This is a genomic window from Sphingopyxis sp. L1A2A, assembly GCF_005502465.1.
In the GTDB taxonomy this organism is placed as follows: domain Bacteria; phylum Pseudomonadota; class Alphaproteobacteria; order Sphingomonadales; family Sphingomonadaceae; genus Sphingopyxis.
The window spans coordinates 1-57,154 of record NZ_SCOT01000011.1 but is presented as its reverse complement, the minus strand read 5'-3'; the positions used below and the strand labels follow the sequence as shown (position 1 = coordinate 57,154).

Sequence of the window (57,154 nt, the reverse complement as noted above, 5' to 3'; positions counted from 1 at the left end):
CGCGGCGCTGGCGTTGTTCATCAGCGATCCGGGGCAGGATGCGGCGCCCGATCCCGAAGCGATCCGCGACCTGTTCCAGCTGACCCGGATGGAGGCGATGCTCGCCGCGGCGCTTGCCGGCGGCGGTTCGCTGGTCGAGGCGGCCGACCGGCTGGGCATCGCGCACAACACCGCGCGCTCGCACCTGCGCTCGATCTTCGCCAAGACCGGTGCTCGGCGTCAGTCGCAGCTGGTGCACCTGCTCCACGCCGGAATGACCGAATTGGGTGGCTCCAGCACCTAAGGATGTTGCTTCTTTCTGCGTAGATGATAGCATATGTGAATACGAATATCGTATGACATATATAAAATTACTATCATGATGCAGAGAGGATGGGCTGTGAAAGAGGCAATTGGCCAGGTGCCGGATCGCGACGTGCTGGTGGCGCGCGCGTGCGAGCAGACGGGGCTTTCGGATTTCGGCGACACCTGGTTCTTCGCCAATATCGACGCGCTGATCCCGGCGCTCAATACCGAAGCCCGGCTCAGCGAGGCGGGGGTTGCGAGCGCCGCGGCGATGATCGTCAACGGCCTCGTCAACCGCCTGCGGCATGTCGACCTGATCAAGCAGCATCCCGAAATTCTCGACGAGACCGTCGAGGTCGCGGCGGTCGTCGTCGGCCTCCCGCGCACCGGGAGCACGATGCTGCACCGCATGCTGGCCTCGGCGCCGGGGATGACCGGTACCCGCTGGTTCGAGACGCAGAATTATGCACCCTTCCCGGGCGAGGCGCGCGGCGATCCCGAGCCGCGGCGCGCGGCGGCGCGCGGCTTTCTCGACTATATGCTCAGGACGATCCCCGATCTGATGTCGATCCATCCGATGAGTATCGACCAGCCCGACGAGGAGCTGATCATCCTCGGCCAGCTCTATTCGAGCACGATGATCGAGGGGACTTACCATGTTCCGGGCTATGCGCGCTGGCTGACCGAAAACGACGGCATCCAATGCTATCGCGACCTCAAGCAGATTCTCCAGTCGCTGCAATGGCAGGACCAGAGCCGCGCGGGGGCGAAATGGGTGCTCAAGACCCCCGGTCATCTGCTCGCGCTCGACGCGGTGATCGAGATATTCCCCGAGGCGAAGATCGTGATGACGCACCGCGACCCGGTCGCGACGGTGCCGAGCTATTGCAGCATGGAGCACAGCCTTTACCGGATGGTGTCGGACAGCGTCGATCGGGCGAGCGTTGCCGCCTTCTGGGTGCCGCGGCTCGCCGAGTTGCTCGACCGTTTCATGGCGGTGCGCGGACAGGTCGCGGGGCAGAATTTCATCGACGTTCGCTACGCCGATCTGCTCAGCGATCCGATCGGCGAGGGCGTGCGCGTGCTCGAGGCCGCGGGGGTCGATGTCACCGACGCGGTGCGCGCGGGCATGGCCGAGTGGATCGATGCCAACAAGCGCGAGGATCGCGCGCCGCACAAATATGCGCTTGAGGATTTCTGCTTGGTCCGCTCCGATGTAGAACAGCGTTTCGCGGCCTATCGAGCTGCCTTCCTGGAGAGGAAATAAATCGTGACAGAAGCTGTCAATCTTGCTGCGATCGAGGAGATCCGGCTGCTCAAGGCGCGCTACGTGCGCGCGCTCGACACCAAGGACTGGGCGCTGCTGCGCAGCCTGCTCACCGACGACATGGTCGGCGACTTTCGCGAAATGCCGGGTGAGGCCGATGAAAAACTGCTGACCACCGGTGCCGAGGCCTTTGTCGCCGGGGTTGCCGCCGCGCTCGAAAATGCCACGACGGTGCATCATGTCCACAGCTTTGAAATCCGCTTCACCGGCGCACGCGATGCCGAGGGCATCTGGGCGATGGACGACCATTTCTGGGCGGGCGAGGGAAGCGATCTTGCCGGTCGCTCGCGCCACGGTTTCGGACATTATCATGATTGCTATCGCAAGGCGCGCGGGCGCTGGCTGATCGCCAGGACCCGGCTCAGCCGCATCCGCGTCGTGCGCGACTGACGCGCCCTCCGGCTCATTGCGGCATCGGCGGATAGCTGGCCAGATAGCCCGCATCGACGATATGCGACTGCCCGTTGATTCCGCCCGAGCGCGGACTTGCAAGGAACAGCGCGACCTCTGCGATATGCTGGGGCAGCAGCACGCCGCCATAATCGGGAAGCGCGAGCGTGTCGGCCGGCTGGATCGGGGCCTGCTCGGCCACGCCCAGGATCGCGGTCGCGACCGGCCCGGGGCAGATCGCGTTGACGCGCAGACCGCGCGCCGCAAAACTCTGTGACGTCGATCGCACCAGCCCGATCACACCATGTTTGGCGGCGCTATAGGCGGCCGCCACATTCAACCCGATGACGCCCGAGGTCGATGCCGTTACCACCGCCGCACCTTCACGTTCGAGCGCGGGCAGCACCGATTGCAGCCCCAGCCAGGCACCCTTGAGGTTGATCGCGACCATAGTGTCGAGGATCGCGGCGTCGGACTCTTCGAAACCGGTCTGCGCATAGGCACCGGCGTTCAGGAAGGCGGCGTCGAGCCGACCGAAATCCTGCTTTGCCGCAGCGACCATCGCGTCATTGTCCGCGGCGCTGGCGACATCGCAGCGGATGGCGCGCGCGCGACCGCCTTTGGCGCGGATCGCGTCGGCGATCACCTCGGCGCCGGCTTCGTTGATGTCGGCGACCACGACCGCGGCCCCCTCGTCGGCAAAGCGGAACGCCGCCGCGACGCCGATTCCCGAAGCGCCGCCGGTTACCAGCGCGACCTTGCCTTCGAACATGCCCATCTCGATCCTCTCTCCATCCGTCGTTGCCCGATTTCGTAGCACCGGCACGGTCAGGCGAATTGATCCAATTGGACGAGGAACGGGCGCCCCATGCTTGCGAAAAATGCCGCAGGGAGGTCCGCGAAAATCGACGACGTGCGATAAAACTCTGCCTTTGGTAAGCGCATGACATAAGTGAAAATTCTATTTGATGTTGAAATGCGTTTTATTCGATGTCATTTGTCATGCATAATATGGGCATCATCGCGGAGATGATCCGGGTCGCGGAGGGGCAAAGATGAAAAATTACAGGTATTTCGCGCGTGCTTCGGTTGCGCTGGTGGCGCTTGCCACTGCGCAGCCGCTTTTTGCGCAGGAGCAGGCGCCCGCCGCCGAGGACGCGGCGAACGAAGACGACTCCACCGAGATCGTCGTCACCGCGCGCCGGCGCGAGGAAAAGCTGCAGGACGTACCCATCGCGATCACCGCGATCGGCGGCGCGCAGCTTGACTCGCGCGGCTTTGACGGCGTCACCGACGTCGGCCAGGTCGCGCCCAACCTTCAGTTCACGCCGGGGCAGGGCGGCAACAGCGGCGGCGTTTCGGCGTTCATCCGCGGCGTCGGCGAGAATGACTTCATCATCACCTCCGATCCCGCGGTCGCGCTCTATATCGACGGCGTCTATGTCGCGCGCAGCTTTGGCGCGACCACCGAGCTTCTGGGCATCGACCGGATCGAAGTGCTGCGCGGGCCGCAGGGGTCGCTGTTCGGCAAGAATACGATCGGCGGCGCGATCAGCGTCGTCTCGCGTGTGCCGAGGGGTAACCGGATCGAAGGCGACATCCGCTATGGCTCGTTCAACGATCTCCGGCTACGCGCCAATGTCGAGGCAGGGCTTTCGGACAATCTCGCGATCGGGGTCGCCGCGCTGGGCGAATGGGGCGAGGGCTGGCAGAAAGTCCCCTCGGGCAAGAATCTGGGCAATCGCAATGTTCAGGCGGGCCGGCTGACGCTGCATTATGGTGCGTCGCCGATCGATGCGGTGCTGACCGTCGACGGGCTGCGCCGCCGCCAGAACAGCACGCCGCACAGCATGCTATCCTTTACCCCGACTTTCTTCTCGGGACTGCAATCGGCCTTCATTGCGCCGTGCTGCACCGCGCCCGGCAGCATCAACCGCACCGACACCAGTGATTTCCTCAACCGCGACGAGACCGATGCCGCCAATGCGACGCTGACGCTTTCGGCCGATCTGGGCGGCGGCACGTTGAAGTCGATCAGCGCCTATCGCTGGGTCCATGCGATCTTCGGGCGCGATGGCGATGCCTCGGCGGCGGTCAATTATGCGGGCGACATCCACGACGAGAGTGCGCGCCAGATCTCGCAGGAACTGCAATATGCGACCAGCCTGTTCGATCGCGGCTCGCTGTTGCTCGGCGCCTATTATTTCCGCGAAAAGTCGCGCGACGACACCACGCTCTACGTTGCCGACGGACTTTATCCGCGCCTGATCGCGGCGGGCTTCGACCCCGCGCTCGCCACCGCGCTCGATTTCAACATCGACTTCGCCAATCGGCAGAAGACGACCAATTATGCGCTGTTCGGCAACGCCACCTTCGACGTCACCGATGCGCTGACGCTCGAACTCGGCGCGCGCTACACTTGGGAAAAGAAGGTCTGGGATCAGGCCGCGATGCGGATCTACAGCCAGCAGCCGCTGCTTTCGGGCATGCCCTCGTACCGGCTGAGCGAGGACTGGAAGGCGTTCACGCCGCGCGCTTCGCTCTCGTATAAATTCACCCCCGATATTCTCGGCTATGTCTCCTGGTCGCGGGGGTTCCGCAGCGGCGGCTTCAACGGACGGCCGACCTCGGTCGAGGAAATCGGGTCCTATGATCCCGAATATCTGACCGCCTATGAGGCGGGGCTCAAGACGACGCTCGGCGGGCTTGTCACGCTGAACCTCTCGGCCTTCCGCAACGATTACAAGGATCAGCAACTGCTCATCTCGACGGTCAGCCCGAACACCGGTCTGATCGTGGTGCGCACCGACAATGCCGGCAAGTCGCGGATTCAGGGGATCGAGCTGGAGGGTGACGTTCGCGTCTCGCGCGAGCTGCGACTGAGCGGTTCGTTCGGCTATCTCGATGCGAAATATCTGCGCTATACCTCGGTGATCGGCGGCGTTCCGACCGATGTCAGCTTCCGCAATCCGAAGCAGGCGCCCGACCTCACCGCGAGCGGCAGCATCGTCTATTCGGTCGCGCTGTCGGACAGCGTCGATGCGAGCTTCCGCCTCGACGCCGCCTACCGCAGCCTCACCTGGATCGATGTCGAAAATTCGCCGCTGATGCGCGCGCCCGATCATGCGATCCTGAACGCCAGCGCCGAATTCACGCTGCCCGCCAGGGGGCTGTCGCTTCGCCTCGCGGTCGACAATCTGACCGACAAGCGCGTGCTGACCGCGGGCTATGACGCCTCGACCAGCTTCGGCTTTGTGGAGGGCTATTTTAATGAACCACGCCGCTACTGGGCAACACTCAGCTTCCGGCGCTGACGGGGCAGGGGGCGGCCGCATGGCGCGGCCGGACCCTTTGCCATCGATCGATAAGGGGAATGGCATGCGAGCGATGGTGATCAACGGGTTCGGCGGTCCCGACCAGCTTGTCTGGGGCGATCTGCCCACACCCGAAGCCGGCGCGGGTGAGGTGCTGGTCCGGGTCATCTGCGCCGGGGTCAACCCCGCCGACTGGAAAACGCGCGTCGGCAAGCTGTCAGCCTACATCGACTATCACTTTCCGTTCGTGCTCGGTTTCGACTTCGCCGGCATTGTCGAGGCGGTCGGCGAGGGCGTCGACGCGTTTGGTCCCGGCGACCGTGTCTTCGGCATGTCCAAACAGGGGCAAGGACGCGATGGCTCCTATGCCGAATATTGCATCGCCGACGCGGCTTTTGTCGCCGCGCTGCCGCAGGGCTGGCGTTTTGCACAGGCTGCCGCGCTGCCGGTCGCAGGGACGACGGCCTATGGCGGGCTTGTCGACGTCGGCGGATTGTCGGCAGGGCAGACCGTGCTCATCAACGGCGGCGCGGGCGGCGTCGGCAGCATCTGCATCCAGATCGCGCACGCGCTTGGTGCGCGCGTCGCGGCGACCTGCGGCCCGGACAATATGGCCTATGTCAGGGGTTTCGGCGCCGACCACGCGATCGACTATCGCGCTGGCGATGTCGCAGAGGCGGTACGCCAATGGGCGCCCGGCGGCGTCGATCTTGTTCTCGATGCGGTCGGACTCGACAGCCTGCTGCCATCCGCGGTCGATATCGTCGCGCCGGGTGGCCGCTATGTCGAGATTGCAACGCTGGTGTCGCAGGCGAGCGCCGATGAGGTCGCGCGTGCCGCGGCGAACGGCGTGAGCATCCTGTCCAACATGACCGCCGTCATGCGCCTGCCGCAGCATCTGACGGAACTGGCGGCCTTATGCGCCGCGGGCGGGGTGAAGCCGCCCGCGATCGAGATCCTGCCGCTCGGCGAAGCAGCCGAGGCGCATCGCCGCATCGAAGGACAGCATGTCCGCGGCAAGATCATCCTGGAGGTAGCGCCCCATGACGACTGATGACACGGCGGCTGCGCCGATGGTCCATGCGATCGACGAGATTGTCGCGAAGCCGGGCGAGGGCAAGGCGCTGCTCGGCGATTATCTGGCGCGCTATGCGCCCGGCGCGCGGGCGCGCGGCATGACGCTCGAACAGATATTGGTGAGCCCGCCGATGTGGCTCGACGATCAGTCGAACACCCTCGTCTTTCGCTGGTCGCTCGCCGATGCGGGGGCATGGTGGCAGATGCGCTTCGTCGGCGGCAACGACCCCGATGTCGCGGCCTGGTGGGCCGATGTCGATCCGCGGGCGGTCAGCCGGCGGCGCTTTTTCGCTTCGGCCCCTGCCGATATCGAAAGGCTCTGCGATGTATAAGCTGACCCGGCTTGTCACCGTCGCCGATCCCGCGGGTGTTGCGGCGTTGGCCGATGAGATACACGCGCTGGCTACGGCGCACGCCGCCTATCGCCAGCTGGTCGCCCCGACGCTGGTGGGGAGCCATTTCGGCGGCGACCTCCTCGCCCATTTTGCATTCGACGACGCGGTGCAGCGCGCCGATTTCGACGCGGCGCTGGCGCCGCTGCTTACCACCCCGGCGGTCGTTTCGGTCGATGGCGTTGCCTATCAAAGCGGATTGGGCGGTCGGTCTGATCCCGGGCTTGCGAACGGTGTCTATCGCGTGCTGTTGCTCAGCGTCGATGAAGGCGCCGACCCGGTTGTCGTCGCGCGTTTCGAGGGAGAAACGCGGATGATGCCGCACTATATCCCGGCAATCCGCAACTGGCAGCTGAGCCGCGCCGACAAAGCGGTCGGCGCGCGCCGCTGGACGCATATCTGGGAACAGGAATATGCCGATGCCAGCGGGTTGATGGGGCCCTATATGATGCATCCCTATCATTGGGCGCGGATCGATCGCTGGTTCGATCCCGAATGCCCCGACCGGATCGTCGATGCGCGGCTCTGTCACAGTTTCTGCGCGCTTGAGGCATCGATCCTTTAGCGTGATAAGCAGCCGATGACGGCACCCGCGCCCCCGCTCACGCAAAGCGTCTATCTGGTCGAGGCGCTGAAGCGTGTGCTGAAGGAGCGCGGGATGACCTATGCCGATGTCGCGGGCGCGCTCGGCATCAGCCATGCGAGCGTGCGGCGCATCTTTGCGCAGCGCAGCTTCACCCTCGCGCGGATCGACGAGATTTGTGAACTCGTCGGCGTCGATTTTCTCGCGCTCGCGCGGATGGCGGGCGACATGCGGCCCGCGATGCCTACGACGCTGACCGATGCGCAGGAACAGGCGCTGGTCGACGATCCGCTTGCGCTGTTCTGCTTTCACCTCGCGACCGACGGCTGGACCGTCGAACGGATCGAGCGCGACTATGCGATCGACCAGACCTTGCTGATCCCGGCGCTGATGAAGCTCGAACGCATCGGATTGATCCAGCTGCTTCCCGGCAACGTCATGCGCCTCATGACGGCGCGCAGCATCAGCTGGCGCCGCGGCGGGCCGATGCGGCGTTTCTTCGACCGGCGGGTGAAGGAGGAGTTTCTCCAATATGATTTCTCGGCCAAGGGCTCGATCTGGGAGTTCGAGATCGGCGAGCTGTCCGATGCCTCGCGCATCCTGCTCGAACGTCGGCTCGCCAGCCTGTTTCGCGAAGTCCGCGATCTGATCGCGCGCGATGCCTTGCTGCCGCCCGCGGTGAAGACCAACATCGGCTTGCTGATCGCATCGACCCCGATCCCGTTGCCGATGGTCGCGCGCGACGTCACCGCGGGCGCGTTCGGTCCCGAAAGTCGCGAAATACGATCCTTGAAGGATTAAAATTCGCTACAATCATGCGACCCTCTCGGCGATGCCGCGCGTTGGCGCGATACCCGATCGCAAGCCGGCCCCGATGTCGGCGCGAGAGGGAGAAATTCGATGTCGGCAATCGCCATGCAGCCGCCCGCGATGCGCGGCGGCGTCCCGTTCCTTGGTCACCTGACGGACTTCTTCAAGGATCCGGTCGGATTGCTGCGCCGGGGCTATCAGGAACATGGCCCGATCTATTCCTTCCGCATGGGCGGACGGAACATGGTCGTGATGCTCGGACCCGATAACAATCGCTTCGTCTTTCAGGAAACCGACAAACTGCTGTCGATCCGCGAATCGATGCCTTTCTTCCACAAGATGTTTTCGCCCAATTTCTACTCCTTCGCCGAAATGGAGGAGTATCTGAACCAGCGCGCCGTCATCATGCCGCGCTTCAAGGCGTCGGCGATGAAGCAATATGTGCCGGTGATGGCCGAAGAGACGATGGCGCTCTGTCACCGCCTCGGCGACTGCGGCGAATTCGATCTCATCTCGACCCTTGGGCCGGTGGTCATGGATATCGCGGCGCACAGTTTCATGGGGCGCGATTTCAAGCAGAAGCTGGGCCATGAATTTTTCGAGCTGTTCCGCGACTTTTCGGGCGGGATGGAATTCGTCCTGCCGCTCTGGCTCCCGACGAAGAAAATGCGCCGCAGCCAGGCCGCCAAGAAAAAACTCCACCAGATCCTCGGCGACTGGATCAGGCAGCGGCGTGCAAACCCGATCGAGCCGGCGGACTTTTTCCAGGACATGGTCGCGTCGACCTATCCCGACGGCCGCCCGATCCCCGACGAGCTGATCATCCACATGATCCTGCTGCTCGTCTGGGCGGGGCATGAAACGACGGCGGGGCAGGTCAGCTGGGCGATGATCGACATCCTCCAGAACCGCGAATATCAGGATGTGCTGCGGGGCGAGATCGCCGCCATATTGGGTTCGGCCTCGGGCGCCGATCTCAGCTGGGAACAGGCGATCGCGATGCAGAAGATGGATCTCGCGCTCCGCGAGACCGAGCGGCTGCACCCGGTGGCCTTCACGATGATCCGCAAGGCGGCCGCCGACTTCGAGCGCGACGGCTATCAGGTTCGCGAAGGCGACTGGATCTTGCTCGCGCCCTCGGTCAGCCACCGGATGAGCGAAATTTTCGACCGGCCCGACGACTATGACCCCGAGCGGTTCAACACCGAACGCGCGGACAGCAAGGTCGAATCGAACAGCCTGATCGGCTTTGGCGGCGGCATGCACCGCTGTGCCGGGGTCAATTTCGCGCGGATGGAGATGAAGGCGCTGATCGCTATCCTGCTCCAGCGCTACGACATGGAATTGATCGACACGCCGCGCCCGATCGCCGGAGCGGGCACCTATTGGCCCGAACAGCCGTGCCGGGTGCGGTACAACCGGCGAACCATCGCCGCCCGTTCGGCCGCCGATCTCGATGCGCTTGCCAGTGCCGCGGGCTGTCCGATGCACGCGAAGGGTAAAAACTGATGGCCCGCGTGACCTATGTCCAGCCCGACGGGAGCGAAAAAACCTGCACCAACTTCGAGGGCATGGCGGTCATGCACCTTGCCATCGGCAATCTGATCGACGGGATCGATGCCCTGTGCGGCGGCGTCCGCCAGTGCGGCACCTGCCATGTCTATGTCGACGATGCCTGGGTCGAGCGAGTCGGGCCGCCAGGTGAGGATGAGGCCGTCATGCTCGATGCGCTGGCCGACTTTATCGACGTCACACCGGGCAGCCGGTTGAGTTGCCAGATCCATATCACCGAAGAACTGGATGGGCTGAGGATTCATATCCCGAAGGAGCAGCCCGGGATTTAAATGGGTTAGGGGCGGAAACTGGGGCGGCTTTTGCCGCCCCTTTTTTTGGCCCTGGGCAAACCACCAAAAGGGGGTGTTGGATTGCCTTCTTGCGTAGTTATATATTGCACATAATACGCAAGGCGTGATATTTGACCAGAAAACGGCACATAATACGCCGTAATCGATAAAATGGAGGGACGGGACTGATGAAGCTACGCACACATCATCGCACGCAGCTTGCCGCTATCGCATTGATGGCGCCTTGGATCGCCAATGCCGCGCAAGCGCAGCAGGCCGAACCGGCGCCGCAGGCCGAGGATAGTGCGTCCGAGGGACTGACCGAAATCATCGTCACGGCGCAGAAACGTTCGGAAAGCCTGCAGGACACGCCGCTCGCGATTAGTGCGATCAACGCCGAAATGATCGAGCAGCGCGGCATCACCAGCGTCGCCGCGCTGGGCAGCGCGGCCCCCAACCTTATCATCACCGAAACGCCGTCGGCGACGGCCAACCCGTCGATTTCGATCCGCGGCATCGTCGACAACGACCCGATCCTGACCGCCGATCCCGCGGTGGGGCTTTATGTCGATGGCGTCATCGTCGGCCGTTCGGCGGGCGCGCTGTTTGACATGATGGACCTCGAGCGCGTCGAAATCCTGCGCGGACCGCAGGGCACGCTCTATGGCCGCAACACGACGGGCGGTGCGGTCAACCTGATCTCGGCCAAGCCGTCGAAGGATTTCGGCGGCCGCCTGCAAGTCGGCTATGGCAGCTTCAACGAATATATGGTGAAGGCGCTGATCGACACCGGCGAACTGGGCGACACCGGTCTGGCGCTGAAGCTCGGCTATTACCACAGCCAGCGCAACGGCACCGTCGACAATCTGCTCGAACCCTCCGACAAGCGCGATCCGGGCGCGCGCAACACCGACGCCGTTCGCGCCGCGGTGCGCTTTGACAAGGGCACGGGCTTCACCGCCGACTATGTCTTTGACTCCAGCGACCGGAACGGCCGCGCCAATGCCTTTCAGTTGCGGGCGATCCGCCCCGACATCCTGCAATATCTGAGCTTCTCGCCCGCGTTCGGCGGGGCGGCGCCGCAGTTTTCGCCGGACAGGCTTTCGCAGATCCGGCTCGACCGCGACGGCAATGCCCATGACAAGGTGCAGGGGCATTCGCTGACCCTCAACCTCGAGATCGGCGACGCGACGCTGCGCTCGATCACCGGTTATCGCAAATGGGACAATGTGAGCGAAAGCTCGGATCTCGACGGCAATGGCGGGCTCGTCGGTTTCCTCGTCAGCCCCGCGATCCTGGCGCCGCCCAATGCCTTCATCCCGCAGGGCATCGGCCCGGTCGACCTGTTCCACACCAGCAATGAGCGGCATCAAAAGCAGTTCAGCCAAGAATTCAACCTGATCGGCTCGATCGGCGACGAGTTCGACTATGTCCTCGGCGCCTATTATTTCCGCGAGCGCGCGACCGAGGTGAATCCGCAGGGCTTCACGCTGGTCCTGCCTTCGCCGGTGCCGATCCCGATCGCGCCGGGGGTCAACCTGAACAGCTTTGGCGTCAACCTCGATACCTTGCTGTCCTATCGCCACATCTCGCGGTCGGTCGCGGCGTTCAGCCAGCTTACCTGGAAACCGGCGGCGCTCGACAGCCGGCTAAGCATCACCGGCGGCATTCGCTATACCGAGGACAAGAAACATCTTATCCAGTCGGCGCCGGCACCGACCGCGCCGCGCGACCTGACGCGCAAGTTCAATCGCCTGAACTGGCTTGCCAACGTCTCCTATGACTGGAGCGACGACATCATGACCTATGCCCGGGTGAGCACGGGTTACAAGGCGGGCGGTTTCAACGCGCGGGCCGCGGATAACAATGGCTTCAACCCCGAGGATCTTGTGTCCTATGAAATCGGGTTCAAGAGCGAGCTGTTCGATCGCCGCGTGCGCTTCAACGTCGCCGCTTTCCACGCGATCTATGACGACCTGCAGGTGCAGCAGTTCCTCGCCGGCACCGGCGGCGCGGCCAGCACGACGGTCAACGCCGCGAAGGCCACCTACACCGGCATCGAAGCCGAGCTTCAGGCGCAGATCATCGATGGGCTCACCGTCGATGCGTCGTTCGGCTATACCGACCGCAAATATAAAAGGTTCACCTTCGTCGACCCCATGACCGGTGTCGCAACCGATATTTCGGACTTCGCCAAGTTCCAATATTCGGCCGCGACGACCGCCAATGTCGGCGCGCAATATGAAACCGAGCTCGGCAATTTCGGCAAGCTCATCGCGCGCGCCGACTGGAGCTATCGCAGCAAGGTCTATTGGCACCCCGTCAACCCGTTCAACGAGGAGATTTCCGACGGTGGGGTCGGGCTGCTGAGCGCGCGGCTCTCGATCGCCGATATTGCGGTCGGCGGTGCCAGGGCATCGATCGCGCTGTGGGGCAAGAATCTGACCAAGGAAGATTATGCGCTCTCGGGGATCGACTTCGGTTCGCTTGGTTTCGCCGGCGTCATGTACGGCGATCCGCGCAGCTATGGCGTCGAGCTGGGCTTCAAATTCTAGAAGCTCGCCAGCAATATAATGGTGAGGCCGGGGGTCGCCGATGGGCGGCGCCCGGCTTTGCTTTTGGCCAAGGTCAGGTCGGGGATTATTCCGCGGTTTTGCGGGCCTGATACATCGCTTCGGCGCGTGCCTTGAGCGCATGGGCGGTGTCATCGAAAGCGCGCTTCACCCAGGGGCCGGCGAAACGCATCACATGAATGCCGTTGGGCCCCAGAAAGGCATCGGTCGAATGATAGGCGCAGGCACTGTCGCCCCGCGCCTCGATGACCTGATCGCGACGCGCCGGATAGGGCCAGGCTTCGTCATGCGGAAGCTCCCATGACAGCAGCCGTTCGGGCTCGAATGCGCAGACATATTCGCAATTGGGAAAGGCCGTATCGGGTTCGATATAGCTTTTCAGCGTCATGTTGACCGCCGCGCCCATCGCGAGCGTCGATTCCGCGGCGATGCAGAAGGGGTTCCATTCGCCATAGCGCGGAAGATCGACCAATATCTCCCATACCACCGCGGCGGGGGCGTCGATCTCGACGCGCTCCGAGCGGACGATGGCGTCGGGATCGAGATAGGTCAGCGATTCATCCTTATTACGCACGACATATCCTTTCGGTTTGCGGGGCTTTAGCGGGCGAACGGCCGAATATCGAACTGGCTGGTCGGGATGCAGTCGATCCGGTCGAAATCGATGAAGCGCGCGCAGCTTTCCATCATCAGCCGCTGGTTCTCCGCCAGCCGCGCGGTGTCGCCCACCGCGTCGAAATACACCGCCTCATCGGTCAGCGCGGCGGCGGGGAAACATTCCTCCACCATCGCGACATAGGCGGGCGCGCCATAGCTCAGCGGCCGCACGATCAGATTCTGGACATATTCAAAGTTGCTTTGCGTATCGACCGCGACCGCCGAATGCTGGCGCTGCCAGGCGTCACGCCAGGCGTCCCAGCTCAGCCGCGGCGGCAGGCCCAGAAAGACGATCTGCGAAAAGCCCTCGGTGCGCGCACCGGGCGTCGGCGGATCCAGCGTGTTCGCGATAATGGTGGATTCACTCGCCAGCCACGCGGCATGGCGCGGCGCGGCCTCCGCGATGATCGCATCGACGGCGGCACGCTCGGGGTCGTTCGCGCTCGGCAGCCAGAGCTGGACCACGGCATCCATCTGCGGAAGGGTCGAGGCCATGCGCGGTGAGGTGCCGGCCGCGACGCTGTCATCCTGGACATTGATGCGCACCGCGTGCGCCAGTCCATCCAGCCGCGGCGCGATCTCACCCAGCAGCCGCGCGGTAAAGCGCGCGCCGTCCTCCGCGCTGTCTTTCCACAGGGCGTAAATGATCTTTTCCATGCTGCTCCCTCAGGCTGCGAAGTCGAAAACGGTAACGGGATTGCTGCCGTCCCAGTCGCGGGCGGCGGCCGTTCCGGCCGCAAAGCCTTCGCGGATCATCGGCGTCGCCTCGATCAGTTCGAGCAGGATCGCGGGTTCGTCGGGCGCCTCGAGGTAGGCGACGCGCGTTGCGCCGCCGCCGCTCTCGGCACTGAAGACGGGAACGAGGCCCGCGGCGGCGGCATCCTCAGCGGCCACCGCGACGTCGTCCACCAGCCAGGCGACATGGTGCATGCCGACGCGCACGCGGCCATCTGCGTCATGATAGGGCGAGGGGCCGGTGCCGTGCGGGGCGATCAGCTCGATCTGGGTCTCGCCTTGGTACGCAAGCCCGACATCGATCCTGATCCTTGCGGGCGCGCCGCGAAATACGCCGTCGAGCGTGACGTTGCGATAGACAGTCCAGGGGCCGACGCCCGCGAGGAGGCGCCATTGGTCGATCGCGCAATCCAGATCCTCGGTCAGCCAGGCGATCTGGGCGATCGGGCCAAGGCGCGCGATTGTCTGTGTTCTCTCCATCCTCGGCGTTCCTTCATTCTGGGCGTGTGGCTTGCGGCGTCTCCTGCGCCGCCCAGGGATCGGGAAGTCCGGGATCGGTGCTGCGGATGACATGCTTGAGCAGATGCTTGAGCAGCGCGGCTTCATTTTCGTCAAAGGCGCCCAGCGCGCCTTCCTCGGCCGCCTTGGCGGCGGCGGCGAGTTCGATGAGGGCGCGTCGGCCGGTCTCGGTCAGCCAGAGCCGGTCGGTCGGATCGCTCCGGACGATGCCGCGCGCCGCGAGCGATGCGATGCGATCGGGGGTGATATGCGTGCCGGTATAGGCGATCAGGCCGTCGATCTCGGCGGCGGTGCGTCCATCGTTGATGCCGAGCACACTCAGGATGAAGTGATCGGTGGCGTCGAGATGATGATCGCGCAAACTTTCCTGCATCCGTCCATAAAGCTGGAAATGCGCGCGGCCGAGGAGATAGCCGAGGAAATCTTCGCCAAAACTGCCCGCGGGCTGCGCCCCGGGCTCGCAGGCGGTGAGCATCGCGGCCTTGCGTGCGGCCAATGCATAGCGGCCGCCATGGAAGAGCAGCGGCGCGCGGTCCTCATGGTCGAAGGCGATGACTTCGCCGACGAAGATGATGTGATCGCCGCCTTCATATTGATAGGCGGTGCGGCATTGGAAGCGCGCGGTGCAGCCGGTGAGCAGCGGCACATCGGCTTCGCCGCGCTCGATTTTGGCGCCGGCGAACTTGTCCGCGCCGCGCTTGGCGAAGCCGTTCGAGAGCATCTCCTGATCGGCGGCGAGGATATGCACCGCGAAATGCGACGCGCCCTGAAACGCCGCCATGCTTTGCGACGTGCGCGCGAGGCTCCACAGCACCATCGGCGGATCGAGTGAGACGGAGTTGAAGCTGTTGGCGGTCAGCCCGCAATCCTCGCCCGCGGCGTTCCGCGTCGTGACGATCGTGACCCCGGTCGCGAACGCGCCGAGCGCGCTCCGGAATGCGATGGCATCGGGATTGGCGGCCATGACCTTTTGCTCCTCATCCGGCCGCGTGCGATGGGCTGGTACGTATCGACCCTATCGCCCGGGCCTGACCGCGCATCGCTCAATTGGACTAGATAGGACGCCCGGATTGCGGCTTCGGCACCGGCGCCGCCATCCCCTTTTGGGCGGGTCAGCCGAGAACCGCGACGCTGCGTAGGATGAGGCGGACGAGATCGGCCTGGCGGCTGACCCCGGTCTTGCTGAGGATCGTCTTGCAATAGCTGCGCACGGTATTTTCGGTGAGCTCCAGCTTGGCCGCCGCTTCGGCGAGGCTGAGCCCGGTCGCGAGCAGCGCCGCCAGATGCGCTTCGGACGGTGTGAGGTCGAAGATCTGGCTCACCAGCCTTTCAAGCGGCTGGTTATTGTCGAGCCCCGAGACATAGACCACCGCGGCCGGGCCTGCCTCGTTGCTGTAGCGCGACGGCGTCTCGATCGTGCGCACGAGCACGCCCAGGTGCCGGTCTATGTCCGCCTCGACGCGCAACCCTTCGGCGAAGCTGCCGCCATCGCGGCGCGCCGCGACCGCCTGGCCGACCAGTTGCTGGAGCTGCGCGTTGCCCGCCTTGCTTGCGAGGACGAGCCGGTCGTCGGCGGCGCGCAGCGCGGTGCTTGACTTGATCAACGCGCGACCGGCGCTGTTGGTGCGCAGGATGCGCCCCGCGCCATCGAGGATGAAGGTGCAGAGCGTCAACCGGTCGAGCGTGTCGATCATCACCTGCAGCTCGGTCTCGTCGCGGCGGATGCGCGAGAAGAGCGCGAGCGACTGTTCCAGATGCGGGCGCAGCGCCAGCAGCACCGCCTTGTCGTCGTCGGTGAAATCCGCTTCATCGGGGCCGTTGGTCAGGCCGACATTGCCCTCCCAGCCGCCGGGCTCGGAAATATACATGCCGAGCTGATATTCGATGCCGTAGGGCTGCAATATCTCGCGATAGAAGCGATTGCCGCGAAGATTATCGGGCGAAATGACCTCGCTCAGCCGGTAGATGTCGCCGGCTTTGGTCAGTGCGTTGCGCAAGGGGTCGAGATCGCCGAGTTCGGCATGGACGGCGTGAATCCGCCGCGCCTCGCGCTCGTCGATCACGGGAGGCGGCCCCCAGATGATGAGCGGCGGGGTGCCCTGCCGGCTGAGCCGCAAGGTGATTGCCGCGCTGGCGCAACGCATCCGCCGGCTCAACGCTTCGAGGAAACCCAGCCACGGCGTCGCTTCGAGCGGCCCGCGATAAAGCAAGGTCACCAGTTCATCGACTTCGGCCAGAGGTTTTCCGATCCGCATTCCGGCTTCGCTTCCTGTTCGCGTCCCGCCCCCGGTACCGATGGGAGTCGGTTTCCATCCAGCAATGACCTGTCCGGGGTCGAGCGGCAAGGGGCGGTGCGCAAATCGCGCGCCCCCCGAATAGGGGTTGTCGCCGCGACGCCTGCGCGTAACGCAGCGAAGAGCAAATCGATCGGGCAAATGGACCGCTTCTCCATGGATGTCCGGCGCAGGAGACGATCTGCCGTGGCCGAAGCCAAGTTCACGATACCCCATAAAATCTTCGCCGCGGTACGCGCGCATGGCGATGCCGTCGCGATCCGGGGCGAGGACGGGACCGAGGTTTTTTATCGCGATCTCGAACCGCTGGTACGGGCCGCCGCCAAGGGCTTTATCGCGGCAGGGGTCGTGGCCGGGGACCGGGTGGCAATCTGGGCGCCCAACGCGATTGGCTGGATCATTGCTGCGGTCGGCGCGCAGGCGGCGGGCGCGGCGATCGTACCGCTCAACACGCGGCTGAAGGGGCGCGAAGCAGGCTATATCCTGCGCACCAGCGGTGCCAAGCTGCTGCTCACCGTTTCGGATTTTCTTGGCACCGCCTATCCGGACTTGATCGCCGACGAGGATCTGCCCGATCTGCGCGAAATCGTCCTGATCGATGGCGACAAGGGTGGTATGGCCTGGCAGACCTTCCTCGATCGCGGCGCCGCCCTTTCCGACGCCGCGGTCGGTGCGCGGATGGATGCGCTGGGCGAGGATCAGGTCTGCGACATTCTCTTCACCTCGGGCACCACGGGCAATCCGAAGGGTGCCGTGACCACGCATGGGCAAAATGTCCGCCTATATCTCGCTTATGGCGAAACGCTGACCTATGGGCCGGGCGACAATTTCCTGATTATCAACCCGTTCTTCCACAGCTTTGGCTACAAGGCGGGCTGGCTGGTCGCGCTGATGCGTGGCGCGACTGTGCTTCCTCACGCCGTGTTCCAGACCGACAGGGTGCTCGAACGGATCGAGCGCGAGAGGGTAACGCTCCTCCCGGGGCCACCAACCATCTATCAGAGCCTGCTCGCCGGCCCTTATTGCGACCATGACATTTCTTCGCTGCGCGTGTCGATCACCGGCGCCGCGTCGGTGCCGGTCACCCTGATCGAGGAGATGCGCGGCAAACTCGGCATCAATGTCGTGCTCACCGCCTATGGCCTCACCGAAACCTGCGGCGTCGTGACGATGTGCGGCGCCGGCGATGATGCCGCGACGATCGCGAACACCGCGGGCCGCCCGCTCGCCGGTATCGAGGTCAAGCTTGTCGACGAGGCGGGAGAGGTCGTGGCGCCGGGCGAGGCCGGCGAATTGCTCGTGCGCGGGCCCAATGTAATGCGTGGCTATTTCAACGACCCGGCGGCGACCGCGGCGGCGATCGACGGCGAAGGCTGGCTGCGTACTGGCGATATTGCGGTGCAGGACGCCCGCGGCAATGTGAAGATCACCGACCGCGCCAAGGACATCTTCATCGTCGGCGGCTTCAACGCCTATCCGGCCGAAATCGAAGGGTTGCTCGCGGCCAACCCCGTGGTGATGCAGTCGGCGGTGATCGGTGTGCCTGACGAACGGCTGGGCGAAGTGCCCAAGGCCTATGTCGTCCTGCGCCCCGACGCGAGCGCGACGCCCGAAGCGATCATCGCCTGGTGCCGCGAGAATATGGCGAACTACAAAGTCCCGCGTCAGGTGGTAATCCTCGACGCGCTGCCAATGAACGCCGCGGGCAAGGTGCAGAAATTTTTACTGCGAGAGTAACGGGTTCGGGCCGGTTTCAGCCGGGATTTGCCACCTCTTTCGTCGCATTCCGGACTTGATCCATGATCCATGACTTCAGCGCCGCGGCGGATCCCGGATCAAGTCCGGGATGACGAATGACAGGTAACCACCCCAAATCGGACTATTCCCTACGCACGCAGAGCATCAATTCTCGGGATAAAAGCGGCTGATCGTATCGACGACACAAGCCGGCTTCTCGGCGCCTTCGATCTCGACCGTCACGCGGACCACCGCCTGCACGCCGCCCTTCGCTTCCGCGGCATGGACCAGTTCGCCTTTGCCCCGAATCCGGCCGCCCGCCCGGACGGGGCTCAGGAAGCGCAGATTGTCGGTGCCGATGTTGATCCCCATCGAAACGCCGCGCACCTCGATCAGTTCGGGGAGGAAGCGGTTGACGAGGCTCATTATGAGATAGCCGTGCGCTATCGTGCCACCGAACGGGCCGTCCTTCGCGCGCGCGGGGTCGATGTGGATCCACTGGTGATCGTCGGTGGCCCGCGCGAACAGGTTGATGCGATCCTGTTCGATCGCGACCCATCCGGTGGGCTTGAAGCTCTCGCCCACGGCGGCGAGCAGCTCCATCGGGGCTTCAAAGATGCGCGCGCTCATGCCTGCTGGCTCGACACCGCGAGCACTTCGCCGGTCATGTAGGAGGACAGGTTGCTGGCGAGGAAGAGCATCACGTTCGCGACCTCCCACGTTTCGGCATAGCGGCCAAAGGCTTCCTTCTCGGTCAGCGTCTCAAGCAGCCCGGGCGGGGTCACCTTGGACAGCGAGGCGTGCATCGCAAGGCTGGGCGAGACCGCATTGATCCGCACGCCATGCTCGGCGGCTTCGAGCGCCGAGCATCGTGTGAAAGCCATCACCCCCGCCTTCGCCGCGGCATAATGCGCCTGCAGCTTCTGCGCGCGCCAGCCGAGGACCGAGGCGTTGTTGACGATCGCGCCCTTCTGGCGCTCGTACATGTGCGGCAGGATCGCGCGCGTCATCCGGAAGACGCTGGTGAGCGTGACGTCGAGCACCTTGTGCCATTGATCGTCGGTCATCTCGACCACCGAAGCTGCGCCGCCGAGACCGGCATTGTTGATGAGCACATCGATATGGCCCATGCCGGAGATCGCAGCGGCGACGAGCGCCTGAACCTGCTCCTCATTGGTCACGTCGCAGACGAGCGTCCCCGGACGCGCGAATCCGAGGCTTTCGATCCGGTCCGCGGTCTCGCCAAGCCGCCGTTCGTGCATGTCAGAGAGGAAGAGCGCCGCGCCTTCCTCCGCCGCGCGCTGCGCGACCGCGCCGCCGATGCCGCTGCCCGCGGCGGCGGTGATCAGCACGGTCTTGCCCTTCAGCAGGCCGGTGGGGGTCGGATAGTCGGGGGCGGGTCGTGCCACGCTTCGTTCCTTTATTTGAGGTCGCCGCGCGGCTCGCGGGGTAGCCCCAGCGCGCGCTCGGCGATGATGTTGCGCTGAATCTCGTTGGTGCCGCCATAAATTGTGTCGGCGCGGCTGTAGAGGAACAGGTTGGGAAGCGCCGGGAAGGCATGTTCATGCCCCGCGACGGTCTCGCCCGCTTGTCCCAGCACGTCCATCGCGAGTTCACCGAGATCGCGGCGCCATGTCGCCCACTGGATCTTGTAAGTGAGCGCCGACGGGTTGAGCCGCCCGCCCTCCGCGTCGGTGAGCATGCGCAGCGCGCCATAACGCATCAGCTTCAATCCGATCTCGGCCTTGGCGATGCGCTGGCGGATCAGCGGATTTTTCGCCTCGCCATTGGCGCGCGCCGCGGCGATCACGGCGTCGAGTTCGTTGCGAAAGCCCATTTGTTGCGCGAGCGTCGAGACGCCGCGCTCGAAGCCGAGCAGCCCCATCGCGACCGTCCAGCCGTCGCCGGGCGCGCCGAGGATATTGGCGGCGTGGGTGCGCGCGCCGTCGAAAAAGGTTTCGTTGAACTCGGCCTCGCCGGTGATCTGGTGGATCGGGCGGACGGTGACGCCGGGCTGATCGACGGGGACGAGCAGGAAGGAGAGCCCCTTGGGCCCTTTCGAGCCATCCTCGGTACGCGCGATCGCGAAAATCCAGTCGGAAAATTGCGCGAGGCTGGTCCAGACTTTCTGCCCCTCGATCACCCAGTCATCGCCCTCGCGCCACGCCTTGGTACGGACATTGGCAAGGTCGGAGCCTGCACCCGGCTCCGAATATCCCTGGCACCAGATTTCTTCGCCGCGTGCGATCGCGGGGAGGAAGCGCGCCTTCTGTTCCTCGGAGCCGAAGGCGAGGATGGTCGGGCCGGCGAGTTCGACGCCGATATGGTTGAGCCGCGGCGGCGCGCCCGCACGCGCATATTCCTCGGCAAAGATGACCTGCTGCGCCAGCGTCGCGTCGCGGCCGCCATAGGCTTTGGGCCAGCCGACGCAGCTCCAGCCCGCTTCGCCCAGCCGGTGCTCCCAGTCGCGGCGGCGTTCGGGCATCTCGATCAGGCTGGTCAGCCCGCGCACATCGGCGAAGGCGCCTTCCAACTCGGACTTGAGCCACGCGGCTGCCTCGGCGCGGAAAGCCTCTTCTTCTGGGGAAAATCCGAGCTTCATGCGGCTTCGTCCAATCCGGCAAGTCCTGCCACCTGTTCGCGGTGCCAGTCGGGGGTACCGAGCAGGCTTGCGTTGCTGCGTGCACGCTTGAAATAGAGATGCGCGTCATGCTCCCAGGTGAAGCCGATCCCGCCGTGGAGCTGGATCATCTCGCCCGCGCAATGGGTGTAGGTGTCGCAGGCGAAGGCCTTGGCGGCGTGGACCGCGAACGGGGCTTCGTCCGATTCTTCGTCGATCGCGCACGCGGCCCAATAAACCGCCGATCGCGCCTGTTCGATCGCGATCATCATGTCCGCCAGCCGGTGCTTGACCGCCTGGAAACTGCCGATCGAGCGGCCGAACTGGACGCGCTCCTGCGCATAGGCGACCGTGTGGTCGAGGCAGGCCTGCGCCCCGCCCAGCGCATCGGCGGCGATGGCGAGCCAGCCGGTGGTGAAGGCCGCGTTCGCCGCCTCGCGGGGGTTGGCAAGCGCCTCCGCCGCCACGCCGCCGAAATCGAGCCGCGCATAGGGTCGCGTCTGATCCATGCTGGTCAGCGGGGTAATGCCAAGCCCGGGCGCTCCGCGTTCGATGATCGCAACGCCATTGTTGGTCGCCACCACGAACAGGTCTGCGCTGGCACCGTGCGGAACATGGAGCGCAGCCCCGGTGAGCGTCCCGTCGCTGAACATGGCACCGGGCGTTCCGTCGCTGTTCACAGCCGCGAAGCTTGCAATCAGCTCGCCCGACGCAAGGCGGGGGAGCAAGTGTGCTTTCTGTTCGTCGCTGCCGCCAGCGAGAATCGCGGGGGCGGCAAGCGCGAGGCTGGCGAGCAGGGGCAATGCCGCGGTATGCCGCCCCGCTTCCTCAGCCAAGATGGCAAGCTCGACCATGCCGAGCCCGACACCGCCTAACACCTCGGGAATCGCGACGCCGGCGAGTCCGAGTTCGGCGGCAAAAGTCTGCCAAAGCAGCTTGTCGACGCCCGTGTCGGCCATCGCGGTGCGCGTGCGCTCGCTCGTCGCATTCTCCGCGAAGAATGTTTTCGCCGTCTCTGCGATCATCCCCTGCTCGTCGGTGAAGGCGAAATGCATCCTAGCTGCCCCAGACCTTGCGCGGTTCGCTGCGGACCGCGATCAGTTCGTCGACCGCAGGGCCAACATCGGCGGGCGTCCATTTGGCCTGCCTGTCGACGGTAGGGCCGAGCCTCCAGCCATCCTCGATTGTGATGCGGCCGCCTTCGAGTTCGAAGACGCAGCCCGTAACATGTTTCGACTGTCCGGAACCGAGCCACACGACCGTGGGCGCAATATTGTCGGGGTCTTGCGCGTCGAAACCACTTTCGACCGCCGCCATCTTGTCGGCAAAGGCGCCCTCGGTCATCCGCGTGCGCGCCGCGGGGGCGAGGGCGTTGGCGGTGATGCCATAACGACCGAGTTCAGCCGCCTGCACGAGGGTCAGCGCGGCGATGCCGCCTTTCGCGGTCGAATAGGCCGCCTGCGCGATCGAACCCTGCAGCCCCGCGCCGCTGGTGGTGTTGATGATACGGCCGTCGACGGGATTGCCCGCTTTCTGCTGCGCGCGCCAGTAATCGACCGCATGGCGGCTGACGCAGAAATGGCCGCGCAGATGGACGTGCATCGTTGCATCCCATTCTTCGGGCGTGGCGGAGACGAACATGCGGTCGCGGACGATCCCGGCATTGTTGACGACGACATGCAGGTCGCCGAACGCCGCGACCGCGGCGTCGACGATGCGCTTGGCAGCGTCCCAGTCGGTGATGTCCTCATAATTGGCGACCGCGTTGCCGCCCGCGGCCTTGATCTCGGCGACGACGTTATCCGCTGCTGAGGTGTCGCGACCCTCGCCCGCGAGGCTGGTGCCGATGTCGTTGACGACAACATTGGCGCCCTCGGCAGCAAAGGCGAGGGCGTAAGAGCGCCCCAGCCCGCGCCCCGCGCCGGTGATGATGACGGTCCGTGCGTCGCAGATGCCCATTGGTCTCAAAGCCTTTCGATGATGGTGACGTTGGCCTGACCGCCGCCCTCGCACATGGTCTGGAGGCCATAACGGCCGCCGGTGCGTTCGAGCGCGCCGAGCAGCGTGGTCATCAGCCGCGCGCCGGTGGCGCCGATCGGGTGACCGAGCGCGATCGCGCCCCCCTGCACATTGACCTTTTCATGGCTGATGCCGAGTTCCTGCATCCACGCCATCGGCACGCTCGCAAAGGCCTCGTTGCATTCGAACAGGTCGATGTCGCCCACCGTCATGCCCGCCTTTTCGAGCGCATATTTCGTCGCGGGGATCGGGCCGGTGAGCATCCAGACCGGATTGTCGGCGCGGACCGACAGGTGGTGGATGCGTGCGCGGGGTTTCAGGCCATGCACCTTCACCGCGCCCTCGCTCGCGATCAGCAGCGCGGCGGCGCCGTCGCAATTCTGGCTGGCGATGCCCGCGGTGATCACGCCGCCCTCGTTCACGGTCTTCAGCGTCGCGAGCCCTTCGGCGGTCGTTTGGGGGCGGACGGTTTCGTCCTGTTCGAGGCGCTCGAACGGCGCGATCTCGTTTTTGAACCAGCCATTGTCGATCGCGGCCTGCGCGCGGCGGTGCGATTCGGTGGCGAATTCCTCCATCGCCGCGCGGCTGATCTGCCATTTACTGGCGATCATCTCGGCCGACTTGATCTGGTTGATTTCTTGCGTGCCGTAGCGCGCGTCCCAGCCCTTCGCCCCGATGAAGGGGCTGTCGAAGCCATAGGCCTGCCCCGCGTACATCGCCGCCGAAATGGGGATCGCATTCATCGCCTGGCTGCCGCCCGCGACCACAAGATCCTGCGTCCCGCTCATCACGCCCTGCGCGGCGAAATGCACCGCCTGCTGCGACGAGCCGCACTGGCGGTCGATCGTCGTGCCGGGGACATGTTCGGGAAGCCCCGCGACCAGCCACGCGGTGCGGCCAATGTCGCCCGCCTGCGGTCCGATCGTGTCGCAGCAGCCCCAGACGACGTCGTCGACGAGACCCGCGTCGATGCCGGTGCGTTCGACCAGCGCCTTGATCGGGTGCGCGGCGAGATCGGCGGGGTGGACGGCGGCGAGGCTGCCCTTCTTGCGCCCGATCGGGGTGCGGACGGCGTCGATGATATAGGCTTCAGCCATTGATGATTGTCCTTATGCGAAGCTGTGGCCGGGGCCGATCGGCAGCGCGCCGCTGATAACGGCGGCGTCGATGCGGCCAAGATGGAAGGCGCGGTCGCCCCATGCGCCGGCGAGCGCCCAGGCGCGCTTCATCCAGAAATGCAGGTCGACTTCATAGGTATAGCCCATTGCGCCGTGCGTCTGGATCGCGGTCTCGCCCATCGCCCAGGCGGCGTCGGCGGCGGCTAGCTTGGCGTGGCTGACATGGACGGAGGCGCTGGCGGCCCCCTCGGCGAGCGCGACGGCGGCGCGCTGGATTACGGGCTTGGCGAATTCGATTTTTACGACCGCGGTCGCGAGATGATGCTTGACCGCCTGAAAGCTGCCGATCGGCTGGCCGAACTGGCTGCGGTTCTTCGCATAATCGGTCGCCTGTTCGAGCATCGCATCAGCAAGGCCGACGAGCTGCGCGGCGGCGATCAGCGCGGCATGGTCGAGCAGCGCGTCGGCCGGGCCGACCCCGGTGCCCGATGGGGCGACGGGTGCATAGAGGCGGCGGAGCGGATCGACGCTGTCGAGCAATTTAGCCGTGCCGCTATGGTCGGCGAGCAGCAGCGCGCCGTCGTTGACCGACAAGAGGTGGCTCGCGCCATCGAGGTCGGCGACCCACGGATTGGCCGGATGCTGGAGCGCGACCTTCGCTTCACCCGCGGCAATCGCAGTGAGGAGCGCGTCCTGCCCGTCTGCCTTCGCGAGCAGCGGCGCGGCGACGAGCGCGGTGTCGGCAATCGGCTCGGCGACCCCGGCGCGGCCGAGTTCGGCGGCGATCAGCACTGCATCGAGCAGCGACAGGCCGAGCCCGCCCTGTTCCTCGGGAACGAGCAGGCCGGGCAGGCCCATTTCGACGAGCCCCTGCCAGACGTCGGCCGAGCGGCGGCTGTCGCTGGTGTCGAGCGCGCGCAGCAGTTCGGGTGTGTGGACGTCCGCCAGATAGTCCCGCACGCCTGTCGTGAGCGTCGCCTGATCTTCGGTGATTATGAAGTCCATGGCCGCTTACCTTGGCAGGCCGAGCAGCCGCTCGGCGATGATGTTGCGCTGGATCTCGTTCGACCCGGCGTAGATCGGGCCCGAGAGCGAGAAGATATAGCCTTCGAGCCACATGTTGAGCGCGCCGCCGTCGAGGTGACGCAGTTCGGCCGAGGCGCCGAGGAGCTGCATCGCGGTGCGGTGCGCGGCGCGGTCGAGTTCGGACCAGAAGATCTTGTTGAGGCTCGCCTCGGCGCCGATATGTCCGCCTGCCATGATCTTCGACGCAACGGCATAGGTGTTGTAGGCATAGGCTTGCGCGTCCATCCACGCCTGCATCACCTGTTCGCGCGCGGCGGGCGCGACCTTGGTTTCATGCTCGCGAAAGAGCGCCACGAGCCGCGCGGCGGCCGCCTGAAAACGCGCAGGCGAGCGCAGCATCAGCCCGCGCTCGAAGCCCGCGGTCGCCATCGCGACGTTCCAGCCTTCGCCTTCGCCCGCGATGCGGTTCTCGACCGGCACGCGCACTTCGTCGAAGAACAGCTCGGCAAAACCCGGATCGCCGTGAAGCTGGCGGATCGGGCGGCGCGTGACGCCAGGTGCGTTCAAATCGAACAGGATGAAGCTGAGGCCCTTGTGGCGCTTCGAGTCCGGGTCGGTGCGGAACAGCCCGAAACCCCAGTCGGCAAAGCTCGCGCGGCTCGACCAGGTTTTCTGGCCCGAGATCACATAGTGGTCGCCGTCGCGGATCGCCTTCGATGTGATCGCGGCCATGTCCGACCCGGCATTGGGCTCGGACCATGCCTGCGCCCAGATCACCTCGCCCTTCGCCATCGGGGTCAGGAAGCGCGCCTTCTGTTCGTCGGTGCCGAACTCCATCACCGTGGGGCCGAGCAGGAAGATGCCGTTCTGATTGACGCGCAGCGGCGCGCCGGTGCGGTAATATTCCTCTTCGAAAATCAGCCACTGGATCAGGTCGAGCCCGCGCCCGCCATAGGCCTCGGGCCAGGTCACCATGCCCCAGTTGCCGCTGGCGAGCCTCCGCTCCCATTCGACATGCTGGTGATAGCCGTGTTCGCGCTCCAAGGTGACGAGCGGTTCCTTGGGGACGTTCGCTTCCATCCACGCGCGCACTTCGGCGCGGAAATCCTGTTGTTCGGGGGTGTAGGCGAGATCCATCAGAATTCGGCCGCCTTGCCCGTCTCGACGAACGCGTCGCGCGATTTCTGGCTGTCTTCGTGCATATACATTTCGAGCGTGAAGCCCTGCTCCCAGCGATAGCCGCGATCGACGTCGCGCGCTTCGAGGCCGTTCAGCGCCTCCTTCGCGATCACCAGCGCCTTGCGCGACTTCCCCGCGATGACGCTGGCGAAGGCCCGCGCTTCCTCGACGAGCGCCTCGCGCGGCACGACCTTCTCGACCGCGCCGAGCCGATAGGCTTCCGCGACCGGGATGTCGCCGCCGGTGAAGAAGGCCGCGCGGACCTTGTGCAGCGGCAGCATGCGCGAGAGGTGCGAGGCGCCGCCCATCGCGCCGCGATCGACCTCGGGCAGCGAGAAATAGGCGTCGTCGGCGGCGATGATCGTGTCCGACGCGCCGCAGATACCGATGCCGCCGCCGATCACGAATTTATGCACCGCAACGACGACGGGCACCTCGCAGTCGCGCACCGCCTTGAAGGTCAGGTAATTGCCGCGGTTGAGCAGGGTGATGCGCTCGGGATGCGCCTGCATCTCCTTGATATCGACGCCGCCGCAGAAACCGCGCGCGCTTTCGGCGGCGCGGATGAGGACGACATTGACCTCGGGGTTCTGCCCGGCGTCGCGGATGATCGCGGGCAGGCTGTTCCAGGTTTCGCTGTCGAACGCATTGACCGGCGGGACGTCGAAGACGATCTCGGCGATGCGGTCCTTGATCTCGGTATGGATCGGCATGGGTCAGGCCCCTGTTGGCGAAGAAGAGGAAAGGGCGGCGAGGCGTGCGCGCGCCTCGGCCTCGATCGATGCGATGAGGTCGGCGCAGCTTGGCAGGTCTTCGAGCCGCCCGGCGACGAGACCGGTCGCCATCAGCCCGTGATCGGGGTCGCCCTCGACCACCGCCTTCTGGATCAGCATCGGGGCGGAGGCGGCCATCATCGCCTGCGGCAGGGTGAGCCCGCCGTGACTGGTCATGCCCTTCGCGGCCCTGAACAATTCGGCGAACGAGGCGCCCGTCTGGCGCTTCATCGCAAACCCGCTCTCGACCGCGCGGCGCCAGATGCCGAGGCCTGACGAACGCTCGATCCGGTCGAGCAGCGCGTTCTTGATCATCCGCTGGGGCAGGCCGTCGACCTTGGTCGATACGAGGATGTCGTCGGTGCCCGCACTGACATAACGCGCCTTGGTGATCTCGGGGATCGGGCTTTCGCGCGTCATCAGGAAACGCGTGCCCATCGCGATGCCGACCGCGCCATAGGCTAGCGCCGCCGCGAGCCCGCGCCCGTCGCCGAAACCGCCCGCGGCGATCACCGGCACCGTCACGCTGTCGAGCACCTGCGGGAGCAGGATCGTCGAGGCGACCGAGCCGGTATGCCCGCCGCCTTCGCCGCCCTGCACCGTCACCATGTCGACTCCCAGTTGCACCATCTTCTGCGCGTGTTTCACTGCACCGACGGTCGGCACGCAGAGGATGCCCGCGCCCTTGAAACGACCGATCATCTTCGCATCGGGACCGCGCCCGAAGCTCACCGCACGCACCTGATCGCGGTGCTTCAGGATGATCTCGACGATCTCCGCCGCACCCGGCTGGAACATGTGGAAATTGACGCCGAAGGGCTGGTTCGTGCCCGCCTTGACCGCAAGGATCGCGGTTTCGAGCTTTGCGGGCTGCATCACCGCACCCGCGAGAAAGCCGAAGGCGCCCGCCTCGCTCGACGCGATCACCAGCCCCGGCGTCGCGATCCAGCCCATCGCGGTCTGGATCACCGGTAACCGGCAGCCGAGTCGTTCGGTCAACAGGGTGGCGAGCGGGTCGGCCATCAGCTCGCGCCTTGATCTTTCTGGGAGGCGTCCTTCTTGTTCGCTTCGGCCATCTTCTTGCCGTCGAACCCGGCGATATAGTCGCCCTTGACGAGGCTATTGTTGGCGTGGGCGAAGTGATGATAGCCGAACGCCGCATCGATTCCGGCATTCTTGCCCGCCAGTGTCTCCATATGGTTGCACGCCTGCTTCGCGAGTTGCAGCGCTAGGCGCGGCTGCGTCGCGATCCGCTCGGCGACGCGCTTCACCTCGCCTGCCAGCTCGGCGCGCGGCACGACGCGGTTGACCATCCCGGCTTCGCGCGCGCGCTCGGCGCTCATCCGCTCGCCGAGGAACAGAAATTCCTTCGCCAGCCGGACATTGAGTTCATGGCAATGCGCAAAATATTCGAGGCCCGGGAAACCCATCTGCAGCACCGGGTCCTGGAAGAAGGCGTCGTCCGAGGCGATGATCAGGTCGCATACCCAGGCGAGCATCAGCCCGCCGGCGATGCAGCCGCCGTGGACCTGCGCGATGGTCGGCTTGGGAATATCCCGCCACCTTTTGCACATGCCCAGATATTGCTCGTGCTCGCGGGCATAGGCCTTTTCGGCGCCCGCCTTGGTCGAATGATCGTACCACATCAGCCGGCGCTTGACGGGCGAATGAAAGTCGCGTCCGGGTGTACCGATATCGTGACCGGCGCTGAAATGCTTGGCATCCGATTTCAGCACGATGACCTTGACCGCATCGTCGTCGACCGCGCGGAAGAACGCGTCGTCGAGCGCGTAGGTCATCTGGCTGTTCTGGACATTGTGATATTGCGGGCGGTTCAGCGTCACCCACGCAATGCCGTCAGCCGCCTCGTAGAGGACCGGCGTGTCGGTCTCGTAAACCGGGGTTTCGTCGACCGGCGGGATCAGCCCGTCATTCTGATCGGTCATGGCTCAGCTCCTCTTGCCCGCGGGATTGTCCTTGAGCACGACCGCGCGAAGACCGTGCGGGTCGAGGCGCGCGATGATCGCGAGCTGTTCGGCGGTCGGCGCGGGGGTATCCCTAATCTCGGTTGCGGCTTCGAGCGCGAAGCCGGTGGCCTCCTGCACTTGCTCGAAGGTCACGCCGGGGTGGAGCATGACGACACGGATCGCATTGTCGGTGCCGCCGAAGTCCATGACGCAGAGATCGGTGACGATCAGCCGCAGGTCGACGCGGCTGAAGTTGGCGCCGGGGGTCCGCCGCGCGGGATTATAGCCGACGCTCGACACCATATCGACCTCGCCCTCGACGAAGACGCGCTTCGAGTGCTGGGGGATGAACATCGAATTGATGTGGCAGATGCTGTTGCCCGGAAAGCCGCGCGCGCCGAGCATTTGGACCTTTGGCCGGTCGTAGGTGCCGCCGAGATAGGAGATGTTCGTCTGCCCGAAGCGGTCGATCTGGCTGGGCGTCACCATCGCGTGGCGTTTGCCCGACCACACCGCGGCGTCGAAAAAGCGCGAGAAGGGGAGGTGGCCAGCGGCCTTAAGGTCGTCGTAACCGCGCGGGCCGAGCGGCACCGGGTCCTCGACCAGATACGCCTCGCCGTCGGTCATCATCAGTTGGGGGGTGTGCGTCAGCTTGGCAAGGCCGGCGGCGAGGCGCGGCGCGGGGCCGATGCCGGTCGCGACGAGTTCGCCATTACCGCGCCACGCTTCGGACGCGGCGACGATGAGCTGTTCGCAAAGGGTGAATTCGGGTGCGGTGGTCATGGTGTCGGCCGCCTCAGAAAATGGGAAGGGGGAGGGCGGTAACGGCGTCCTTGCCGCCGACGCGATCGAAATAACCCGCCTCGTCAGCGCCGATCGTCTCGGCGAGGTAGCGGTCCCAGCCGCCATCCTCGCGCGCGCTGTCGGCGTAGGATTTGAGGTGCTTCATGTCCCAGCCATAGGCGGGCGGCATCGAGGTCGGATGCGCGCCGAGCGGCGCTGCAATCACGCCGTGAATAAAGCAGCGCTCGACGATATTGGCGCGGGCGTCTTCGGGATAGCTGTGGTCCATCCGCTCGACGACTTCCTCGGCCGAGACGAACGTCTGGTCGGCGGCGCGCGCGAACCATTCGTCATAATAGGTATCGGGGCCGAGCGCCTGGATATTGCCGAGCCGGTCGGCGCGGTGGACGTGGAGCAGCGCGGCGTCGAGCTTGAGCGCGGGCATCGCCAGCAGCACTTCGCCATCGTCATAGGGCGACTGCACGGTCTTGAAGCCGCCATGCGTCATCACGTCGGTGCCGAGCCCGACATGGGTGGGGAGGAAGGGCAGGCGGAACGCCGCGGCCTTCAAACCCCATTGGAGCATGCCTTCGTCGAGTTCGAGGACGTCGAGCGCCCCGGCCTCGCGGCTTTTACGGAAATAAGGTTCGAGCGGGATCGCATCCATCGAGACGAAACCGAAGATCAGCTTCTTCACCTTGCCCGCCGCGCAGAGCATGCCGACCTCGGGGCCTCCATAGGCGACGATCGTCAGGTCGGTGAGGTCCGAACGCAGGATCGCGCGGACCAGCGCCATCGGTTTGCGCCGCGGGCCCCAGCCGCCGATTCCGATCGTCATCCCGCTCTTCAGCGAGGCGACGAACTCTTCGATGGTCAATTGCTTGTTCAATCCACTCTCCAGCCCACAGGCGCCGGGCACGAGGGCGCCCGCGATGTTGCAAGATGGATAGGCGCGCTGGTCGTTCGGCCGATACCACCATATGGAGAGAGACTTTCCCGCCGCCCGATCAGAGAGAGGCGGACGAGAAATGGAGATGGTTATGGCGGACGAAAAACAGCGCGTGGCGCTCGTGACCGGCGGTAGTCGCGGCATCGGCCGCGCAATCGCCGAACGTTTGTTGGAAGACGGCATGCGCGTTATGATCTGCGGCCGCAATGCCCCTGAGGATATGCCGCGCCACCATGACGCGGCGGCGGAGTTCGAGGCATGCGACGTCCGTTCGGCGGACGAGGTCAACGCGATGATCGACCGCATTTTTGAACGCCACGGTCGGCTCGACCTCGCTGTGAACAACGCTGGGGGCTCACCCGAAGCCGATGCCGCTTCGGCTTCGCCGCGCTTTTCCGAACGTGTCGTCGCGCTCAACCTGCTCGCTCCGCTCTATGTCGCGCAGGCGGCCAACCGTATCATGCAGGCGCAGGAGGACGGGGGCAGCATCGTCAATATCGCCAGCGTTTCGGGCGCGCGGCCTTCGCCCGGTACCGCGGTCTATGGCGCGGCCAAGGCTGGGCTGCTCAGCCTCACCGAATCGCTGGCGATGGAGTGGGGGCCGAAGGTGCGGGTGAACGCGATCATCGTCGGGCTGGTCGCCACCGATGCCGCGGCCGATCATTATGGCGGCGAGGCGGGGATGAAACGCATCGACGCGATGCTCCCGCTCGGCCGGATGGCGCGCGGGCCAGACATCGCCGGGGTCGTCAGCTTTTTGGCGTCGGGCGATGCCGCCTATGTCAGCGGCGCGAAGATCGCCTTGCACGGCGGCGGCGAGCGGCCCATCTTCCTCAGCCTCGCTCAAACAGATTGAGGCGTGGCTGGCGACCGCTAGCCAGGCTGCTACGGGGCGACGGCCGCGCGGGTCAGCAAATGGAGCAATTCGCGGAAGCTTTCGAGTTCACCGGGGTCTGCGGCGTCATAGCTGCGGTTGGAGCCGAGCTGCTTGCTGTTGCAGACATAAAACAGCGAGCTTGATCCTACCGCGTTGACGACGTGCATCGGCGGCAACGGGCGAAAGTCGCCGACCGCGATGCCTTCGTTTACGACGATCTCGACATCGCGCAGCAGGACGTTCGAAAATTGCGTAGGGTCGCCGCGGCGGGGTGAAACGTCGGCGACGAGGCGCTGAATGATCCGCGCCGCGGTCGGCCGTGCGACGAGGAAGTCGAGCCACCCGTCGAGGAGCGCGAGCAACTTGTCGATCGGCTGGTGGTGGCGTGCAATGTGGGCGAGTGCAGCCTGGTGCATCGAGGCGAAGATGTCCTCCTCCACCGCGTCATAAAGCTCCTGCTTGTTGGAGAAATAATAGACGATCGACGGACGGCGGATGCCGACGGCGGCAGCGACGTCTTCAAGCCGTGCCGTGGTGAAGCCGACCTCGGCAAAAACCGTCTCGGCCGCCTCAAGGATCGCCTGACGCGTCGCCTCGCCGCGCGCGTGCCTGATGGGCTTCATGCTCAATGCTCAAAAACCTTTCATATCGGCGCCCGCGAGGCGCGCTTCCTTTTGGCGCAATCAAATCCTGCTTGCAATCTACCTTCATGACGGTAGAAATCTACCTACACGAAGGTAGAATCGTGAAGCGAGGCGATCATGCGCCCGAATGTTCGATGGAGGGGATTACGATGAATAAGGTTTCCGGGGCGCAGGCCCGCCTGCTGCTTTGCACGCTCGCGATGACCGCGGCGCATCCCGCATGGGCGCAGAATGCCGAAACGGCAGCCGACGAGGCGTCGGGCCTTGGTGAAATCGTCGTCACCGCACAGAAGCGTGAGGAATCGCTTCAGGACACGCCGATCTCGATCGCCGCCTTCACCGCTGCCGATCTGGAGACCAGAGGGATCAGCGGACTTACCGATCTGCGCGCCAACGTCCCCAACCTTCAGCTCACGCCGCACCCCAACAGCGCCGCGACGACCCAGATCTTCATGCGCGGTGTCGGCCTCAGTGACGACCAGATCACGCAGGACGGGGGCGTTGCGGTCTATATGGACGGCGTTTATGTCGCGCGCAGTCAGGGACAGGCGCTCGAAGTCGCCGAACTCGAGCGCGTCGAGGTGCTGCGCGGCCCGCAGGGCACGCTTTATGGCCGCAACGCTACCGGCGGCGCGATCAACTTCATCACCAAGAAGCCCAAGCTCGGCGATTTCGGCTTCAAAGGGCAGGTGACGCTCGGCAACTACGACAATCGCCGCCTCAAGGCCGCGGTCAATGTGCCGATCGGCAGCACGCTTGCGGCGCGCTTTTCCTATGCGAACATCCAGCAGGACGGCTTCGTGAAGAACCCCGGCACCGGCGTGAAGCGCTGGGGCGACAAGGATCGCCAGGCGATACGCGCCGATGTGCTGTGGCAACCCGCCGACACGGTCAGCCTGCGCTACAGCTATGACCGTTCAGAGATTCAGGACACTCCGATCTTCGTCGCCTTCTCGCCGCTGCATCCGCTGACTGTTCGGCGCCCGACCGCTGGCAGTCCGCTGGTCCTCGATCTGCTCGCCAACGACGTGACCTCGCAGGGGCACAGCCTGATCGGCGAGTGGAATGCGGCGGACTCGCTCACCATCCGTTCGATCACGGGGTATCGCAAACTCGATAACTTCCAGAATCAGGATTATCTGACCGGCGTGCTCGGCCCGACACCGCTTCAAAAGAACAGCAGCCGCGCCACGCAGGATCAGTGGAGCCAAGAGCTGCAATTTGTCGGCGATGCGCTGGACCGCCAGCTCGAATATGTCGTCGGCGGCTATTGGTTCTCCGAAGAGGGCAACAATTTCAGCAACAGCTTCAGCCCGCCGACGCGGACGCGCAGCTTCACGACCACCACGATCGAAAACGAGTCCTGGGCCGTGTTCGGGCAGGCGACTTACTCCCCGGAATGGCTCGACCGGCGCCTTCACCTGACGGTCGGTGCGCGGCAGAGCTGGGATAAGCGCGAAGCGACGCTCGCGCGTCAGACGCAGGTCAATAATGGCCCAATCGTGCCCGTGCCCGGGGTGGGCGACGGGAGCCGCAAGTTCAAGGATTTCAGCCCCAGCGTCATTCTGGCTTATGACGTCGCCGAAAATGTGAATGTCTATGGCAAGGTGGTGAAGGGCTATAAGTCCGGCGGGTACAACACCCGCGCCAGCTCGATCGCTCGCTTCAACCAGGGCTTCGATTCGGAAACGCTCTGGTCCTACGAGCTCGGCATGAAAAGCCAGTTCCTCGACAACAAGCTGCGCTTCAACGTTGCGGCGTTCCAGTCGAAGTATAAGGACATCCAGATCAACGTGCAGTCCGATCCGACCAATGTCCGGATCACCGACGTGCTCAACGCGGGCAAGGCGACGGTGAAGGGCATTGAGGCCGACCTGACGCTCGCGCCCGTTCGCGCGCTACGCTTCACGATCAACTACGGCTATCTTGACGCACAATATGACGAGATCGTCGACGCCACGGGCAACGACATCTCGGCCAATTTCCGCTTCTCCAACGCGCCAAAACACACGGTTGCGCTGGATCTCAACTATGATCTGCCGCCGACGCCGGCCGGTACATTCTCGGCCAACGTCAATTACACGATGCAGAGCGACAAGTTCGTCAGTTCGAGCATCTCGAGCGGCAAATTCATCGTCGGCGACTATGGCCTGCTCAACGCGCGGCTGACGCTGGCCGATATTCCGGGCGTGGACGGCCTGCGCGTCGGTCTGTGGGGCCGCAATCTCACCGACCAGGAATATTATGTCACGCAGTTCAATATCGGCCGCCCCGGCGCGCTGTTTGGCGAACCGCGTACCTATGGCGTCGATCTGAGCATCGAATTCTAAGGGAATTTGCGATGCGATATGCAGCCTTGCTGCTCGGCGGCGTGCTCGCCCTGTCGTTGTCCGGCGTCGCCATCGGCGCCGGGCAGGGGGCGAAGGATTTTCGCGCCGGCACGCCCGACGTCGCCCGCACGCAAAAGGACTTTGCGGGCGGCGCCGATGAGTTCCGCTTCGTCGTCATCGGCGACCGCACCGGCAAGCATCGCCCCGGGGTGTTCGAGGATGCGATGGACAAGGTCGAGGCGCTGCGCCCCGATTTTGTCATCAACATCGGTGACCTGATCGAGGGCAATAGCGAGGATCGGGCGCAGCTGGGCACCGAATGGGACGAGGTGGGCGCCGCGATCGACCGGCTCAGCGTCCCCTTCTTCTATGTGCCGGGCAATCACGACCTGGCCAACGAGGTGCAACGCATCGAATGGCGCAAGCGTCTGGGCGCCGATTATTACAGCTTCACTTACAAACGCGCGCTGTTCCTCATCCTCAATACCGAGGATCCGCCCCAGCCCAGGATCGCGCGGATGCAGCTGTTCCAGCAATATGGCGGCGAGGCGATGAAGGCGGTGTTCGAGGCGCTCCAGGGCGATCCCGCGAAAGCCGAGGCGCTGTTTGCAAGTGAGCCGAAGCTGGCCGAGCTGGCGGGCAAGATTCGGGGTTCGGAGGATGTCGCGGTCAGCGCGGATCAGGTAAAGATGGTGCGCGAGGCGCTGGCGAGGAACCCGAAAGCCCGCTGGACCTTCGTTTTGATGCATCGCCCTGCCTGGAAGGTGGATTCGCCTGCATTCCGCGAGATCGAGGGGCTGTTGAAGGGGCGGCCGCATAGCGTGCTCGCGGGGCACTACCACAAATATGCCCATGAGACGCGCGGGGGGCACGACTATATCCAGCTCGGTACGACAGGCGGCATGCCCGGCGGCGCGATCGACGATCCCGCGGTGGTCGATCACGTCATGTGGATTTCGGTCGCCGGCGGCGCGCCGCGTGTCAGCAATTTGAAACTCGAAGGCTTTTTCGGGAAACAGGGGCCGCCACCGGTCAAGGCTCGTTGACGCGGGCACGGGCACCCGGGACTTGAAAATGGCCCGCATATGGAGAGTGTTTTTACCATGAACTTCACGGATCTTTCGCCCGCGCTTGGTTCGCCCGGGACTGTCGCCATCGTCACCGGGGGGGCGTCGGGGATCGGGCTCGCCTCGGCGCACGCGCTGGCGGCAGTTGGCCGGGCGGTCGCGCTCTGGGACATCAACGTCGGCAAGGCAGAGACCGAGGCGGCGGAGATCACACGGAAGTTCGGCGTCAAGGCCATCGGCATCGGGGTCGATCTGACCGATCTGGAAGCCTATCCGGTCGCGATCGCCGCCAGCCGCGATGCACTGGGCGCGCTGGGCGGGCTAGTCCACGCCGCGGGCATCGTCGACACCGCCTCGCTGGAAGGAATCACGCCGGAAAGCTGGGCGGCGGGGATCAACACGCATCTGCGTCCGCTCGCGCTGCTGACGCAGCAGCTCCATGGCGATTTTGCCGCCAATCCGGGTTCGGCGGTGGTCGCGATCACCTCGATCAATGCGACGCTCGGCAACGCGATGAACCCGATCTACAGCGCGGCCAAGGGCGGGATGCTCTCGCTCGTCCGCTCGCTCGCCGATCGATTGGCGCGCGACAAGATCCGGATCAATTCGGTGTCGCCCGGCCAGATCATGACGCCGATGATGAAGCCCGCGGTCGACAATTTGCCCAAGGGCTTTTTCGAAAAGCGTATCCTGCTCGAACGCATCGGTGCGGCGGAGGAGATCGGACGCGTCGTGCGCTTCCTGCTCTCGAATGAGGCGAGCTACATCACCGCCGCCGAACTCGTCGTCGACGGCGGCAACATCTCGTCGCAGCGCGGCTGAGCGCAGAAAGGTATCTGAAAATGCGGAATGACGATCATCGGATGTGGCGGGCGGCTCTTGCAGCCGCGCTGGTCCTGACGCTGCCGGCATGTGCGACGGTCGGCAAGCAGCCGGGCGCCGGCGCGGTTGCCGAACAGCCGGGCGTCATTCCCTTCATCGCCGCCACCGTATCGGCGGATGGCACGATCAGCTGGTCCGCGCCGGGCGCGGGTCAGGTCAGGGTTTATGCGGGCACCGATGTCGCGGTGAGCGACCGGACGAAGCCGGTGGGGCAGGGGGATGCAGCGGGCAGTATCCGCGTTTCCGGCCTTGCGCCCGGCAAGCGCTGGTTTTTCGCGCTCGTTCCCGATCGAGGCGCGCCGCTGGTCATCGCGGACCGCGGGCTTTACCTTAAGACGATCCCCAATTTGCGCGACATCGGCGGCTACCGCACGACCGATGGCCGTTGGGTGAAGATGGGGATGCTCTACCGTTCGGACCAGCTCGACCGGCTGAGCGATAACGACCTCGGCGCGATGGGCGACCTTAGGATCGCACTCGTCGCCGACCTGCGGACGGCAACCGAACGCAGCCGCGAACCCGATCGTCTGCCCGCGGGTGCCGATCATCTCGTGCTCGATGTCGCCGCCGACAGCCACGGGCTTGGCGGCGACATGCGTCAGGCGATGACGTTGATCAACACCGGCAAGGGCGCCGCGATGCTGACCGAGGCCAATCGCGAATTCGTCTCGTTGGACAGCGCACGGGCCGCCTATAGCGCGTTGCTCGGCCGGATCGGCGCCGAAGACGCCGGGCCGACTCTCTATCACTGTACGGCGGGCAAGGACCGCACGGGCTGGGCTACCGCCGTGATCCTGACGATCCTTGGCGTCCCGCGCGAAACGGTGATGGCCGATTATCTCGCGAGCAACGATTATCTGCGCGCCAAGAACGAGGCCATCCTCGCCGCGGCCGGAAGCGCGTCGACGCCAATCGCGCGCGAGAATCTCGAGCCGGTGCTCGGCGTGCGCACCGCCTATATCGAGGCGGCCTTTGCCGAAGTCGATAAACGCTATGGCTCGTTCGACCGTTATGTTCGCGAGGGGCTTGGTCTCGATGATGCCGCGATCGACCGGCTACGCATGACGTTGCTGGCTGGCGTGCCGCAATAGCCGACCGATTTGGCGTTCGGGACCTTCGCGTTGGGCGCGTTTGGGGCTCATCCAAAAATCACCGAAGCATGAATTTACCATCGGCACTCTCTGCCGTCCCAGCCAGCCAGCCGGTGTCAGTTTCCCGCCCTATTCGCCGCGCTGGAAGGTGATCGCCATCTCTTCGATGTCGAGGTCGCGTTCGAGTTCGTGGAGCACCTCGTCCTCGATATGGCCCGCGCGGTGGATGCGGATCAGCTCGGCGCGGCCGGCGGCGATCGCTTGCAGCAAGACGTCGAAATGCGGGCGCAAATCGTCCATCGCGGCGGCGGCGTCGGCCTCGTACCGCTCCATGAACCGCATACGCTTGCGATGCTCCTCGAGCATCTGGGGGTGGATGAGCGTGCCGTCGGGGGCGTAAGCGAGCTTTTCGATGACCGCGCTCCGCGCCCGCGCCATCGCGGCTTCGGCGGCGGGCATCGCCATTTTGGCGGGCGGATCGGCATCGACCGGGGCAATCTTGCGGATGACCCAGCCCAGGCTCGACCCCTGCGCCACGACGGTGACGAAAATGACGGCAAAGGCGCAGATCAGCATCAGGTCGCGGCCGGGCATATCGGTGGGCAGGGTCAGTGGTACCGCCAGCGTCACGACGCCGCGCATTCCGGCCCAGCTCAGCACCGTGGCCTGTCGCCAGCCGAGCGGGCGGGCGCGCTCGACGCCGACCTTCTGCGCTATCGCGAGAAGGCCTTCTGACCCGAACACCCAGATGAAGCGGGCGACCGCAACGGTGACGACCACCGCAACCACCACAGCCACCATCGACGGCGGAATCGCATCGATCCCGCCGATCCGATCGAGCGCCCCGCGCAGCGAAAAGCCGATCAGGATGAACACCAGCGCTTCAAGCAGGAAGACCATGATCTGCCACGCCGAACTGCCGAGCAGCCGGACGTCGGCGGACAGCACGACATGCTGGTACCACCCCATCACCAGCCCCGCGGCGACGGTCGCGATGACGCCCGACACATGCACCGCCTCGCCCGCAATATACGCCGCCCAGCACAGCGACAGGGTGATGAGGACGACGAGCATCCGGTCGCGCAGGCGGCGCGCGAGGAACAGCCAGACCGCGCCGACCGCGGCGCCGACGATCGCGCCGCCGACCGCGACGACGGCAAAGCTCTGCACCGCCTCGCCGGTATGGAAAACCCCGCTCAGCGTGGCGGCGACGGCAAAGCGGAACAAGGTCAGCCCGGTCGCATCGTTGAGCAGGCTTTCGCCCTCGAGCAAGGCTTCGAGCCGGCGCGGCAGATGGACGCCCTTCAGCACCGCGCGCGCCGACACGGCATCGGGCGGCGAGACGATGGCGCCGAGCGCGAAGCAGGCGGCCCACGGCAGCTCGGGAAGGATCCAGTGCACCACCACCCCGACGATCAGCGTGGTAAACACGACCGCGCCCACCGCGAGCGACAAGATGCCGGGCAAATGGCGGCGGAAGCGGCCGAGCGCGGTGTAATAGGCGCCGTCCATCAGCAACGGCGGCAGAAACAGAACGAGCGCCAGTTCAGGGTCGAGCGAGATCGTCGGCAGGCCGGGAATGAAAGCGAGCGCACCGCCACCGACGAGGAGTGCGGTCGCGGGCGGCCAGTGCAGCTTGAGCGCCAGCCAGTGCAGCGCGATCACGAGCGCTAGCAGCCCGAGCACCAGTTCGAAGGTTTCGACCGCGTGCATCGGTTCAGGTCCGATCGGCGAAGGCGCCGGGTGATGATGCCATGATGAGCCCCCTCGACAGTCCGCAAAATCCGGCGCCACCTTTGCCGCCGATTGTCACGGCGATCAATGCAATAGCGCGAGGGGAGAGAATTCGAGCGCCAGCGCCGCGCCCAGGCAACAGCCGCACATCTCGGTTTTGGGGCAAAGGGTGAAACCTTTATCCCCCGCCCGCCACGCTTGGCGGCTGCGACGGGGGATGAGGTTTGGCGTCGACAGGGGAACATTAAGAGAACAAATGCCGTTCGTCAACCCAATCCCCTCACTTTTTTGAGAAGCGCCTCTCGGTTGACGTTAACGTCAATCATGGCCAAGACCGGGGGGAGCAACAAAAGGACGCATGATGGCCGAGCAACCGAAGTTCGATCTTTCCGGTCGGGTGGCGCTGGTCACCGGTGCATCGTCGGGCCTGGGGGCGGGTTTTGCGAAAGTGCTTGCTGCCGCTGGCGCAAAGGTCGTGCTAGCGGCACGTCGCGCCGACAAATTGGCCGAGCAGGTTGCCGCGATCGAGGCAGCGGGCGGGCAGGCGGCCGCGGTGACCATGAACGTCACTGACGAAGCATCAACCATTGCCGCCTATGACGCCGCCGAAGCCGCGTTCGGGACGGTCGACACGATCATCGCCAATGCCGGGGTCGCGACCGAGAAGATGGCGATGCAACTCGACATCGACGAGGTCGATGCTTTGCTCGCCGCCAATTTGCGCGGTGTCTTCCTGACCGCGCGCGAAGGCGCGAAGCGCCTCGACAAGGCGGGCAGCCGCGAAAAGGGGCATGGCCGGATCATCCTGATTGGTTCGATCACCGCCGAGAAAATCTATCCGGCATCGTCGATGTATGGCGCCACCAAGGCCGCGGTGCGCCATCTGGGGCGCAGCCTGGCGCGCGAATGGGCGCGGCGCGGCATCAACGTCAATATCATCCAGCCCGGCTATTTCGAATCGGAAATGACCGGCGACATGCTCGCCAGCGACGTCGGCAAGGCGCTGGTCGCCAGCTTTCCGCGTCAGCGGACGCGCCCCGCGACGGACTTGCACGCGCCGTTGCTGTTTCTGGCGTCCGATGCGTCGATCGGCGTGACGGGCAGCGTGATCACCGTCGATGACGGGCAGTGCCTGTGACCGATGACCTGCTGATTGAAGCGCGCGGTGCGGTCGAGATCGCGACGCTCAACCGGCCAGCCCGGCTCAATGCGCTGAACGAAGGACTGGTCGACGAACTCAACGCCTATTTCGGCGGACTCGCCGATCGCCCCGAGGTGCGCGTCGTCATCCTGCGCGGCGCGGGGCGCGGCTTCTGCGCCGGGCTCGACATTCAGGAGGACCGGTCGAGCGACGAAACGCCGGTTCTCCGCACGCTGCGCACCCAGACCCGCATCGGCAATATCTATCGCAAGATGCGCGCCTGTCCGCAGCCGATCATCGCGCTGGGCCATGGCGCCGCGTGCGGCGGCGGGCTGTCGCTGCTGCTGGCGTCGGACGTGCGCTACGCCGCGCCGTCGCTGCGCGCCAACGCCGCCTATATCCGCATCGGACTGGGCGGCTGCGATATGGCGTCGAGCTATTTCCTGCCGCGGCTGGTCGGTGCGAGTCTGGCTGCCGAGATGATCCTGACCGGGCGCTTCATCGATGCCGAGCGGGCGCTGCGCGCCGGGCTGGTCAGCGAGATCGTCGACGAGGAGGCTCTGCTGGACCGCGGGCTGGCGCTCGCCGACGAGATGCTCGCGACGAGCCCGCACGGCCTGCGGCTGTCGAAACAGGCGTTGAACCTCAATATCGATGCCCAGAGCCTCGATGCCGCGATGGCGATCGAGGACCGTCAGCAGGTGATCCTGTCGGCGACCGAAGATCATCGCGAAGCCTTGGCGGCGTTCCTTGAAAAACGCGCCCCCGACTATCGCGAACGATAGCCCGCGCCTCGATATTGACTCGCCGATATATTGGCATAGTAAGTGCCAGTATCCCGGGGGGAGGGGGCGATGGCAGTGCGCGTGAGGACCACCAAGGTGCCGGGTCGCAAGGGCCGGTTCCGGCGCACTGCCATCTTTGCATGCGGCGCGCTGCTGGTCGCGACGCCGGTGCAGGGACAGCCGAAATCGGCGCCACCGCGCCCGCCCAACATCGTCATCCTGCTCGCCGACGATTGGGGGTTCAGCGACGTCGGTGCGTTCGGCGCCGAATTCGCGACCCCGAACATCGACGCGCTGGCCTATGCGGGGACGCGTTTTTCCAACTTCCATGTCGCCGGATCCTGCTCGCCGACGCGGGCGATGCTCCAGACCGGGGTGATGAACCACCGCAACGGGTTGGGCAACATGCCCGAAACCATCCCCGACGAGCATCGCGGCAAGCCCGGATACGATACGGTGATGAACCACCGCGTCGTGACCATCGCGCAATTGCTGAAGGCGGCGGGTTATCGCACCTATTTTACCGGCAAATGGCATCTGGGCAGCGACGCGACGCGCCTGCCGCACGTGCGGGGTTATGACCGGGCGTACAGTCTGGCCGATGCCGGCGCCGACAATTTCGAGCAGCGCCCGATCGAGGGCATGTACGACAGCGCGGCGTGGACCGAGAATGGCAAGCCCGCGACGCTCCCCAAGGATTATTATTCGTCGCGCTTCGTCGTCGAGAAGATGATCGATTATGTCGAGGCGGACCGCGCCAGCGGCAAGCCCTTCCTCGCCTCGATCAACTTCCTCGCCAATCATATCCCGGTGCAGGCGCCCGACAGCGACATCGCGCGCTATGCGGCGCTGTACAAGGACGGTTGGACTGTGCTGCGCGCGGCGCGGGCGAGGCGGGCCGCGGCGCTGGGCATTGTTCCCGCCGGAGTGCCGATGGTGACGATGCCGACGACCCCCGACTGGAACAAACTCGAGGCCGACGAACGCGCCGCCGCGGTGCGGGTGATGCAGGCTTATGCAGGCATGGCGACCGCGATGGACCGCGAGGTGGGGCGGCTGGTTGCACATCTGAAAGCGACCGGCGACTACGACAAGACGGTCTTTGTGTTCCTGTCGGACAATGGCGCTGAGCCGACCAATCCGTTTGGCAGCCGACGCAACCGGCTGTTCCTGGACATGGAATATGATTTGAGCACCGCGAACATCGGCCGCCGCGGCAGCTTTGCGGCGATTGGGCCGGGCTGGGCGAGCGCCGCGGCGTCGCCGCTGTCGGGCTATAAATTCAGTGCGACCGAAGGCGGATTGCGCGTGCCGCTGATCATCGCCTGGCCGGGCAATGCGGCGCTGCGCGCGGGCGGCGTCAGCGACGGCCTCGCGCATGTGACCGACATCGTGCCGACGCTGACCGAATTGGCGGGCGTGCCCGGCCATGGCGGCGCGTGGCAGGGCAAGGCAGTCGAACCGGTGACCGGGCGCAGCCTGGTGCCGGCGCTGACCGGCCAGGTCGCCAGCGTCCATGGCGACGCGCCGCTGGGGTATGAATTGTCGGGCAACGCCGCGCTGTTCCGCGGCGATTATAAGCTGGTCCGCAATCTGGCGCCGACCGGCGACGGCAAATGGCGGCTCTACAATCTCAGAAACGATCCGGGCGAAACGCGCGATCTGGCCGCCGCGATGCCCGATCGCTTCGCGGCAATGCTGGCCGACTACCGCGCCTATGCCAAAGCGAACGGCGTGCTCGCCATGCCCGCGGGCTACACCGCCGACGAACAGATCAATCGTTATGCCTTTGAACAACAGGGTCGCAAACGCCTGATCCGGCTGGGCCTGTGGGCCGGCGGGATCGTCCTGCTGCTTTCAGCTTTTGTCTGGCACCGGCGCCGCCGACGCCGCGCGCGCCGTCTTGCTGCAGCGAAGCCGGACAGGCCCTAGGGCATCGTCGCCATCAACGTTTCGGCCATGTGCATCGTTACCGTTCCCGCTTCCTCCGCCGACAAACCTTGGTCGTGGCGCAGCGCGCGCCAGCTTTGGAACGAGAGCGCGGCGCACAAGGCCTCAATATTGATGCGGTCGGACTGCACCGCGCCGGGCAGCAGGCGTAGCAGCAGCTCGCGTTCGAGCATCACCACCTTGCCATATTGCCCCATCAGAAAGGGCGACTGGTAGCGTTTGATATTGGCGGCGAGGCGAAAGGGCAGTGTCGCTTCGAACACGCCGACGCGGCGCCGCACCATGTCGCGGACATTGGCGCGCCAATCCTGGTCGGGATAGGGCGCGGCGACGATCGGCATCACCTGTTCGGTTATCGTCGCGGTAATTTCGGCGTAGAGCGAGTCCATGTCGTCGAAATGGCGAAACACGGTACGCAGGCCGATGCCCGCCTCTTCGGCGACGCGCGCCGCGCTGGGCGCCAGGTCGCCCGCGACGATCAGCTCCATCATCGCCTCGACGATGCGCTTGTGGCTCGACCGGCCGCGTTCGCGCCGCCCGTCGATCCGCGCGGGTTCGACCTTTGTCGCAATCGATTTGGTTGCCGCCTTGGTCATCGCCCCTTCGCTGGCCCAGCTTGGCGCCGGGGTCAATGGGCACGTGTCGCACGATCTTGCGCCGCCGTCGATATAGTGACACATATAGTGTCATAATATCGATGGCATGGGGTGGGGATGGCCATGAAGAGGCGATGGATTGCCGCGGGCGTTGTCGCGGCGTTGGCCGCGGGCGGCACTTGGGGGTATCAGGCGAACAAATATCGTTTGCCAGGCATCGTGCAGGACTGGCGCGATCCGGTGGTGCCGAACCGCGCGGTGCGCTGGCAGCAAGGGCCGGTCAAGGCGCCCGCGGGCCCACGGCCGCCGAACATCATTCTGATCGTCGCCGACGATCTGGGGTATAACGACATCAGCCTGAACGGCGGCGGCGTCGCGGGCGGGATCGTCCAGACCCCGAATATCGACGCACTGGCGCGCGAAGGGGTCAATTTCACCGCCGCCTACGCCGCCAATGCGACCTGCTCGCCCTCGCGCGCGGCGATGATGACGGGGCGTTATCCGACGCGCTTCGGCTTTGAATTTACCGCGGTGCCGGTGGAGCTCGCCGAAAATCTGGCGCATGGCGAGGGCGTGGGGCCGCATCGGGCGATTTTTCATCGCGAGCTGATCACGCCCGACATCCCCGACTATCCGGCCATGGGCGTCCCGGCGAGCGAGGTGACGATTGCCGAGGCGGTGAAGGCAGCGGGGTATCGCACGCTGCACATCGGCAAATGGCATTTGGGCGAGGCGCCCGCGCTGCAACCGCAAGCGCAGGGTTTCGACGAAAGCCTCGCGATCCTGGCGGGCGGCGCGATGTTCATGGCCGAGGATGATCCGCGCGTCGTCAATGCGAAGCTGCCCTGGGATCCGATCGATCGTTTCCTGTGGGCGAATTTGCGCCACGCGGTGACCTTCAACGGCGGCCGGCGCTTTGGCCCGCGCGGCCATATGACCGACTATTTCGCCGACGAGGCGATCCGCGCGATCGAGGCCAATCGCAACCGGCCGTTCTTCATGTACCTCGCTTTCAACGCGCCGCACACGCCGCTGCAGGCGACGCGCGAAGACCATGACAAGCTGCCGCAGATCAAGGATCACAAGACGCGCGTCTATGGCGCGATGATCGCGCAGCTCGACCGGCGCATCGGCGATGTGATGGCGACGTTGAAAGAGCAGGGGATCGACGACAATACGCTGGTCATCTTCACCAGCGACAATGGCGGCGCCTGGTACAATGGCATCGAAAATCTGAACGCGCCCTTCCGCGGCTGGAAAGCGACCTTCTTTGAAGGCGGGATCCGCACCCCGCTGTTCATGCGCTGGCCCGTCGGGATTACGCCGGGGACGCAGCGCGCCGACGTTACCGGGCATCTCGACATCTTTGCGACGATCGCGGCGGCGGCGGGGGCGGTGGTGCCGCAGGACCGCCCGATCGACAGCGAGAATATCTTGGCCGGCCCGGCGAAGCGCCCGGCGATGTTCTGGCGATCGGGCGATTATCGCGCGGTCCGCGCCGGCGACTGGAAATTGCAGCTCACCAAGCGACCCGAACAGGCGCGCCTCTACAATCTTGCGGCCGACCCGACCGAGCGCCACGACCTTGCGGCCGCCGACCCTGGGCGCGTCGCGACGTTGCGTGCAATGATCGAGGCGCAGAATGAGGACATGGCCAACCCGATCTGGCCGGGGCTGGTCGAGGGGCCGGTGCGGATCGACGTCCCGCTGAATGCCGCGTGGCGGAATGGGCAGGATTATATCTACTGGACGAACTGAACCCCTAGTCCCTTGTGAAACATCGGCGCGGCGCGTTAAGGGGCAGGGATGGCAAGTGGCACCGGTTCCCATAGCGGCGGCAACGCGCGACCGACGATGGCGGATATCGCGAAGGAACTGGGCATTGCCAAGATTACGGTGTCGCGCGCGCTGTCGAACCAGTCGACGGTCAAGGACAGCACCCGGACGCTGATCCGCGAGACCGCCGAGCGCATGGGGTACCGGCTCAACGTATCGGCGCGCAACCTGCGGCAACAGCGGACGCGGACGATCGCCGTGGTCATCGAGATGACGCCATCGCACGAACGGTTGATGAGCGAGCCTTATCCTTTGCTGTTGCTCGGCGGCATCCTGCAGGAACTGACCGCGGCGGGGCAGAATATGGTGCTGACCACGATCGACCTGTTTTCGCAGGCGCCGCCGTCGGCCGACGGCGTGATCCTGTTGGGGCAGGGGGTGCATGACGATGCCGCGGCGGTGATCGAGGCGACGGGGCTGCCCTATGTGGTCTGGGGCGCCGAGCATGGGCCGCCCGAACGCATCGTCGTCGGCAGCGACAATCGCGAAGGGGGCCGACTCGCGGCCGAATATCTGGTCGGGCGCGGACGGCGGCGGCTGTTGTTCCTGGGCGATGCCGAGCATGGCGAGGCCGAGGACCGGCTGAACGGCTTTCGCGCCGGGCTCGCCGGGTCGGATGCCGCCATCGTCGCCAATATCCCCTGCGCCTTCACTGTCGCGGCGGGGCGCGAGGCGGTGGCGCCGTTGCTGGGTGGCACGGCGCCGGGCTTTGATGGTATTTTTGCGAGCAGCGATGCGATCGCGATGGGGGCGATCGAGGCGCTGCGGGCGCGGGGGCATGATGTTCCCGATGCGGTGTCGGTCGTCGGATTCGACGATTCGCCGGGGGCGGGATTGTTTTCGCCGCCGCTGACCAGCATCCGTCAGGATTGGGGGGTGGGCGGCGAGCTGCTGGCGCAGAAGGTGCTCGACTTGGTGGCCGGAAAAGCCGTGGATTCGCGGGCGATGCCGGTCGAATTGATCATCCGCGAGAGTTAGCCGGAAGTGGACGAAAGTGCCACGTAGCATGACATGAAATGCAAAATGGTATCGATACCTTGACATCGATACCATTTTGCGGGAAACCGCATTTCAGAGCGGGGGCCGAGCAGCCCGTGCCGGGATGAGGATGCGGTGGCGATTTCCGAACAAACCCCTGATGTCATGCCGTCGGCGCTGCGCGACGCCGGGACGATGCAATTGGTCCGGCGCGGTAGCGATGCCATTGGGGCGCAGGCGGCGGCGCTGTTTGCGCTGGCGAACGGGCTGGTCGGCGTCGAAGGGGTGATCGACGAACGGGCGTCGGCGCCGGCGGCCTATCTGCCCGATGCCTATGTCCGCCGCCCGATCGAGTATCACGAAAGCTTCCCGGGCTATGCGACCGCGACCGATACGCGGATCGCGTGCCCCAGCCCGGTGCTGCTGCGCCTGTCGATCGACGGCGCGCCGGTCGATTTTGCCGCCGCTGAAGTTGCCGACACCGAAACCACGCTCGATCTTGCCGCCGGTACGCTGCGCCGCGTAACGCGCTGGCGGCTGGCCGATGGACGCAGCCTGGAGATTGCCGCCGAGCGCATCGTGCCGCTGGCGGGCGCGGCGTGCGTTGCGTCGCGTATCCATATCCGGCCGCTCGATTTCGGCGGCGCGGTCGCGGCGACGCTGACCTATGGCGCCGACAGCGCCGTGCCGGCCGGCGCCGAAGCCGATGACCCGCGCATTTCGGCGCGGCTGCGCCCGGCGTGGACGATCCTTTCCCCCCTGCCGGGCGACCCGTCGTCGGTCACCCGGTTCGCGCAGGACGCCGTCGAGCTTGCCTATTCACAGCATGTCACCTGTCCCGCCGCGCCGGTCGCCGCGGCCCACGCAGGACATGTCGTGCAGAGCGAGCTGGTCGCCGGCGGCGTCCTGACGATCGACCGGGTGGTCGCGCTAGCCAGCTCGCGCGGCCGCCCGGTCGATCTCGCCGCGCTGGATGGTGTTGCGACCGGTTTCGATGCCATCGCCGAGCGCCAGCGCGCGGCGGCCGGGCAGCTGTGGGACCATGCCGGGCTGGCGATCGACGGCGACGACGCGCTCGCCGCGGCGCTGCGCTTTAACCTGTTCCAGCTCCACCAGTCGGCGAGCCGCGATCCGGGCCACAGCATCGGCGCCAAGGGGCTGACCGGCGAGGGCTATGAGGGCCATTATTTCTGGGACGCCGAAACCTTCATGCTGCCGGTGCTGGCACTGCAGGCGCCCGCCAAGGCGCGCACCCTGCTGGCGTATCGCATCGCCAAGCTCGACCGGGCGCGGGCGCATGCAAAGGCACTCGGCCACACGCGCGGCGCACTCTATCCATGGCGGACGATCGGCGGCGACGAATGTTCGTCGCACTATCCGACGGGGTCGGCGCAATATCATATCAACGGCGACATCGCCTATGCGCTGGCGCTGTATGTCGCAGCGACCGGCGACGATGATTTCCGCAGCCAGGCCGCGCCGATGCTGTTCGACACCGCGCGCATCTGGATGGAGATCGGGGCGTTCGATCCGCGGCGCGGCGGCGCCTTTTGCATCCATGGGGTGACCGGACCCGACGAATATTCGGCGCTGGTCGACAATGATTTTTATACCAACGCGATCGCGCGCCGCCATCTGGCCTATGCCGCCGACACCGCGGACTGGCTGCGCGGCAGCGTCGGTGCCGGGTCGGCCGCCGCCGATGTCGACGACGCCGAAGTGGCCGAATGGCGCCGCGCGGCGGCGGCGATGTGGCTGCCAGTCGATGCCGAACTGGGCGTCAATCCGCAGGACGACGCGTTTCTGGGCCGCCCCAAACTGCCGGGGCTGGCGTCCGGCGATGGCCATGGGCCGTTGCTGATGCGCTATCACCCGATGATCCTGTTTCGCCATCAGGTCGCGAAACAGGGCAATGTCGTTCAGGCGATGGCGATGGACCTGACCGCGATGCCGCTGTCGCGGCAGCGGCGCAATTTCGACTATTATGCCCAGGTCACCACGCATGATTCGACGCTGTCGTCGGTGTCGTTCGCGATTGCCGCGGCGCGGCTGGGCGACGAGGCGGCGGCGCTCGCTTTCCTGCGCGAATGTGCCTTTGTCGATCTGGAGGATCGCCATGGCAACACTTCGCACGGGCTGCATATGGCGGCGCTCGCGGGAAGCTGGCTGGTGCTGGCGCAGGGGTGGGGCGGGCTACGGCTCGATGGCGCGGTGCCGTCGTTCCGGCCGCAGCTGCCTGCGGCATGGACCGGCTATCGCTTTCGCCTGCAATGGCGCGGCAGCACGATCGAGCTGGCGGTCGATCGCGCGGGTTGCACCTATCGCCTGGTGGCGGGGGCGCCGATCGACGTCCTCGATCATGGCCGCCCGCTTCGTGTCGGCAGCGATCGCGTGACCTTGGCGCGCCCGGCGCTGAAGGGTGTGATCTTCGATCTCGACGGGGTGCTGACCGACACCGCCGAGGATCATTATCAGGCGTGGCAGGCGCTCGCCGACCGCCACGGCTTTGCGTTCGACCGCGAGGCGAACCATGCGCTGAAAGGCGTCGACCGCGCCGGGTCGCTACGGCTGATCCTGGGGCAGGCCGCGGCCGATGTCGCGCCCGATATGTTCGATGCGATGCTGGCCGAAAAGAACGCGGCGTATCGCGCGCGGCTGGCCGATTATTCGCCCGCCAATCTGTTCGCCGGGGTGACCGAACTGTTTGGCGCGCTGCGCGCCGCGGGGCTGAAGATCGGGCTGGCGTCGGCGAGCCGCAACGCGGGCGACGTCGTGCGCCTGCTGGGCATCGCCGACGGGTTTGATTTCATCGCCGATGCCGGCGCGGTGCCGAACGCCAAGCCGGCGCCCGACATTTTTCTGGCCTGTGCCGCCGGTATGGGCCTGTCCCCGGGCGATTGTATTGGCGTCGAAGACGCGCGCGCCGGAATTGCGGCCATCCATGCGGCGGGCATGGTGGCCATTGGCATCGGGTCAGAAGAGGCGCTGCCCGATGCCGACCTGAACGTTCCCGCCATCGGCGACCTTTCGCTCGGCCAGATCCTGTCAGCAGAACAGGCAGCGGCGGGGCGGGGAAACCGATCAACCAGAACAGGTAAAGTGGAGGATATGCCATGTTGAAGAGGACTTATCTGCTGTCGTCGATCGCGCTGCTGGCGCTGCCGACCACGGCTTTCGCCCAGGAAACGCCTCAGCCCGACGACGCGGCGGCGGCCAATGAGGAAATCATCGTCACCGGCACCGCCGGCGGCGGCATCAACCGCCAGGACGCGGCGTTCGCGATCACCAGCATCAACGCCGAAGCGATCGATCGCGCGGCGCCAAACAGCACCGCCGACCTGTTCAAGGTCATCCCCGGCGTGTCGGCCGAAAGTTCGGGCGGCCAGAACGGCGCCAACATCTTCGTGCGCGGCTATCCGTCGGGCGGCGACGCCGAATTCGTCACGCTGACCGTGCAAGGAGTGCCCTTTTTCTCGCCGCCGACGCTGTCGTTCCTCGAGAATACCCAGCTGATCCGCATCGACGAGACGATCGAGCGGGTCGAGGCGGTGCGCGGCGGCACCGGCGCGCTGTTCGGCAACGGCCAGCCGGGGCTGACCGTCAACTTTGTCCAGAAGGAAGGCGGCCGTGATTTTGAGGGTCTGGTGAAGGCCAGCATCACCGATTATGGCGACCTGCGCGGCGACATGCTGCTCTCCGGCCCGCTCGGTGAGAACACCAGCTTCATGGTCGGCGGCTATTATGCCAGCGGCAATGGCATCCGCGACCCGCGCTTCACCGCCGAAAAGGGCGGCCAGATCACCGCCAACGTCCGTCATGACCTCGACAAGGGTTCGATCCTCGTCTTTGCCCGCTACCTCAACGATCGCGGCCAGTGGCTGCTACCGATCCCGGTGATCCGCGACGGCGACAAGGTCCGCCAGTTCGGCAATATCGACCTGGGTTCGGGGGTGCTTGCCGGCCCCGAAACGCGGCTGAGCACCTTGCCCGACGGGACGCGCGCCAATCTGGCCGACGGCCGCGGCGCCCGGCTGGTCAACCTTGGCACCAATTTCGACTATGAGGTCGGCGACGGCCTGCAACTGCGCTACCGCGCGAGCTATCTGAAGGGCGACGCCGACACGACCGGGCTGGTGCCCGCCAGCACTGCGACGACCGCCAACGCCTATGCCGCCTCGCTGGGCAGCACGATCGGCAGCCTGACCTATGTCAACGGCGGGCAGGCGGTGGCGGGGACGCAGCAGGTCATCCGAGCCGGCACCTGGATCGTCCGCAAGCAGATCGAGAATTTCACCAACGATCTGGCGGTCGAATGGGAACGCGGCAGCAACAAGCTTACCGTCGGCGCCTATTTTGCCGATTTCTCATCGAATGATCAGTGGAACCTGGGCAATGTCCATCTGCTGACCGCCGAGAACAATGGGCGGCTGCTCAACCTGACGCTGGCGAACGGCCAGATCGCGACCGACCGCGGTTTTACCCAGGGGTCGTTCTTTAACGTCAACGCCGCCTATGACGGCCGCGAATATGCCTTTTACGCGACCGACGAATATCAGATCACCCCGGAATTGCGGTTCGACGCCGGGGTGCGTTACCAGAATTACAAGGCGAGCGGGACGCTCGAGAACAACAATTTCGGGGTCGATACCGACGGTAACCCGAACACGCTGTACAACAATGGCACCGCGGTGCTGAACGGCACCTTCCGCACCATCGCGTATAAAAAGGGTGCCTGGTCGTGGACCGCGGGGCTGAATTACGACATCTCGTCGTCGGTCGGCGCCTATGTCCGTTACAACCGCGGCAACACCAACCCCTTCTTCGACAATCTGCGCGACGGGATTTTCGTGTCGCCGCGGGTCGACAATTTCGAGGGTGGGTTGAAAGTCCGCACCGATCCGGTGTCGCTCTATGCCACCTTGTTCCACACCAAGTTCACCGGGCTGGTCACGACGGTGATCCAGAATGGCGCGCCGGTCGCCGACATCGGCGGCGCGCGCAGCACGGGGATCGAGCTGGAAGGGCAGTTGCGCCCGGTCGACAATTTCACCATCGCTTTTTCGGGAACCTGGCTGAACGCCAAATATCGCGATTTCTTTGCGGGCGGCGGGACGATCGACCTCAGCGGCAATCGGGTGCAGCGCCAGCCGAAGTGGCAATGGCGGGTGACGCCGTCCTATGACATCGAATTCGGCGGCGGCAGCAAGGTCTCGCTCTATTCGACCTTCAGCTATGTCGGCGACCGTTTCTCCGACACCGCGAACACCCAGTCGCTACCGCATTATTTCAAGATCGATGCCGGGGTGCGGGTCGATGTCAACGACGCGCTGGAATTTGCGGTGACCGCCGACAATCTGACCGACAAGGCCGGATTGACCGAGGGCGATCCGCGCACGCTGGGGCAGACCGGCGGGCAGGTGGTCAATGCGCGGCCGATCCTGGGCCGGTCGTTCCGGTTCAGCGCGGCGTATCGGTTCTGAGTTCATCCCTCCCTGGGTGGTCGCGGCCTCTTCGCGGCCACCCCTTCTTTTTTTGGCGGGCAAGGAAAGGTTCGATCGACAAATCCTCCCCATCGACTTGCGATGGGGAGGGGGACCGCGCCCGAAGGGCGTGGTGGAGGGGCGGGGACGTTGCGCCATTGCCCCTCCGTCAGCGCTTCGCGCTGCCACCTCCCCATCGCAAGTCGATGGGGAGGATCGGGTCACCCCACCGCACCCGATACATCCGTCCCCCTTTCGCCTAAGGACGCATCATGGCCCGCACCCGACTGATCGCCGCGCTGATCCTGACCTATGTCGCCTTTGCGATGCTGCTCAACAGCGTCGGGACGGTGATCCTGCAGTCGATTGCGAGTTTCGACGTCACCAAGCCCGAGGCGAGCACCCTCGAGGGGTTCAAGGATATCACGATCGCGGTCGTGTCGTTCGCGACCGCGAGTTACTTGCCGCGGTTCGGGCTGCGCAACGCGTTGCTCGCCGCGCTCGTCCTCGCCATCCTGGCCTGTCTCGTCATGCCGCTGCTCGGCAGTTTCGGGGCGGCGCAGCTGCATTTCGCGATGGTCGGCGCCGCCTTTGCGGTCGCCAAGGTCGTCGTCTATTCGCTGATCGGCCTGGTCACCGCCGACGCGCGGCAGCATGCCAGTCTGACCAGCCTGATCGAGGGCATGTTCATGGTCGGGGTGCTGTCATCCTATTGGGTGTTCAGCGCCTTTATCGACCCTGCGGGGCTGCGCTGGCTGAACGCCTATTGGGTGCTGGCGGGGGTGTGCGGGCTGGCGCTGTTGCTGCTGTTGACGGCGCGGGTCGACGAGGCGCCCGGTGCCGACGGCGATACTGCGGCGGCGGCCGACGCTGCGCCCTTTATCGCGATGCTGCGGCTCGCGGCGCTGCCGCTCGTCCTCGTCTTTGTCTTTTGCGCGTTTGTGTTCGTGCTGATCGAGCAGGGGATTGCGACCTGGCTGCCGACCTTTAACAACGAGGTGCTGCATCTGCCGCACCAGATGAGCGTGCAGGCGGCGAGCCTGTTCGCAGCGTCGCTGGCGATCGGGCGGTTCGCCGCGGGTGCGGTGATGGCGCGGTTCGACTGGTATCCGGTGCTCAACATCTGCCTCGCGGTGCTCGCGGCGCTGATCGTTGTCGTGCTGCCGATGGCCGAGGGGGTGGCGCCGGGCGCCATCGACGGCTGGGCCGACGCGCCCGCCGCGGCCTTTTTGTTCCCGTTGATCGGCATTGCCCTGGCGCCGGTCTATCCGACGATCATTTCGGTGATGCTCAGCGCGATGCCAAAGCGCAATCACCCGCCGCTGATGGGGCTGGTGGTCGTGTTTTCGGCGCTGGGCGGCACGACGGGGTCGGTCATCACCGGCGCGATCTTTGCCAATCTCGACGGGCGGACCGCGTTCACGCTGATGCTGGTGCCGACCGCGATCTTGGCGGCGGGGTTGTTCCTGCTGCGCCGCCGGATCGCCGCCGGGGGCGCGGCCGCACCCGCCTGACCCAGCGGTCCGGCGCACCGGCAAAGCTATCCCAACCCCGGGGCCATAGCCTCGGGGTTTTTGTTTGGCATCCGGCGATGGGGATGAATGGTGCGCGACGCAGTCTGCACCGGACCGGTCTCACATGACAATTCCCTGATAGTGGTCGATTTACAGGGAAATTTTGCGATTTAGGCGATTTTCTCGGTGATATGACGGCCTGAAACCCGCAGTATTGCGCGCTTTTTGAGCGAAATTCCCTGCCGATAATAACAGGGAACTCGGAAGATCCTAACAGGGAATGGCGGGCGGCTTATCAGCGATATCTCTGATGAGAACAGGGACTGGCGTACAAGCACGGCGAGGGCATTTCGTTCGAGAAGCTGCATAAGGATGCCCCGCAATTCCTGAAGCGCGATGATTTCTCCGAACCGCTGCTGCGTTTCCACCTGACTATACAAACCTCACCGTGACCGACGATGACCTCGACCAGTTCTCCGATGCCATCGTTGCGTTCTGGCATGATGTTCCGGAAAACACGTTCGCATCGCAGATTGGCGATCTGCCGAAGTGGCTCGAAAAGGCGATTGAGAAGGATCAGCCGCCTTCTTGATCCTGTCATGTTCGGGCGCTCTCAACGCTGGCGCGCCATTTTGACATATGGAAATTCATAAATCAGAAAATGGGGCAAAAACTGAAACAAGCCCTTTGTGTCAGCGCGAATCTGACATATGGAAATCCCAATGGCAGATTGAGAGGCGTTTTCTGAGATATGGAGCTTTCAGCCTATCAGGCAGGGCAGTTTGAAGCCCAACTGGAATATCGCAGCTTCCTGCCGGAGCCGGTCAATCATGGCTGGACGATATCCGACCCGCAGGTCTTGCAACTGCTCGGCCAGGCCGACCGCGCGCTTGGCGAGTTGAACGCCTTTGCTCAGCTGATCCCAGATATCGAATTCTTCATCCGCATGTACGTGGCCAAGGAAGCCACGCAATCGAGCCGGATAGAGGGCACACAGACCAACATCGAAGATGCGTTCAAGGATGCAGAAGACCTGCTGCCCGAGGTGCGTGACGACTGGAGCGAGGTCCAGAACTACATCCGCGCCATCACCTTCGCCATCGACAGCCTGGAACGCTTGCCGCTGTCCAACCGGCTGCTGCGCGATACCCACGCCATCCTGCTCGACGGGGTGCGCGGTGAAAGCAAGCGGCCCGGCGAATTCCGCATCAGCCAGAACTGGATTGGGGTAAGCCTGAAGAACGCCGTCTTCGTGCCGCCGCACCACGATCACGTGCCGGAGCTGATGAGCGACCTCGAAAAGTTCCTGCACAACGCCGAGGCCATGGTGCCCCCGCTGATCAAGATCGCAATCGCCCACTACCAGTTCGAGACGATCCACCCGTTCCTTGACGGCAACGGGCGATTGGGCCGGCTGATGATCTCGCTCTACCTCGCCTCGGAAAAGCTGCTGGTAAGGCCAGCGCTCTACCTGTCCGACTATTTCGAGCGAAACAAGACCGCCTATGTCGACCACATGATGGCCGTGCGTCAGGGGAACCACTTACGCGACTGGCTGGTCTTCTTCCTGCACGGGGTGGAGGAAACGGCGCGAGGATCGGCGGGCGTCTTCCGCGCAATCCTTGCGCTGAAGGAGCGGATTGAGCGCGAAGTCCTGCCGCGCTTCAGCCATCGGCGGCAGGAAAATGCACAGCAATTGATGCGCAACCTCTATGCTCAGCCTGTCACCGACGTGAAGGCGGTGACGGCGTTGCTCTCCACCACGACCAATACGGCAGCATCGCTGATCAACGATATGGTGGAGCAAGGCGTGCTGGTGGAAGTGACCGGAGGGCGGCGCAACCGCCTGTTCCTGTTCCACGACTATCTTGAACTCTTCCGAAAGTAGCTTCCGCATGGCCGACGACAAGATCATCCCTGCCCTGTCCTTCAAGGCCGCCCACACCGGCGTGTCGACAAAGTCCGACGAGCTGGGAATGCGGCCGATGCAGGCGCAGGTCTGTCTGCCGTCAGCGCCAATGGCACAGATTTGAGGTTGTGATTTAAGGAGGATTTGGGCTTCGTCGTAGTGACGAAGGAACGAAGATGAAGCCCAAATCCTCCTTAAAAAAATCGCCGCCCAAGGCTCCTGCGGAGCGGGTGGTGAAGGACATCCGGCGTGCGACGCGTCGGCACTTCTCGGCCGAAGACAAGATCCGGATCGTGCTGGAAGGCCGTTTGCGTGACGGGCTTTCCGCTGGCCTTCTTGGCCCAATAACCCAATGGTGGATTGGGAACGCCGTTCTTCTTGCAGATCTTGTGGATGGCTACGTCGGACAGCCCGAAATCCTTCGCGATGTGCGTGATCGGCTTCGACCAGACTAAGTCGTAGAACTCTTGTCGTGTGAAGCGTCTCGGCATGATTGGCTCCGCTTTGTAGATTGGTATTGCTCGCCTTTCCGGCGGCGGTGAGCTATCCTCGTTGTACGGACATGTCAGTCGCTGGCAACTCGGCGCGCAGTCCTGAGATCAGCATCCTAAATGATGAGCTGACTGCAACTCACTCGATTCCATTGAGGCGTGAATTTTCAGGCTGGAGACTTCGGGCAGATTCCCGGCGTCGCGCGGCTCAATATCTCAGTCCCTCGCCTCAGGCATGAAAACGACGCCTCGAAACGGGCGCAGAAGCCCGCCCTTTTTGGGCAGGCTTGAAGAAAAACTGAGTTATCCAAAATACTTAGGACTGACTGGTGCGGTCGAGAAGACTCGAACTTCCACGGCCTTTCGGCCACAACGACCTCAACGTTGCGCGTCTACCAGTTCCGCCACGACCGCACATCATGATGGGGCCGAACGGGTCCGGCTCCGGGTAGGAGCGGGCGCCTAGCAAAGGTTTTCCGGCGATGCAAGCGAGCTTCGTCGCATTTATTTTTGCAGGTGCGAAGGTCCGGTGCCGCGTCCGCCCCGCCGCCGGGGCGCATGTCATCGATCGGACTCAAAAGAGTCACTCAAATGTCACGGCTCTGGCGTCAGACCGTCATCGAATCACCCTAGTGGCGGCGTCACCGGGGGCGAAACTTCGTTCGCCGGTGATTTTTCATCAGGGGCGCTGCTCGACCGATTTGGGAGCGCACACCGGTAACGGAGATTTTCATGGCGGCTTTCGCACGCGTTCGTATGGTCATGCTCAGCGGCGTGGCCTGTTCCATCCTTGCGGCCTGTGGTGCCGATGGCGTCGCATCGCCGGGTGAAGGCGTGATCGTCATTCCCGCGCCGACGCCGGCCCCGACCCCGACGCC

Annotated in this window: 51 protein-coding genes and 1 tRNA gene (1 of these 52 cut by a window edge); 29 read left to right on the top strand and 23 right to left on the bottom strand. The window is 65.0% G+C overall.

The genetic code is table 11. The annotated features are described in order from the left end of the window. The 3 genes from FFS68_RS08990 to FFS68_RS08980 form a co-directional block, all read left to right on the top strand. Positions 1-283 carry the 3' end of a LuxR family transcriptional regulator gene (locus FFS68_RS08990; protein WP_249340098.1) on the top strand. It extends 905 nt beyond the left edge of the window, so 283 of the gene's 1,188 nt are visible here — the last part of the coding sequence; its start codon lies off the left edge, out of view; the stop codon is at positions 281-283. Positions 284-379: 96 nt separating this feature from the next. Continuing rightward, on the top strand, positions 380-1,552 hold the full coding sequence (locus tag FFS68_RS08985) for a sulfotransferase (RefSeq protein ID WP_249340097.1): 1,173 nt from the start codon (positions 380-382) through the stop codon (positions 1,550-1,552). Between the two features lie 3 nt (positions 1,553-1,555). Then, positions 1,556-2,002, top strand: a complete 447-nt coding sequence (locus FFS68_RS08980; protein WP_137752851.1) for a nuclear transport factor 2 family protein — start codon at positions 1,556-1,558, stop codon at positions 2,000-2,002. 13 nt (positions 2,003-2,015) lie between these two features. On the opposite strand, the gene FFS68_RS08975 is transcribed toward FFS68_RS08980, so the two are convergent. Continuing rightward, positions 2,016-2,780, bottom strand: coding sequence for an SDR family NAD(P)-dependent oxidoreductase (locus tag FFS68_RS08975; RefSeq protein WP_249340096.1), 765 nt, complete (start codon positions 2,778-2,780; stop codon positions 2,016-2,018). A gap of 277 nt (positions 2,781-3,057) precedes the next feature. Between FFS68_RS08975 and FFS68_RS08970 the strand changes: the two genes are divergently transcribed. The 8 genes from FFS68_RS08970 to FFS68_RS08935 all read left to right on the top strand — a co-directional run bounded on the left by FFS68_RS08970 (position 3,058) and on the right by FFS68_RS08935 (position 12,577). After that, on the top strand, positions 3,058-5,316 hold the full coding sequence (locus tag FFS68_RS08970) for a TonB-dependent receptor (RefSeq protein ID WP_137752850.1): 2,259 nt from the start codon (positions 3,058-3,060) through the stop codon (positions 5,314-5,316). A 64-nt stretch (positions 5,317-5,380) separates the two neighbouring features. Continuing rightward, the gene (locus FFS68_RS08965; protein ID WP_249340095.1) at positions 5,381-6,370 is read left to right on the top strand and encodes an NADP-dependent oxidoreductase; all 990 of its coding nucleotides are present in this window, start codon (positions 5,381-5,383) and stop codon (positions 6,368-6,370) included. Beyond that, positions 6,360-6,725, top strand: a complete 366-nt coding sequence (locus tag FFS68_RS08960) for a hypothetical protein (protein ID WP_137752849.1) — start codon at positions 6,360-6,362, stop codon at positions 6,723-6,725. Before FFS68_RS08965 ends, FFS68_RS08960 begins: the two co-directional genes overlap by 11 nt. Next, the gene (locus tag FFS68_RS08955; RefSeq protein ID WP_137752848.1) at positions 6,718-7,350 is read left to right on the top strand and encodes a Dabb family protein; all 633 of its coding nucleotides are present in this window, start codon (positions 6,718-6,720) and stop codon (positions 7,348-7,350) included. The genes FFS68_RS08960 and FFS68_RS08955 overlap by 8 nt, the downstream gene beginning before the upstream one ends. 15 nt (positions 7,351-7,365) lie before the next feature. Next, on the top strand, positions 7,366-8,169 hold the full coding sequence (locus tag FFS68_RS08950; RefSeq protein ID WP_137752847.1) for a helix-turn-helix transcriptional regulator: 804 nt from the start codon (positions 7,366-7,368) through the stop codon (positions 8,167-8,169). A gap of 99 nt (positions 8,170-8,268) precedes the next feature. Further along, on the top strand, positions 8,269-9,687 hold the full coding sequence (locus FFS68_RS08945; RefSeq protein WP_137752846.1) for a cytochrome P450: 1,419 nt from the start codon (positions 8,269-8,271) through the stop codon (positions 9,685-9,687). Then, on the top strand, positions 9,687-10,022 hold the full coding sequence (locus FFS68_RS08940) for a 2Fe-2S iron-sulfur cluster-binding protein (protein WP_137752845.1): 336 nt from the start codon (positions 9,687-9,689) through the stop codon (positions 10,020-10,022). Before FFS68_RS08945 ends, FFS68_RS08940 begins: the two co-directional genes overlap by 1 nt. Positions 10,023-10,210: 188 nt before the next feature. After that, a complete protein-coding gene (locus FFS68_RS08935) occupies positions 10,211-12,577 on the top strand; it encodes a TonB-dependent receptor (RefSeq protein ID WP_137752844.1) in 2,367 nt (788 codons plus the stop codon). Between the two features lie 85 nt (positions 12,578-12,662). On the opposite strand, the gene FFS68_RS08930 is transcribed toward FFS68_RS08935, so the two are convergent. From FFS68_RS08930 to FFS68_RS08910, 5 genes are all read right to left on the bottom strand, one after another. Then, positions 12,663-13,169 carry an SRPBCC domain-containing protein gene (locus tag FFS68_RS08930; RefSeq protein ID WP_171003792.1) on the bottom strand — a complete coding sequence of 169 codons (507 nt, stop codon included), beginning with the start codon at positions 13,167-13,169 and terminating at the stop codon, positions 12,663-12,665. A 26-nt stretch (positions 13,170-13,195) separates the two neighbouring features. Further along, a complete protein-coding gene (locus tag FFS68_RS08925) occupies positions 13,196-13,909 on the bottom strand; it encodes an EthD domain-containing protein (protein WP_137752843.1) in 714 nt (237 codons plus the stop codon). A gap of 9 nt (positions 13,910-13,918) precedes the next feature. Further along, the gene (locus FFS68_RS08920) at positions 13,919-14,467 is read right to left on the bottom strand and encodes a VOC family protein (RefSeq protein ID WP_137752842.1); all 549 of its coding nucleotides are present in this window, start codon (positions 14,465-14,467) and stop codon (positions 13,919-13,921) included. Positions 14,468-14,480: 13 nt separating this feature from the next. Next, a complete protein-coding gene (locus tag FFS68_RS08915) occupies positions 14,481-15,470 on the bottom strand; it encodes a flavin reductase family protein (protein WP_137752841.1) in 990 nt (329 codons plus the stop codon). Between the two features lie 148 nt (positions 15,471-15,618). Beyond that, complete coding sequence (locus FFS68_RS08910; protein WP_137752840.1) at positions 15,619-16,761, bottom strand: helix-turn-helix transcriptional regulator; 1,143 nt, start codon at positions 16,759-16,761, stop codon at positions 15,619-15,621. Between the two features lie 225 nt (positions 16,762-16,986). Here FFS68_RS08910 and FFS68_RS08905 point away from each other — a divergent pair, with 225 nt between their 5' ends. Then, a complete protein-coding gene (locus FFS68_RS08905; RefSeq protein WP_212742335.1) occupies positions 16,987-18,537 on the top strand; it encodes a FadD3 family acyl-CoA ligase in 1,551 nt (516 codons plus the stop codon). A gap of 165 nt (positions 18,538-18,702) precedes the next feature. Here FFS68_RS08905 and FFS68_RS08900 read toward each other — a convergent pair whose 3' ends face one another. Genes FFS68_RS08900 through FFS68_RS08840 form a run of 13 tightly spaced genes read right to left on the bottom strand, consistent with a single transcriptional unit; the run spans position 18,703 to position 30,911 of the window. Beyond that, the gene (locus FFS68_RS08900) at positions 18,703-19,167 is read right to left on the bottom strand and encodes a MaoC family dehydratase (RefSeq protein WP_137752839.1); all 465 of its coding nucleotides are present in this window, start codon (positions 19,165-19,167) and stop codon (positions 18,703-18,705) included. Next, positions 19,164-19,946: an SDR family oxidoreductase gene (locus FFS68_RS08895; protein ID WP_137752838.1), complete on the bottom strand. Its 783-nt coding sequence runs from the start codon at positions 19,944-19,946 to the stop codon at positions 19,164-19,166. Before FFS68_RS08895 ends, FFS68_RS08900 begins: the two co-directional genes overlap by 4 nt. A gap of 11 nt (positions 19,947-19,957) precedes the next feature. Then, positions 19,958-21,139 (bottom strand): acyl-CoA dehydrogenase family protein, encoded by a 1,182-nt coding sequence (locus FFS68_RS08890; protein ID WP_137752837.1) that lies wholly within the window; start codon positions 21,137-21,139, stop codon positions 19,958-19,960. Next, a complete protein-coding gene (locus FFS68_RS08885; RefSeq protein ID WP_137752836.1) occupies positions 21,136-22,212 on the bottom strand; it encodes an acyl-CoA dehydrogenase family protein in 1,077 nt (358 codons plus the stop codon). The genes FFS68_RS08890 and FFS68_RS08885 overlap by 4 nt, the downstream gene beginning before the upstream one ends. Position 22,213: 1 nt before the next feature. Continuing rightward, positions 22,214-23,116, bottom strand: a complete 903-nt coding sequence (locus tag FFS68_RS08880) for an SDR family oxidoreductase (RefSeq protein WP_137752835.1) — start codon at positions 23,114-23,116, stop codon at positions 22,214-22,216. Between the two features lie 5 nt (positions 23,117-23,121). Further along, positions 23,122-24,273 carry an acetyl-CoA C-acetyltransferase gene (locus tag FFS68_RS08875; RefSeq protein ID WP_137752834.1) on the bottom strand — a complete coding sequence of 384 codons (1,152 nt, stop codon included), beginning with the start codon at positions 24,271-24,273 and terminating at the stop codon, positions 23,122-23,124. Between the two features lie 12 nt (positions 24,274-24,285). Next, complete coding sequence (locus tag FFS68_RS08870) at positions 24,286-25,299, bottom strand: acyl-CoA dehydrogenase family protein (protein WP_137752833.1); 1,014 nt, start codon at positions 25,297-25,299, stop codon at positions 24,286-24,288. A 6-nt stretch (positions 25,300-25,305) separates the two neighbouring features. Continuing rightward, complete coding sequence (locus tag FFS68_RS08865; RefSeq protein WP_137752832.1) at positions 25,306-26,457, bottom strand: acyl-CoA dehydrogenase family protein; 1,152 nt, start codon at positions 26,455-26,457, stop codon at positions 25,306-25,308. Continuing rightward, positions 26,457-27,212 carry an enoyl-CoA hydratase family protein gene (locus tag FFS68_RS08860; protein ID WP_137752831.1) on the bottom strand — a complete coding sequence of 252 codons (756 nt, stop codon included), beginning with the start codon at positions 27,210-27,212 and terminating at the stop codon, positions 26,457-26,459. Before FFS68_RS08860 ends, FFS68_RS08865 begins: the two co-directional genes overlap by 1 nt. Before the next feature lie 3 nt (positions 27,213-27,215). Next, on the bottom strand, positions 27,216-28,295 hold the full coding sequence (locus FFS68_RS08855; RefSeq protein WP_137752830.1) for a nitronate monooxygenase: 1,080 nt from the start codon (positions 28,293-28,295) through the stop codon (positions 27,216-27,218). Then, positions 28,295-29,218 carry an enoyl-CoA hydratase gene (locus tag FFS68_RS08850; protein WP_137752829.1) on the bottom strand — a complete coding sequence of 308 codons (924 nt, stop codon included), beginning with the start codon at positions 29,216-29,218 and terminating at the stop codon, positions 28,295-28,297. Before FFS68_RS08850 ends, FFS68_RS08855 begins: the two co-directional genes overlap by 1 nt. A 3-nt stretch (positions 29,219-29,221) precedes the next feature. Next, positions 29,222-30,022, bottom strand: coding sequence for a ketoacid CoA transferase (locus tag FFS68_RS08845; protein ID WP_137752828.1), 801 nt, complete (start codon positions 30,020-30,022; stop codon positions 29,222-29,224). A gap of 13 nt (positions 30,023-30,035) precedes the next feature. Next, positions 30,036-30,911, bottom strand: coding sequence for a CoA-transferase (locus FFS68_RS08840; protein WP_137752827.1), 876 nt, complete (start codon positions 30,909-30,911; stop codon positions 30,036-30,038). A 151-nt stretch (positions 30,912-31,062) separates the two neighbouring features. Between FFS68_RS08840 and FFS68_RS08835 the strand changes: the two genes are divergently transcribed. Further along, entirely contained in the window at positions 31,063-31,827 is a 765-nt protein-coding gene (locus FFS68_RS08835) for an SDR family oxidoreductase (RefSeq protein WP_212742333.1), read from the top strand. A gap of 29 nt (positions 31,828-31,856) precedes the next feature. On the opposite strand, the gene FFS68_RS08830 is transcribed toward FFS68_RS08835, so the two are convergent. Further along, positions 31,857-32,471 (bottom strand): TetR/AcrR family transcriptional regulator, encoded by a 615-nt coding sequence (locus FFS68_RS08830; RefSeq protein WP_137752826.1) that lies wholly within the window; start codon positions 32,469-32,471, stop codon positions 31,857-31,859. A gap of 170 nt (positions 32,472-32,641) precedes the next feature. On the opposite strand from FFS68_RS08830, the gene FFS68_RS08825 reads away from it, so the two are divergent. Genes FFS68_RS08825 through FFS68_RS08810 form a run of 4 tightly spaced genes read left to right on the top strand, consistent with a single transcriptional unit; the run spans position 32,642 to position 37,862 of the window. Then, positions 32,642-34,822, top strand: a complete 2,181-nt coding sequence (locus FFS68_RS08825; RefSeq protein WP_249340094.1) for a TonB-dependent receptor — start codon at positions 32,642-32,644, stop codon at positions 34,820-34,822. An 11-nt stretch (positions 34,823-34,833) separates the two neighbouring features. Beyond that, the gene (locus FFS68_RS08820) at positions 34,834-35,868 is read left to right on the top strand and encodes a metallophosphoesterase (protein WP_137752825.1); all 1,035 of its coding nucleotides are present in this window, start codon (positions 34,834-34,836) and stop codon (positions 35,866-35,868) included. A gap of 57 nt (positions 35,869-35,925) precedes the next feature. Further along, complete coding sequence (locus FFS68_RS08815; RefSeq protein ID WP_137752824.1) at positions 35,926-36,711, top strand: SDR family oxidoreductase; 786 nt, start codon at positions 35,926-35,928, stop codon at positions 36,709-36,711. A gap of 20 nt (positions 36,712-36,731) precedes the next feature. Then, positions 36,732-37,862: a tyrosine-protein phosphatase gene (locus FFS68_RS08810; protein ID WP_137752823.1), complete on the top strand. Its 1,131-nt coding sequence runs from the start codon at positions 36,732-36,734 to the stop codon at positions 37,860-37,862. Positions 37,863-37,991: 129 nt separating this feature from the next. On the opposite strand, the gene FFS68_RS08805 is transcribed toward FFS68_RS08810, so the two are convergent. Then, a complete protein-coding gene (locus FFS68_RS08805) occupies positions 37,992-39,575 on the bottom strand; it encodes a Na+/H+ antiporter (RefSeq protein ID WP_137752822.1) in 1,584 nt (527 codons plus the stop codon). A 382-nt stretch (positions 39,576-39,957) separates the two neighbouring features. Between FFS68_RS08805 and FFS68_RS08800 the strand changes: the two genes are divergently transcribed. From FFS68_RS08800 to FFS68_RS08790, 3 genes are all read left to right on the top strand, one after another. Beyond that, on the top strand, positions 39,958-40,734 hold the full coding sequence (locus tag FFS68_RS08800; protein WP_137752821.1) for an SDR family NAD(P)-dependent oxidoreductase: 777 nt from the start codon (positions 39,958-39,960) through the stop codon (positions 40,732-40,734). Then, positions 40,731-41,522, top strand: a complete 792-nt coding sequence (locus FFS68_RS08795; RefSeq protein ID WP_137752820.1) for an enoyl-CoA hydratase-related protein — start codon at positions 40,731-40,733, stop codon at positions 41,520-41,522. Before FFS68_RS08800 ends, FFS68_RS08795 begins: the two co-directional genes overlap by 4 nt. An 81-nt stretch (positions 41,523-41,603) precedes the next feature. Next, a complete protein-coding gene (locus tag FFS68_RS08790; RefSeq protein WP_249340093.1) occupies positions 41,604-43,454 on the top strand; it encodes an arylsulfatase in 1,851 nt (616 codons plus the stop codon). Here the strand turns inward: FFS68_RS08790 and FFS68_RS08785 are convergent. Further along, a complete protein-coding gene (locus FFS68_RS08785; protein WP_137752818.1) occupies positions 43,451-44,068 on the bottom strand; it encodes a TetR/AcrR family transcriptional regulator in 618 nt (205 codons plus the stop codon). The genes FFS68_RS08790 and FFS68_RS08785 overlap by 4 nt on opposite strands. 123 nt (positions 44,069-44,191) lie before the next feature. Here FFS68_RS08785 and FFS68_RS08780 point away from each other — a divergent pair, with 123 nt between their 5' ends. The 9 genes from FFS68_RS08780 to FFS68_RS17850 all read left to right on the top strand — a co-directional run bounded on the left by FFS68_RS08780 (position 44,192) and on the right by FFS68_RS17850 (position 56,240). Beyond that, complete coding sequence (locus FFS68_RS08780; protein WP_137752817.1) at positions 44,192-45,826, top strand: sulfatase-like hydrolase/transferase; 1,635 nt, start codon at positions 44,192-44,194, stop codon at positions 45,824-45,826. A gap of 48 nt (positions 45,827-45,874) precedes the next feature. Beyond that, positions 45,875-46,882: a LacI family DNA-binding transcriptional regulator gene (locus tag FFS68_RS08775; RefSeq protein WP_137752816.1), complete on the top strand. Its 1,008-nt coding sequence runs from the start codon at positions 45,875-45,877 to the stop codon at positions 46,880-46,882. Positions 46,883-47,017: 135 nt separating this feature from the next. Further along, positions 47,018-50,002: a beta-phosphoglucomutase gene (pgmB, locus tag FFS68_RS08770; protein ID WP_249340092.1), complete on the top strand. Its 2,985-nt coding sequence runs from the start codon at positions 47,018-47,020 to the stop codon at positions 50,000-50,002. Then, positions 49,996-52,362 (top strand): TonB-dependent receptor, encoded by a 2,367-nt coding sequence (locus FFS68_RS08765; protein WP_137752815.1) that lies wholly within the window; start codon positions 49,996-49,998, stop codon positions 52,360-52,362. Before pgmB ends, FFS68_RS08765 begins: the two co-directional genes overlap by 7 nt. Before the next feature lie 272 nt (positions 52,363-52,634). Then, positions 52,635-53,876: an MFS transporter gene (locus FFS68_RS08760; RefSeq protein ID WP_137752814.1), complete on the top strand. Its 1,242-nt coding sequence runs from the start codon at positions 52,635-52,637 to the stop codon at positions 53,874-53,876. A 448-nt stretch (positions 53,877-54,324) separates the two neighbouring features. After that, positions 54,325-54,468 carry a hypothetical protein gene (locus FFS68_RS17860; protein ID WP_171003791.1) on the top strand — a complete coding sequence of 48 codons (144 nt, stop codon included), beginning with the start codon at positions 54,325-54,327 and terminating at the stop codon, positions 54,466-54,468. A gap of 159 nt (positions 54,469-54,627) precedes the next feature. Further along, positions 54,628-55,764 carry a Fic family protein gene (locus FFS68_RS08755; protein WP_137752813.1) on the top strand — a complete coding sequence of 379 codons (1,137 nt, stop codon included), beginning with the start codon at positions 54,628-54,630 and terminating at the stop codon, positions 55,762-55,764. Between the two features lie 7 nt (positions 55,765-55,771). Then, on the top strand, positions 55,772-55,909 hold the full coding sequence (locus FFS68_RS17855) for a hypothetical protein (protein WP_171003790.1): 138 nt from the start codon (positions 55,772-55,774) through the stop codon (positions 55,907-55,909). 52 nt (positions 55,910-55,961) lie between these two features. After that, complete coding sequence (locus tag FFS68_RS17850; RefSeq protein ID WP_171003789.1) at positions 55,962-56,240, top strand: hypothetical protein; 279 nt, start codon at positions 55,962-55,964, stop codon at positions 56,238-56,240. Positions 56,241-56,603: 363 nt separating this feature from the next. Here the strand turns inward: FFS68_RS17850 and FFS68_RS08745 are convergent. Next, positions 56,604-56,690 (bottom strand) — tRNA-Leu (locus tag FFS68_RS08745). Positions 56,691-57,154 lie beyond the last annotated feature (464 nt).

What these genes read in the sequence shown, in the direction of transcription:
- FFS68_RS08975 (WP_249340096.1), bottom strand. Translation starts at nt 2,780, where the DNA reads ATGGGCATGTTCGAAGGCAAGGTCGCGCTGGTAACCGGCGGCGCTTCG.
- FFS68_RS08970 (WP_137752850.1), top strand. Translation starts at nt 3,058, where the DNA reads ATGAAAAATTACAGGTATTTCGCGCGTGCTTCGGTTGCGCTGGTGGCG.
- FFS68_RS08965 (WP_249340095.1), top strand. Translation starts at nt 5,381, where the DNA reads ATGCGAGCGATGGTGATCAACGGGTTCGGCGGTCCCGACCAGCTTGTC.
- FFS68_RS08960 (WP_137752849.1), top strand. Translation starts at nt 6,360, where the DNA reads ATGACGACTGATGACACGGCGGCTGCGCCGATGGTCCATGCGATCGAC.
- FFS68_RS08955 (WP_137752848.1), top strand. Translation starts at nt 6,718, where the DNA reads ATGTATAAGCTGACCCGGCTTGTCACCGTCGCCGATCCCGCGGGTGTT.
- FFS68_RS08950 (WP_137752847.1), top strand. Translation starts at nt 7,366, where the DNA reads ATGACGGCACCCGCGCCCCCGCTCACGCAAAGCGTCTATCTGGTCGAG.
- FFS68_RS08945 (WP_137752846.1), top strand. Translation starts at nt 8,269, where the DNA reads ATGTCGGCAATCGCCATGCAGCCGCCCGCGATGCGCGGCGGCGTCCCG.
- FFS68_RS08940 (WP_137752845.1), top strand. Translation starts at nt 9,687, where the DNA reads ATGGCCCGCGTGACCTATGTCCAGCCCGACGGGAGCGAAAAAACCTGC.
- FFS68_RS08935 (WP_137752844.1), top strand. Translation starts at nt 10,211, where the DNA reads ATGAAGCTACGCACACATCATCGCACGCAGCTTGCCGCTATCGCATTG.
- FFS68_RS08925 (WP_137752843.1), bottom strand. Translation starts at nt 13,909, where the DNA reads ATGGAAAAGATCATTTACGCCCTGTGGAAAGACAGCGCGGAGGACGGC.
- FFS68_RS08920 (WP_137752842.1), bottom strand. Translation starts at nt 14,467, where the DNA reads ATGGAGAGAACACAGACAATCGCGCGCCTTGGCCCGATCGCCCAGATC.
- FFS68_RS08915 (WP_137752841.1), bottom strand. Translation starts at nt 15,470, where the DNA reads ATGGCCGCCAATCCCGATGCCATCGCATTCCGGAGCGCGCTCGGCGCG.
- FFS68_RS08910 (WP_137752840.1), bottom strand. Translation starts at nt 16,761, where the DNA reads ATGCGGATCGGAAAACCTCTGGCCGAAGTCGATGAACTGGTGACCTTG.
- FFS68_RS08900 (WP_137752839.1), bottom strand. Translation starts at nt 19,167, where the DNA reads ATGAGCGCGCGCATCTTTGAAGCCCCGATGGAGCTGCTCGCCGCCGTG.
- FFS68_RS08890 (WP_137752837.1), bottom strand. Translation starts at nt 21,139, where the DNA reads ATGAAGCTCGGATTTTCCCCAGAAGAAGAGGCTTTCCGCGCCGAGGCA.
- FFS68_RS08885 (WP_137752836.1), bottom strand. Translation starts at nt 22,212, where the DNA reads ATGCATTTCGCCTTCACCGACGAGCAGGGGATGATCGCAGAGACGGCG.
- FFS68_RS08880 (WP_137752835.1), bottom strand. Translation starts at nt 23,116, where the DNA reads ATGGGCATCTGCGACGCACGGACCGTCATCATCACCGGCGCGGGGCGC.
- FFS68_RS08875 (WP_137752834.1), bottom strand. Translation starts at nt 24,273, where the DNA reads ATGGCTGAAGCCTATATCATCGACGCCGTCCGCACCCCGATCGGGCGC.
- FFS68_RS08870 (WP_137752833.1), bottom strand. Translation starts at nt 25,299, where the DNA reads ATGGACTTCATAATCACCGAAGATCAGGCGACGCTCACGACAGGCGTG.
- FFS68_RS08865 (WP_137752832.1), bottom strand. Translation starts at nt 26,457, where the DNA reads ATGGATCTCGCCTACACCCCCGAACAACAGGATTTCCGCGCCGAAGTG.
- FFS68_RS08860 (WP_137752831.1), bottom strand. Translation starts at nt 27,212, where the DNA reads ATGCCGATCCATACCGAGATCAAGGACCGCATCGCCGAGATCGTCTTC.
- FFS68_RS08855 (WP_137752830.1), bottom strand. Translation starts at nt 28,295, where the DNA reads ATGGCCGACCCGCTCGCCACCCTGTTGACCGAACGACTCGGCTGCCGG.
- FFS68_RS08850 (WP_137752829.1), bottom strand. Translation starts at nt 29,218, where the DNA reads ATGACCGATCAGAATGACGGGCTGATCCCGCCGGTCGACGAAACCCCG.
- FFS68_RS08845 (WP_137752828.1), bottom strand. Translation starts at nt 30,022, where the DNA reads ATGACCACCGCACCCGAATTCACCCTTTGCGAACAGCTCATCGTCGCC.
- FFS68_RS08835 (WP_212742333.1), top strand. Translation starts at nt 31,063, where the DNA reads ATGGCGGACGAAAAACAGCGCGTGGCGCTCGTGACCGGCGGTAGTCGC.
- FFS68_RS08830 (WP_137752826.1), bottom strand. Translation starts at nt 32,471, where the DNA reads ATGAAGCCCATCAGGCACGCGCGCGGCGAGGCGACGCGTCAGGCGATC.
- FFS68_RS08825 (WP_249340094.1), top strand. Translation starts at nt 32,642, where the DNA reads ATGAATAAGGTTTCCGGGGCGCAGGCCCGCCTGCTGCTTTGCACGCTC.
- FFS68_RS08820 (WP_137752825.1), top strand. Translation starts at nt 34,834, where the DNA reads ATGCGATATGCAGCCTTGCTGCTCGGCGGCGTGCTCGCCCTGTCGTTG.
- FFS68_RS08815 (WP_137752824.1), top strand. Translation starts at nt 35,926, where the DNA reads ATGAACTTCACGGATCTTTCGCCCGCGCTTGGTTCGCCCGGGACTGTC.
- FFS68_RS08810 (WP_137752823.1), top strand. Translation starts at nt 36,732, where the DNA reads ATGCGGAATGACGATCATCGGATGTGGCGGGCGGCTCTTGCAGCCGCG.
- FFS68_RS08805 (WP_137752822.1), bottom strand. Translation starts at nt 39,575, where the DNA reads ATGCACGCGGTCGAAACCTTCGAACTGGTGCTCGGGCTGCTAGCGCTC.
- FFS68_RS08800 (WP_137752821.1), top strand. Translation starts at nt 39,958, where the DNA reads ATGGCCGAGCAACCGAAGTTCGATCTTTCCGGTCGGGTGGCGCTGGTC.
- FFS68_RS08785 (WP_137752818.1), bottom strand. Translation starts at nt 44,068, where the DNA reads ATGACCAAGGCGGCAACCAAATCGATTGCGACAAAGGTCGAACCCGCG.
- FFS68_RS08780 (WP_137752817.1), top strand. Translation starts at nt 44,192, where the DNA reads ATGAAGAGGCGATGGATTGCCGCGGGCGTTGTCGCGGCGTTGGCCGCG.
- FFS68_RS08775 (WP_137752816.1), top strand. Translation starts at nt 45,875, where the DNA reads ATGGCAAGTGGCACCGGTTCCCATAGCGGCGGCAACGCGCGACCGACG.
- FFS68_RS08765 (WP_137752815.1), top strand. Translation starts at nt 49,996, where the DNA reads ATGTTGAAGAGGACTTATCTGCTGTCGTCGATCGCGCTGCTGGCGCTG.
- FFS68_RS08760 (WP_137752814.1), top strand. Translation starts at nt 52,635, where the DNA reads ATGGCCCGCACCCGACTGATCGCCGCGCTGATCCTGACCTATGTCGCC.
- FFS68_RS08755 (WP_137752813.1), top strand. Translation starts at nt 54,628, where the DNA reads ATGGAGCTTTCAGCCTATCAGGCAGGGCAGTTTGAAGCCCAACTGGAA.
- FFS68_RS17855 (WP_171003790.1), top strand. Translation starts at nt 55,772, where the DNA reads ATGGCCGACGACAAGATCATCCCTGCCCTGTCCTTCAAGGCCGCCCAC.
- FFS68_RS17850 (WP_171003789.1), top strand. Translation starts at nt 55,962, where the DNA reads ATGAAGCCCAAATCCTCCTTAAAAAAATCGCCGCCCAAGGCTCCTGCG.